This window comes from Veillonella tobetsuensis (assembly GCF_001078375.1).
GTDB lineage: Bacteria > Bacillota > Negativicutes > Veillonellales > Veillonellaceae > Veillonella > Veillonella tobetsuensis.
Genome location: NZ_BBXI01000009.1, coordinates 230686 through 288356 on the forward strand (window position 1 = coordinate 230686; position 57671 = coordinate 288356).

Here is a 57671-nt window from a genome sequence, read left to right on the forward strand (position 1 = left end):
GTAATAGATATATGGGGAGATGTAAATACTATTATAGCTGTAATAAACGAAGAACTACGCTTACGTTCTATTGAATCAATTCGAGAAGCATCCGAATGCGCTGCATTGATGAAAATTTTTATTCCCTCTGAAAGTGCTTCAAGAGATGAAGCTGAAGAAAAGGTAAAACGTAATCTAGAAGAAGCTTTAGAAGAACATGATCAAAGAATTCTTAATATCTATGATGTAGAAGTAGTACCACTTTTAACATGGTGTGAAGAATTACTTGTGATGAAAGCCTTTTTAACTAATGATTTCTATATGAAAGGATTATTTTCAGACAAATTAAAAGAAATATATACAAATGTGTTTACATTGCTAGATAGAAATTTGCCAGAAAAAGTTGAATACAGTGATGCTCATTCCTTTGAATATTATGTGGATTTAGAAGATGAATGGGAGTATTTATATTTAGATGATTTAAATCCTATAGAAGAACTACTTGCTATATTGCCTGGTAGTCCATATGAATGTGATGTTATGTATTACGCTCATTCAATTAATAGAGAGATCAATTTAAAACGGATCTATATATTGAAAGATAAATATGAACAATATATTAATCATTTCATTATATGAAAATAAAAGAATACACATATAAATAAAGTAGACAAGATTATATTATTGAATAAAAAGGGTGGATATATAGACAAAATCCACTCTTTTTAATAGATGAATGTATGATGGAAATATTTATGAACATTTTATGAAGTTTTAAGTGTGTAATAAAACTTTATTGGTAAAATATTACAAGAAATAGGTTTTGTATAAGGATTATGGATTTATAGCATATTTGTAAATTAGAGGTGTCTTATGTTTATTGTTATTACAGGGTTAGATGGTTCAGGGACTAGTACGATAGCGACAAAATTACATAATTTAGATAAAGGATCTATTCTTTTACATACTCCATCAACTGAATATGAAAGTCGTGAAATGATAGATACTAGTGTATATAAGACCTCGACAATGGCACATTACTTATATTATTTATCATCTGTTGCATATATATCTGATTACATAAAGAAAAATATTGATATAAGTAAAATAAATGTATACTGTGTACGTTATTTAATTGATACTATAGTGTCTCATCGTGTAGCAGGTCTAGATGTTACATTAGATTATTCTACATACAATTTATTGGAACCTGATATGACTATTTTTATAAATTTAGATGAGAATAAACGTAAAGAAAGAATTGAAAACAGAGGAAAGTCTGTATTAGATAAAATTCTTGATGATTCAATAATTAGAGATAAATTTTTGAAAGAATTTGAGAGTCAGTTAATAAATCCTTATATATTAGATAATAGTAAAGACGATATAGATAATCAAGTTAAGGATTTGTATAAAAAGTATATTTTGAATAAGGATATTAGATAAATGGATGAAAAAATAAATTTTTTATTATCTGATGAATTGCATATTACTGAAGATGATTATCTTGAACGTCAGTTATTAGTACAAGAGTTTTCTAAGCAACCAGAAGAGTTTTTTTCTCAAATGAGGCATTTTCAACCACAAGTAGGTTGCCTTAATTGTTGTGCAATATGCTCTAAAAGAGCTAGTACAACTATGGAGTATTGGGATGTTAAGAGAATTAGAAATGTAGTTTCTGCAATAAAATATACTGTTAAAGCATATAGAAAAGAAAAACCTTTATTAGCGTGGGGGCGTACGAATCATCGTGTTGGTGTAGTTTTTTCATATTTAGATAATGATATTGGTAGTTATGAATATTTAGCTGATTTTATTGAAATTGTATATAGGGAGTTAGGAGTACAAATAAGGTTATCAACAGTTGGTTTTAGTCGATATAATGATGTACTTAATCGAGCTCATAAATTGGTTAACTCAAGTAATCTATTACCGGCTATTGGTGGGGTTCGATTATCTTTTACACCTTATGCTATTGGATGGGCAAATAAAAATTCTAATCAATATAGCCGAAAAGACTATATAAATGACGTATCAAATTTTTTGAATATTTATAAACCATATTATAACTATACGGGTTCTGGGCGTAGAAATATGTGTATAGAACTAAGATTTAAACCATTAGTAAAAATTTGTGATATAAAGATTTATAATATGCATCAACATATGATTATATTAGCTGATAACGTTATATATATTTCCCAAAATAAAAATATTCAATTTGAAGTAGCTAATATTAGAAACCAATTTATACATGCAATAGATCTAGATAAAAAACCAATTAAATTTTGGCGTTTTGAATACACTACTGATATGAATATAAACTTGTTATTAGAACAATTACAAGTGCTTGACTTATCGAGTAAGAATTTAGTAGATATCTATATGTTGAAGAATAGAGACGGCAGATATTATTCGGTTTCTCCTACAATTAGTGAAAATGGTAATAAAGGTGTGAATATTTATCCTGTAACACATAAAAGAAAAAAATCTGGGTGTATTATAACAGAGCGTTTTTTTCTTAATGCATTAATTACTGTGAAGCATCAGCATGGCTTAATGCGAAAATCAGAATTTAATAATGCTACATGGGCTGATGTAAATAAAGTACTTTTAAATCTAGAAGATCAAGTAGAAATTTACAGGATTAAAGACTCGATGAAGTCAGAATATATTAAGAATGAAGTTATTCCAATGATATCTGGATATGCACAGGCATTAAGATTGGCTGGATATTCACCAGCTGATTTCTTTAATCCTCAATTTACCATTGATACAGGTATAATTTGTAATTTAGGTAAATCACTTAACGAGTTTAAAGGGATAACAAGTTTAGAAAATGAACCCTTAACACCAACACATGAACGGAACTATGGAAAAACAAATAGTACTATGACGACAGAAGGTGTTGCATGGAGGTTGAGTTGTGAATATAATAATCAAATTGTTATAGAAGAGTTGGAATTAATGAATACAGCTACAAAAGAGGGACAAATATCACGTGTATCAAAAATTAGTCTCTCTTTAGAACAAGACAATCAATTTACTTTTCAAGATTTGAATTGCAATTATCTTGTTCCTGGACAGAGGTAATGATATATGACTATTTATTTCTATAAAGAATTTGGTCCTCTTGGTTATTTAGCGAGCTATTCTAATCATGGGTTTTATAAAAATGGTAAATATTGGGCAACTGTTGAGCATTTTTACCAGGCGCATAAATTTTTAAACACAGAACTACGCGATATTATTCGACATGCATCAACGCCGAAAGAAGCCAGTAAAATTGGTAGGGATAAAGATAATCCATTGAGAAGACATTGGGAATACTTAAAGTTAGATATTATGTTTGAAGCCGTATATAGAAAATTTATGTCCCATAGTGATATTCGGAACTTATTATTATTTACTAATAATGCTGAGATAATAGAAGAAACAACAAAAGAAAACTACTGGGGTTGTGGCCTTTTGTATGATGGTAAAAATATGTTCGGTAAAATTTTAATGAGTGTTAGAGATTTAATGAGAAGGATTGAAAAAATGTACTTTATTAGTAAAAAAGGATATGAAATTAAATATAACGAATTCTTGAACGTTGATAATGAAATAATTGAAACAAATAGAGAAATGGGAGAAAGTGCAAAAAGGGATAATGATTTAAGAGAAAATCAAGAGTTTATGCAGTTGCGCGTCAAAGCTATGTATGAATTACCACAAAAAAAAGAGCGATTAAGACTATGTTGCGAAAATGCAATTATTATAGAAGATATGGATGAATATAAAAATTTTGATGGTACTAAGGTAATTATTGGTAGTACTGTTAAACTTGATTTTGATGGAGACATTTGTGAGTATACTATTTTAGGATCAGAAGAAGGCAATATAGATAATGGGATATTATCTTGTGAAGCGCCAATTGCACAATCTATATTAGGTAAAAGAAAAGGTGAAGAGATTGAATTTAATGGATGTAAAATTGTTATAAAAGAAATAATAATTTTGTAATTTATATATATTTTAAGGCAAAAAATTATATGGAAAATGATAAAACTATTGGGATAGTAAAATTAATAGCTAGTTTTTTTAATGGTGGGATTGGCATTACTAAAGCTACAGAAAGTAATGTGATAAAAGATGATAAATCAAATATTATAAAAGAAAAAAATGATTTAAGTATCCCAAAATCATCTGATGAAATTTTGGAAATAGATAATGAAAGAGATAATTATATGAATAGTGAAAATACTTATGATATAAATGATACATCTGAAACATATACAGTAAATGATTATGTTGAAAATAATATAAAAGATGAAGAAGTTGATAATTCTGATATCTCTATGCATGGTTACAATATATGTATACGTTTAAATGATGAGAATGAGCGAAGAAATCGTTTAAAAACAAGTCAGGTAAATTTACTTAAAAAATTTCCAAAACTATATGAGTTACCTTCAGAAACTTTAATGCAAAATATCTTAGACGGAGTGTTTACAGAAGGATTTCAAAAGCAAATGTATATTAGAAATCTTACTTTTACTCATAAGAATGGATATGATATTAAGGTCCTTGGCATTAGACCAGAAAGAACACCTGGAGATTTTTTAGAAGACTATTTACCGAATAACGTTTCACTTTTATTTAAAGGACATATATCAGGAAAGGTATTTAGAGTTGACTCAGTATTTGAGGTCATGGATACAGAACAACTTGACTTTGAAGTTGATGTTAATGCTACACCATATCGAACACCAGATAAAATCCGCATGAATTTTCTTTATGATATTTTGGCAAATGCGGGTTCACTTACTCAATATACAGAAGAGAAACTTGAAGAGTGGAATCAGTATTTGGACTGGAAAAAAGAATTAGCTAATCGCCAAATTTAAGGTTGCAAATTTTTTAAAATAGGTTTTGATGAAAAACAGATGCGATTAAATTTTTGGTTAGTTTTTGAGAATCAGGATATATTTAAAGCTTTTAAAAAATATTTAAGTAGAGATATTCAAGTTTTTGATAATAGTTATTCTAAAGATCCGTGGCATTTTGATTTTGCGGGAGATATGAATAATACAAGACAGCGATTTAGGAGTATTGAACTTGGGCGCTATAGAGGTATTGTAAGTGAGTATTATCTTAAAAATAATAGGGATGAAAACATTAATAGTGATATTACAGAGAATCATTTTTTTGATGATGATATAAGTGTAAATGATGATGAAGAAAATGAAAATGATGTATCAATAGAAAATATTTATAATGCATATAGTAATCCTTATATAGTACAAGTTGCATATGAACTTAATCATAAAGATAGGGATGAGATTAAACAATTAAATTTGACTGATGAAGAGGCCATTCAGTATATATATGATAATATTTTAGGGAATTACTATAAAGATGGATTTTTAGCTTTATCTGCGATTGGAGATTTTGTCCTAATAAAAAGATTTCAAATAGCGATTGAACAATTGAAAAAAGATGAATCCTATTCACCCAATTTAGCAATGTGGTTATTTAATGTTAAACGAGCAAGAATTCCAGAAGAAGTTGATATAAAGATTGATAAGTGGCTAAATCCGAGAATTGAAAATAATGAAAACCAAAAAGAAGCTGTTCGCAAAATGATTTCAGCACCAGATTTATGTTTAATACAGGGTCCTCCAGGAACAGGTAAGACAACTGTTATTGCAGAGGCAATCTATCAATTTGTACGTCGAGGTGATAGGGTTTTAGTCGCTTCACAATCTAATGATGCGGTTGATAATGCCTTAGAACGGTTAGTAGAGTCTCCGGATATTAGAGCTATTAGATTGGGTCAAAAAGGTAAAAGAAAAAGAAGAGTAGACGATAAAATTACAAATAAATTTGGTGAGGATGAGGCACTTAAATATTATTATAATGCTCTTTCAAATCAACTTTCAAAAACTTGGATAGATTTATGGGACTCAATGGAAAGTGATGGTATTCAGTATGATATAGATATTCGTGATGCAAGTCTATTTCAGCAGGATCTTGCAAGTTTAAATCAAGAGTTGACTGTTGTAAATAAAGCGTATATTGAATCAAAAGAATATTTAGATAGTTTAAATAAACAACTTAAAATAATTAATGATGATAGCATTAGATTAGAAGCAGATAAAGAACAATATCGCTTAGCAGTTGAATGTTTTAATGGAGAAAATGATTTACAATTTTATTTGTCTGAAGATTTAATACGGATATTTGAAAAAGAGTTAAATAATCTGATTGAAAGGACAATTAAAATAGGAGTATTTTTAGTTGAAGAATGCTTAAATATTGACGAAATGGGCTTGTCTAAAGTACAAACTGATGTGTATCTTGTTTCTAAAAAGTTAAAGATTCTTAAAGGATTATACAAAAAAATTCAAAATTCAAAAAGAGATGATAGGAGACATGATAGTGATATTTTAATTCTTAATAGTCAGTTAGCTGAGATAAACGAAAATTTATTGTCCTGTATAAAAAATAAAGACGATGATGGGCAGCGAGACTGTATAAATAAAATTAGCTCTATCCAATTGCAAATTGATAAACTCCAATACTCTTCTTCAGTGGTAAGTATTTCTGAAACGGAAAAGATAATACTTCATAAAAATATAATAGAAGGTATTAATAATGATGATCCAGAAAAATGGTTAAATACTTTTGCTGAGATTATTAAACAATGGGATCAGTCTATTGATTTATCGTTGAATAAAATAAAAAATATAATAAATTCTAGAAAAAGTATTGATACTACCGATATTTTTAATCATAAAGAAGCTACCGAAAGTAAAATTGTTGAAATTAAAGAAAAAATTAATAAAATTAAGTCACAGCAACTATCAAAATCACAGACACTCCTTAAATTACGTGAGAAGTATGGAATTAATACAACAAATGCAGAGGAGATTATTTCATATATTAAACAATTAAAAGAAAGTAATCTCAATAAGCTGAATGAGCATAGAAGTTTCAGAGATGATTGGGAGAAGACTTTAAGAGAGTTTAAATTACGTTTGGAAGATAAAGATTCCTTTAAGTATGATCAAGAATATTATCAGCAAATATATGTTAATGCATGTAATGTTGTAGGAATTTCTTGTACTGATAATATGAAAAATCTTTCCGATAATGGATATAATGATTTTGATGTTGTAATTATAGATGAAGTTAGTAAAGCCACTCCTCCAGAATTATTGATTCCATTGATGAAAGCTAGAAAGGCTGTATTAGTTGGAGATCATAGACAATTGCCGCCTATGTTTAAAGAACATGAAGGTTCATATAAGGAACTCGTAGAAAGTCAAGAAGATACACCAGAGGAAATTAAAGAATTATTAACTAAGGAGAATTTTAAAAAATTTGAAAATATGGTGACGTCTTCGTTGTTTAAAGATTATTTTGAACAAGCAAGTGAGACTATAAAGCATTCTCTATTAGTTCAATATCGTATGCATTCTGACATTATGGAAATTATTAATAGATTCTATGAGCAACGTTTATCTTGCGGAAACTCAGAAGAAGTTGAACGTTTAGAAAAAAATCATGATTTAACTATAAAAGGTGTAGATGGAAGTACATTTATTAAACCTGAGAACCATGCGTATTGGGTTGATTCTTCAGCCTTACCTAGTGGTCGTCCAATTTATGAAGTGAGACCTAATTATAGTACTTCTAATTATAATGTTTTAGAGAAATATATTATTATTGAATTGCTAAAAAAAATAGCTCATTCATATAAAGAGAAAGGGTATAGTAAAGAGAATAAGAAAACTGTTGGTGTTATTAGTTTCTATCAAATGCAGGTTAATGAGATAAGAGAAATATTTAGAGAAGAAAAGAATTATTTTGATTTTTCGTCTATTGATGTAGATATTAATACTGTAGATAGATTCCAAGGAAAAGAGAAGAATATTATTATTACTAGTTTAGTACGAAATAATAGAAAAGGTCATGCAAGTAAACATGTAGTAGCATTTGAACGTATTAATGTGGCTTTTTCTCGTGCTCAAGAACTTTTGATTGTTGTTGGCGCAAAGCATATGTATGAAAATCAGTCTGTTAAGCTACCTAATATGGATATGCCAGGATTTAAGACTGCACCAGTGTACAAAAATATTATGGAGGGTCTAAATAGAAAAGGTTGTTTTAAGACTTGTAATAAGATAATCACTCCAGAAATTGAAGAAAAAATAGTAGTTGAATATAAAGAGATGGGAGGTAAATGATGAATTTTACAGAATTAACTCTATCATATCCCTGTGTGCAGAATAAAATTGAAGTCTCACATTTTACCGCAAGAAAGTCTACAGCAATTGAGTGGATAATTTTAGAAGCAATTAGTAAGTGTCAAAAGCTTACTGATTATGAAAGCTTATCTATAGGAAAATTTTTTGAATGGATATTTACTATTTCCGATGCAGATTCTCTTGTTCGTCCCGTTTTGTTATCACTTCATGATATGGGTGCAATAATAATTAATGGAATTGATGATGAAACTAAACTTGATACCGTTGAAATGAGTAATTTGAAGTTGACTGAAGTAGGTCAAGAAATGCAATTAAGAGGACTTTTACCTGGAGTTGCTGCAGAAGATGTCATTTCTATCTATTATGATGTTATATCAAAGTCATTAAAAGAAAATGCAAGTTTTTACAAAGAAGAATCTACAGGAATACATGTAGTTGATATAGATCAATCAAAAGATGCCGAAATTCCGGAAGGGGTTATTCGCGAATGGCTGTTTGCAATTCAGAATGATAAAAAGAAGAAATTTCATTGGCTTACACCTACTACAAAGATTAAATCTATAACTAGATTAGAATCTAAATTATATTGGAAGAATGTGACTAGAAAAGTTGAATTACTTGAAGGTATGAGATGGAAAGTTTCTGGCATAGAAGATGAAAGTATAGATAAAATTTCTTTAGAACAGTCAGATTTCGATATCCTAGATGAGATAGACGATTTATGTCATTTAAATATTGAAAATCCTGATAAAGAATTAGAAAAAATAGTTTTACTTTCGGACATTAATTCTCTAATAGATGAATTTATCAAGAATAATGATGACATATTCTTTGTACACTCAAAATATTATAAGGATATAAATCTTTATCAGAAGAATAAGAATAAACCTAGAATTGTATTTGTTTATGGTTCTAGTAAGTTTGAGGTAGAAAGTAATAACACATACATGGTTATCTATGTGCCTAATACTGAGTTACAGGGGAATGGAGTTTATTTTAGTTCGAAACAATCTATAAAAGCAGGAGTCACTACTGTAATTGCTGGAGATGTATCTAGAGAAATAGCAATTGCATATATACCCATCAAAAAAGAATTTAATACTCAAGAGATAGTAGTTGATTTAGTTAATAGCTATTATAATCAAGAGAACATTATTTTATTTGCTTTATACAATCATGGATTAAAAGATTTATTTTTGCATTATATTGGTCAAATTATTTCTGATGAGGAAAGAATAGTTGATAAGGCAAAAGTAATTGAACAATTTAATGAAAAAAGTAGAAGTTATTATGGTAGAAATATTATTTCTTCAGATGATAGTGAAAAATTACTTATTAATGAATCTTATATAATTGAAAAATGCTCTGATATAGAGAATGCAATAGATTTAATAACAGAGTATGCTGAAATTAATATTTTTAAACAGGATGAGTCTCTACTAAAAAAAATAATTAGTATTGTTTTAGGACATATTGGAGAGCAAGATTCATTAGAAAATATTTGGGGAGTTTGGAAATCTATTAAATCTATAAAGAAATCGCTTATAGATTTTGCTATTAGTAGCGGACTTCATAAGAATTTGTATTCAAAGAAAAGTATAGTCGCTTTTATAGATCGTTTTACAGACGAAAATCTATTTGAAATTGAAGAATACACTATAGTAGAACGGATTATTCTTAATATGAGAAGAATATCTTTACAAATAGAAGATATGTTGCCTGAGTTGGATTTATACCAGATAGTAAGCTATGAAAAATATAATGAGCTTATTCTTTCTCATAAAGATATTATAGAAAATTTGTATGACAAAGTTAGACAGTGGCAAGATGAGGAAGAAAGATTTAGTAATGCAATTATTGATATTACTGAAGTCCTTAATCTTAAAAATTCGTTTACTAATGTGAGGAATAATATTGATGGACTAAAAAATTCTTTAGCCATATTTTTTGATGATTCATTCATAAAATTTAATAAGGTTTATATTGTAGATACTTCCTCTTTAATAAATGAGCCAAATCTTATTTCTTGGTTTGATGATGGTAAGGCATTATTGGTTATTCCAATGGTTGTATTAGATGAATTGGATGGCTTGAAAAATTCTAAAGATGAGGAAATCGTATATAAGGCAAGAGATGCTATTAGAAATATAAGTAATTACAATGCTTTTGATTGGTTGTTGAGTGGTGAGATGAGTTATCCTGAATTATTATTGAATGATTTAGATAAGGAACGAAATGATAATAAGATTCTTTCCATTGCAATTAAATATTGTGCAAAAGAACCTATATTATTAACTGATGATATTAATCTAGGAAATATTGCTACTGCGAACAAGATTAAAAATATAAATCTTCATTCATTTCAATTAATGAAGGAACATGAAAAATTATCTAATTTAGTGCACAAAAAAAAATCTAAGAAAAAGAAAAAATAGGAGGTCATATGAGTAGATCAAGTGAATATTCTTATGAGTTAGAAATAGAACGTAAAAGACAAATATATTTGAATAGAATTTCTGCAACAACGGAAGAATATTATCATCGTTATTATAAGACCTTTCTAGATATGAAGAATAATGGATTATCTGCATATATTCCTTCTGAAATGAAAAGGTTGGAATCAGATCTTTCTCAGTTAAGAAACTTACTTATTGTAGATCCTGAAGAGGCAAGAGAACTTAGCTTTGAAGTAGGTTCTTATATTAGAAGTATGTCATCATTGGCGATAAGTGCACGTGAGCAATTTGAACGATTGGAAAGAATGCGAGTAGAGAATCTTAGAGCTGAAAGAGAGTATCAACACAGTATATTAATGGATGAGTATTTTAAAATTTTGAAAAATATTAAAAATCCAATTGTAATAAATTATTCTAAAGAAGGATTGCAAGAACTCAAAGAGGAAATTGAAAGTGGAAATCTGACAAGTATTACAGATTTAAAAGAAAAATCAGAGTACGTTATTTCTGAGGCTAAAATTAAAGCTGCTGAATGGAAAGATTATACAATTAATAAAAATCGAAAGAAGGATGTGGCTCAATCTATTGGTGAAGTAGAAGAAAGGGTTAATAAAGAAAATATTGAAGATCAAGAAAAGACAAAAGAATTTATTTCTAGAATTAGAAAGTTAAGAGCTGATTTAGAGTCTGGTGCTTTAGATACAAATACTATTGAGGCGAGCGTTGTGGAAATTGAAAATGCCTTGGATGATACCCTTATAACGGAAGAAACTAGGCGAGAAATGGTATTAGCAATTGTAAATCAGTTTAAAAGTCAAGAATTTATAGTTGAAAAACCACAATTAGTAAAAGTAGATGGCAAGAATTTTGTAAAAATAGTTGCTAAGCAACCATCTGGTAAAAGAGCCGTTTGCAACATTGATTTAAAAGGAAAAATTGCCTATAAATTTGATAATTATGTTGGTATGACATGTTTAAAAGATATTGAGAAATTTAATGTAGCTCTTGATAAAGTATATTCTATAAAGCTTTCTGATGAAAGAGTATTATGGCAGAATCCTGATAGACTTTCGATGGATGCTAACTCTTTACCTAATAATGAAGGGAGAAATGCATAATGATAGATATAGAATTAAATCTATGGTTAGAACGATTCAATAGAGATATTGGGTATAAGTCTTCAGTTATAGTGTTTGGAAATACTTCTGATATAATGCTCAATCCCAAGAATTCAGGTAAATTTGATTCTGTGATAAATACAATTATTTCGTATATAAGAGATAGGGGATATAAGAAAATAATTAAGTGGGATCGAGTAGATGGAATTGATTACAGTGTATCAGATGACCTTATCGATGTATCTAATCAATTTGTACAATCAGAAAGTCCAAATGATTATGATTTAGGTGACTATGATTTAGCTGATAATAGCAATCAAAATGAATATCATTATAAAGCTCCAGATGAATTTTTTCCTTATATGCTAAATATTATGAAAAATAGTTCTAATAAAACTGCTTTTGTATTAGATTACTCAGATTATATATTTGGGAATGCAAATTCTTTATCGGAAAAAGAACGAGACTATTTGGCTACATTGGGAAAGGTTCTTGAAACAGGGCAGTCATATAATATGCTTGACAGTAACTTTGCTGATATTAGAAATATTGTTATTATTGTTGCGCATAATAATGCAATGATTCCTCCAGCATTTTATTTAAATAATTCCATGGTTGGCTCTGTAAATATACCATTACCAGGGCATAAGGAAAGAGAACATTTTATAAACATAAATAGTTCTTGTTTAAATATTACACAAGATATTATTTCGGATAAAACCGCTAAAGATGATCTTATTGATGCACTAGATGGGTTTTCTTTGAAAGAAATTGCTCAGCTGATGAAGTTATCACGACAAATTTCAGAAAAAATGTCATTTGAAAAACTTATAAATTTATTTAAATATGGTGAGAAAGTCAGTCCTTGGGAGGAATTATCAAAAGATAAGATAGAGCGAATAGAGGAGGAATTAGGGAATAGAGTTAAAGGTCAGGATTTTGCTATTTCTAAGGTGAAGGATGTTATAATACGTGCATACACTGGATTTTCAGGTTTACAACATTCTTCAAAACAAAAAAAACCAAAAGGAACTTTATTTTTTGTGGGCCCTACAGGTGTAGGAAAAACTGAACTAGCAAAATCTCTAGCGAGTTTTGTATTTGGTGATGAGAATGCATGCATACGATTTGATATGTCTGAATATAACCATGAACATAGTGACCAAAGGCTAGTTGGTGCACCTCCAGGATATGTAGGATATGAAGCTGGAGGTCAACTTACTAATGCTATAAAAGAAAAACCATTTAGTGTTCTTCTTTTTGATGAGATTGAAAAAGCACATGGAAGGATTCTAGATAAGTTTCTCCAAATATTAGAAGATGGACGCCTTACTGATGGAAAGGGAGAAACAGTATATTTTTCTGAAACAATTATTATTTTTACTTCTAATATTGGGGCTGCAGAAGTTAGTTCTAATATGAATAATATGGAAGTAAAAAAGCAATTTGTTGAGAAAGTTAAAAATCACTTTATTGAAGTTCTAGGGAGGCCAGAGCTATTAAATCGTATAGGTGATAATATTGTTCCTTTTAATTTTATTGATGATCCTAAAGTATTTATTGAAATCGCAAAAATTAAGTTTAAAACAATAGAAGATTTCGTGAAAGAGCGTTATGGAGCAACGATTATATTGGATGATGAAGATAAAATCTTTCATTCTATTGCTTTGAAAGCTGGGAAGCAAAATGGCGGTAGAGGGCTCTTAAATGTTATGGAAGCGGATATTATTGATCGTTTGTCAAAGTTCATATTTGAACGTTCTGATATATTAAGAAATCACGAAATTCTAATTAAACCATTCTATCCAGAAAAACCAGAAATATGTTTATTTGATTTTATATTGAAGTAGGTGTGGTGCTAATGTCCTATCTAAACTTGGCCTCTATACGACTTTGTACGGAGTCTGAAGGCCCAGGAAAAAGGTTTGCTTTATGGGTTCAGGGATGTGAAAAAAAGTGCCCTGGATGTTGTAATCCTGGTATGCAAGAGCTAAAAAAAAATTTTATCGTTGATATAAAAGATTTAATTGACCTTATTCAACAGTCTATGTTTGAAAATGATATAGAGGGAGTATCTTTTATTGGTGGGGAGCCCATACTTCAAGCTGAAGGATTAAGTGAAATTGCTATGTGGGCTAATTCTGTAGGACTTACAGTACTAGTATTTACGGGATATAAATTCGAAGAATTAATAGGTATGAATAATTCTAGTATAAATAAGTTGCTTAAATATACAGATTTACTTATAGATGGAATTTTTATAAAAGAAAAATATGATACTGATCGAGACTGGATAGGGTCTAAGAATCAAAAAGTTCATTTCTTAAGTAGCACTTATAAACCCGGAGTAGAATATAAAAATCAAGAACATAAGATGGAGCTTCTTATATCAGAAAGTGATATTCTAATTAATGGTTGGCCATATTAGTAAAGTGGGGGACTAATACGAATTTTCTAATTATAATTAGATTGCTTATGTATAAATATTAAATTTTATAGATATTTATAAAATATTGATTGGAAAATTAGATTTATATTATAATATAATCATATATTATCTATATGAATGATATTATTTGTTTTATGGAGGTAATGTTATGTGTAAAATTGATCCTTATCATATTAGAGAATTTGAAAGACAAGGTTGTGAAAGTTGGGATGAATATTGTAATTTAAATTCATTGAATTATAGTGATATTATTCTTGACGATGAAGATGACGAAGAAGATGAATAATTAAAACAAAGAGCAGGTTATTAATCTGCTCTTTGTTCATGTAAAGAGTAGGTTTATATATGTATAGTTGTAGAGACGAAGTAGTATTTATTACTTGCGATATTTTGCTCAACATTCTGCTAAGGACGGAAACGAAATAGCTAGAAAAGAAGCTTAATTTTTCAGAAGTATTGAAATTATCTTTACCAAGATTAAATTTATAGAAATTTAGAACTTTATTACTAAAAGACTTGGTAGTGTCTATGTAGTTATCATGTATTCTTTATGAGTTGATATTATCTATAAAATGTACTATACGGCATTTATTACACATATAATATATTACACTATACGTGTAATCTTCTATATAATCAATTTTAATTTTATGTCATTCTTATATGAGGTGTATTGTATGAAAATAGACAGTATTAAAGAAGCTCTTGAAAGTGTAAAAAAAGAAGATTCTAAATTATACGAGGATGTAGTAGAGTATATTTCTTCCAATAAAAATAAAACTGGTGTTCATCCTGATGGGGTGTATCAAGAACACAGTTGGCCTAATATTATAGGACCTATGCCAGGACCTTTTCCTCATCCACGGAATCCATTTGAACAAAATCCATTTGGAGTATTTTGGCCCTTGGCAGGTTTATATCTGTTCTATAAATTAGTTAGAAAGGTATGGCGATTATTACGAGGAAAGAATCAAAATATTTCCTTAGATGATATTATTACGTATATAAATAATCATAAATCATGAGTTGTATAGGAGAATAATAATGGCTTCAAAAAAGTTAAAATTAGGTGATATTGTTTTTTGTGAACGACGTAGTGGATTATTAGGCCGTAACTTATATCAACATTATGGCGTATATGTGGGTTATCATAAAATTATCCATTACGTAAAAGGGGATTCTCCACTAGATGGACGAATTGCTGAAACTAGCATTGAAGAATTTTGTGATGGTGATACCTTATATATTGCCGAAGACGATACATTATTATCTATTTTCCAAGATGCAGATGTGACCTCTACTTTTTATGGGCCTCGTAAAACGGTTCAACGTGCTAGATCTATGATTGGCAAAGGCGACTATAATTTATTTAATCATAACTGCGAGCACTTTGCTATTTGGTGTAAAACAGACCTTAATAAATCAACTCAACTCAGCATAGAAGGTATGGCAGCAAGAGTATTTAAACCTTCGTGGGGACCAATGAAATGGTTGGTTGATGAAATTTGGCGAGTTGAGGCCAAGTATTAGTAGAACCATATGGAACTAGCAATACAATAAAATATGTGTTGCTAGTTCTAACTTTCACAAAAGTAAAATATTAAAAAAATAATTATTGACACACACGGATACGTGTATTATAATTACATCATCAGGTGAAAGTAATCACCAACATGTAGAACAGAAAGACTTAGATTCTAACAGCAATCCTATCACAGACATAACTTGATTAAGATGAGTATAGAATCTAGTATAATTTCATAGTTATCGTTCATAAACGATTCATAAGGTTAGACACTAGCAGCAATCTTCGATGATTTAACCAGAAAAAGTTATTTTGGAGACCCTTTGGTCTAGAGTATCGTGTCTAGTAAACCTTAGCCTCAGTGAGGTTAGTAATTGTCTTGAACTTTGTATTGTAACCGCTCATGGTTGTCTTGTTTATTTTGCTTTCAAAATTTACGTTGTGATAATCCGCAGCGGTTTTTTATATGCCAAGGAGATATGAACTATGAATACATTTATGAACGCTTTAACAAACAATGAAAAATCCTATACCGCTAATGATGGTACTGCGTATCATACGAGTGGCAGTCCTCTTGTGGACCTTAATTTCTCTGTGCCTGCATTGCGTCAGGTCGCAGTTAATTTTTATGGTAAAAGTAAACATGACCGATATTTCTATGGTGCACATCGCACTATGGATGCTGTGGAAGCATTGCGCTTATTTATTACATCCTATGAGGAAGACCCTCTGTATACCATGAAATGGCTTATGTATGCCCGCCATATTAAGCTAGGTCTTGGCGAGCGCGATGTATTTCGTATGATGCTTACTAAAATTGGTGACTTGCATCCAGAGATGGCATTGCAATTCATCATTGGAACCGAGTTATGGAACTATGGTCGTTGGGATGATGTGCTACGCATCTTTTTTGATACTACAAGTGGTATCTTACACGATGGACTAGGGGCGTTAATAGCTAATCAGTTTAGACGCGATGTAATGGCGTGTGGACTAGGCGATTCCATTAGTTTATTAGCTAAATGGATGCCATCCAATAATACATCTTCTAAGCAAAAACGTTCTGAGGCGGTTATTTTACAATCCTTATTACATCTAAATGCACGAGAGTATCGTAAAATGTTGTCTAAATTGCGCGAACATTTAGCGGTGGTAGATCGCAAGGCTTCTCTTAACCAATGGAATGATATTAATTATAATCATGTGCCATCTAAGGCGAATCTTAAATATCGTAATGCCTTTTTAAAACATGATGCAGAACGCCGCCAGGCGTATCTTACATCATTAGAAAAGGGAGACGACTCAGTTAAGATTAATGCGAACTCTATGTTCTTGTATGATATTGTGCAAGCATACGTAAAGGCGGATAGTTGCTGGGACAGTAGTCTAAATCCATATGACGAAACATTAGAGCAATTATGGAATGCCCAAGAATCTCCTAAGGATTATGACAATATCTTAGTTATACGCGACGGGTCTGGATCTATGGGGCAACAACTATCTGGTAATAGTTCCGTCACCGCACTTAGCGTAGCAGATTCGATTGCATTGTATTGTGCACAGCATAATAAGAATGAATCCTTTAAAAATCGATTCATTACCTTTAGCAATCGCCCTCAGATGATAGACATTTCGATGTGTGAAACTTTGCGAGATAAGCTTAGACGCTTACATCGCTTTGACGATTACAGCAATACGGATATAGAGGCAACATTTGACTTAATTCTCGACACAGCTGTTAGACATCATCTGCGTCAAGAGGAATTACCTTCAGCGTGTCTCGTTATTTCTGATATGCAGTTTGACCAGGCTACAAAGCATGAGGATAACACGACCGTTATTGAATCATGTCGTCAGAAATTTGAAGCCCTTGGGTATACTATGCCACGGCTCATTTTCTGGAATGTATCTGTCTATGCACAGAATACAATTCCTGTACAAATGCATCCGAGTGGTGTTGTTCTCGTATCTGGTTTCTCTAAATCTATCGTGGATATGGTGGTATCTAGAGAGGTTAATCCTGAAAGGGCCCTCAAAGCAGAACTAGATGCCAAATGTAGTATTGTAGATACAGCATTACAAGGCTATGTAAAGGTAGCTTAACATTTATATAATCTCATTAAAATAGGTTCCTATTAGTCACAATATGACGAGTAGGAACCTTCTTTTTGTGTAATTAATTTGTGATATAATGAGTTGTAGGTTTTATAATATAACAATCATTTTATATATACGAGGAATTAAGTATGGCAATTAGCAAAGAAATACAAAAATCTAGCGAAATGATGTTTGATGGTAAATTAATCAAAGTTACCTACGATATAGCTGATGTAAATGGTAATGAAGCGTGGCGTGAAGTTGTCCATCATCCAGGTGCTACAGCAATCGTAGTTGTTACAGAAGACAATAAAATTGTGATGGAACGTCAATTCCGTTATGCCTTGCAACAGCCTTTACTTGAAATTCCAGCAGGTAAATTAGATCCTAACGAAGAACCTATTAACTGTGCTAAACGTGAGTTAGCAGAGGAAACAGGTTACCGTGCCAATCAATGGATTCCATTGGGAACTATTGCGACAAGTCCTGGTTTCTGTAATGAAGTGTTACATTTATATTTAGCAAAAGAACTGACGATGGGTGAAACTAACTGGGATCCTGATGAATATGTAGAGCTTGAGTATTTTACATTACCTGAACTGCTAGAGGCTATTAAGAATGAACAAATTAAGGATAGTAAATCCTTAGCAGCTCTAATGTTAGCTATGCCTTATCTTAAGTAGACTTCCTTTGGGAGGAGTTATTATGTATAAAAGAATCATTATATTAGTTATGGATTCTGTTGGCATTGGTCATGCCCCAGATGCGGCAAAATTTAATGATGAAGGATCTAATACATTAGGACATATCGAAGCAACTGCAGGTTTGATTCATTGTCCTACATTGCGTTCTTTGGGATTGGCCAATATTGCGGATATTAAGACCGATGAAGCACCTGTTATGGGTGCTTATGGGAAAATGGAGGAAGTCAGCACAGGGAAGGATACAACTAGTGGTCATTGGGAAATGATGGGGCATCCTGTTACGGTTCCGTTCCCTACATTTTACGATGGATTCCCTAAGGAATTGATGGATACTTTCACTAAAGAAACTGGTTATGGTTATCTTGGTAATGAGGTTGCATCTGGTACGGAAATTATAGAGCGCCTTGGCGTAGAGCACATGAAAACGGGGAAACCTATTGTGTATACCTCTGCCGATTCAGTATTTCAAATTGCAGCACACGAGGATGTGATTCCTTTAGAGGATTTGTATCGGATGTGCGAAATTACGCGTAACAAGGTATGCGTTGGTGATTATTATGTAGGTCGTATCATAGCTCGTCCGTTTATAGGTGAACCAGGTCATTTTGTGCGCACCTCGAATCGCCATGACTATAGCCGTATGCCTGAACACCGCATGGTGCAACAGGAATTACAAGCCGCACAAATTCCGACGGTGGCCGTCGGCAAAATTGGCGATATCTATGCTCATGTCGGATGGGATGAAAGCTATCCAACGAAATCGAATGCTCATGGCATGAATGTGGTGCCTTACTTATTAGGTTCTTCCTTTGAAAGAGGCCTCATGATGGTAAACCTTGTAGAGTTTGATAGTCTATATGGTCATCGCCGTAACGTAGAAGGCTATAAACGTGCCATTGAGGATTTCGATTACCAATTGAGTGGATTATTGCCATTATTGAAAGATGATGATTTGCTTATCATCACAGCTGACCATGGTAATGATCCTACATGGCATGGCACAGACCATACGCGTGAACATGTTCCATTACTTGCCTATAGCCCAAGTATGAAAGGGGCTATCGATTTAGGTTTACGCCATAGTTTTGGTGATATAGGACAAACCGTATTGGCGAACTTTGGACTTTCACCATATGCAGTAGGCACATCATTTTTAAAAGATATTATGAAATAGTCGTATTGTGTAATATAATCCTTGCGTCACAATATCTTGTATGATATAATCATTCAGGTATAAGAAACGATTTTTAAGGAGGTGACTCAATTGCCAAACATTAAATCCAGTATTAGAAGCGTAAAAACGGATGCTGAACGTCGTGCGAAAAACGCCGCTGTGAAATCTCAAATCCGTACAGCAGCTCGTAAAACCGTTGAAGCTGTTCAAGCAGGCGCAGTAGAAGAAGCAAAACAAGCACTTGTTCAAGCTACTAGCGTAATTGATAAAGCAGCCTCCAAAGGTGTACTTCATAAAAACACTGCAGCTCGCAAAAAATCCAACCTTGCAGCTAAAGTAAACGCTTTATAATTTTATAGAGCCAAAGCCCATCGATGATGGGCTTTTTTTATACCACAAAATATATAAATTTATTATAATTAGGACGCTGAAAGGCGTCCTTTTCCCTATGGTCGGGATTGGCGAACGCTTAATCATACGTTTCATTGAATAGAAATATTAGTGCAGTGATAAAATTGATCTTTAGTGCTAAATGCTGTAATCATAAAATATATGCATAACATTTTGAATACCTTATGGGAGTGGACTGAGGGTAGCTCCAAAAGCTGACTTTACACTCACTGTGGATTTCGCTTCACGAAATCTTACGTTCGTGACTAAGTGATGTGTGGGCCCCATGCGTCGCTATGCTCCTCTGTTGCCTCACACCCTACTTATGGCCCTGCGAAGGCCGCAGGCCGTAGACAGATCCGGCCGGTGGAAGTTTTAGGCCACCCGTGTTCCCATTCTTCTAAAGTAAGAATGCGTAGTACATATATTTTTACCTTCGTATAAGCGATTAAAAATCAATTTTATTACGCCTCAATATGTTATAATGAAACATATGATTAAGCGAGGTGTACTTATGAAAAAACTAATGATTATAGATGGCAGCAGCCTGTTATTTCGTGCCTTTTTTGCGCTTCCTCCGTTGAAGTCTGCCCTCGGCACGCCAACCAATGCAGTATATGGTTTTTTGACAATGCTCATTAAATTATATGAAGAGATTAAACCTGATTATATTGCTGTAGCCTTTGATAAAGGTCGTCAAACGTTCCGTACGGAAATGTATAGTGAATATAAAGGTAATCGCCCTGATGCACCAGAGGATTTACGTCCTCAATTTAGCTTGATTCAAGATGTGTTGAAGGCTCTTGGCATTTGTGTTATTGAAGAGGAAGGTTATGAGGGGGACGATATTCTTGGTTCCTTGTCAAAGAAATTTGGATCTTCTGATTTAGCAGTGCAAATTATTACTGGTGACCGTGATAATTTACAGCTTGTTACCGATTACAGTCATGTATTCTTAACGAAAAAAGGTATCTCAGACATGCTTGAGGTTACCTTGGATAATATGACTGAATTATATGGCTATGGCCCAGATAAAGTTATCGAAATGAAGGCGCTTATGGGCGATTCCTCCGATAATATTCCAGGCGTTCCAGGGGTTGGTGAAAAAACAGCTCTTAAATTAATTAATGAATACGGTGATTTAGAGTCTGTATATGAGAATATCGATAATATTTCGGGCAAGAAATTGAAAGAACGTCTTGTTGAAAATAAAGAGTTAGCCTTCTTATCTCGTCAATTGGCTACCATCAAGACTGACATGGACTTGTCCTATACACTTGATCAATTTGTACAGAATTTCCACCTTGGCGAAGTGAAACCTATGTTTGAAACCCTAGGCTTTACTAAATTGACACCTCGCTTGGCTAGTGTGATGGGCGCAGAAGGTGGCGATACAGAGGATTTTGGTGGCCTATTTAGTATGGCCGAAGAGATTAAAGTCGAAGATCTGTTAGATGCATCTGCTCTTACTGAGGACTTTTATAAAAATAAAACCATTGGTGTTCATATTATTACGGATGGCAAAGCGCCGTTCCGTACGATTACGTCTGCTTTCATTAATAATGGTGAAAGCATCATTAAATTAGATGGTTCTCATAATGACAAATTATTGAATGCATTGAATGGTGCAAAGACGGTTGTAACGACGCAAAGCAAGGAATTAATGGAGGTTCTTTGCCACGATGAACCGGCTCAAATCCGTTTGTATGATGATGGTAAGGCTCGTATTTACGATGTATCCTTGATGGCTTATCTATTAGACCCAACGCGTACCAATTATGGATATCTCTATTTAACAGAGCGTTTTAGTGTACCATCTATTGCCACAGGTAGTGTAGATGTAGAATGCGTCTCTATGGTGAAAGCATTGCTTGCTATGAACGATGCTGCTGTTAAGGCATTGCAAGACGAATCCTTATGGGATTTATATAACAATATTGAATTGCCATTGATTCATACATTATTAGTTATGGAGAAAAATGGTATTTATATTGACCCTGTAAAATTAGAAGAAACAACTGTTAAATTCAAGGCGGAACTCGAAGCCGTTCAGCAAGAAATTTATGAATTGGCAGGGGAAACGTTTAATATTAATTCTCCAAAACAATTGGGGATCATCTTGTTTGAAAAGATGAATCTACCTGTCATTAAAAAGACGAAAACAGGTTACTCCACAGATGCAGAAGTATTGGATATGCTTCGTCATGAAAGCCCTATTGTAGAGAAGATTTTGGCCTATCGTTCCGTAGCCAAATTAGTTTCTACCTATTGTGAAGGCTTATCGGTCCTCATCAATCCTGAAACGCATCGCATTCATACCACATTCAACCAAATGGTAACAGCTACTGGACGCTTGAGCTCTTCAGATCCGAACTTACAAAATATTCCTGTCCGCACTGAAAAGGGTCGTGAAATTAGAGCGTTATTCTATCCAGGTGAAGGCTTTGATACACTAGTGAGTGCCGATTATTCACAAATCGAGCTCCGTATCTTGGCGCATTTGTCTGGTGATAAAGCGTTAATTAAGGCTTTCAACGATGGTAAAGATATTCATAGATTTACCGCTGCCGAAGTGCTTGGCAAGTCTCAAGATGAGGTAACCAGCGAAGAACGGTCTCACGCAAAGGCTGTCAACTTTGGCATTATCTATGGTATTTCAGATTTTGGTTTGTCTCGTGATTTAGGCATTACGCGTCAAGAAGCAAAAAACTATATTGAGCTTTATTTTAGCCGTTATCCAAAGGTTAAAGAATATATGGATAACATGGTACAAGAAGCCCATGAAACGGGTAAGGTGCGTACGATGTTTGGTCGCATGCGCGAGTTGCCAGATATTAATAGCCGTAATTTTAATCGTCGTTCCTTCGCAGAACGGACAGCAATGAATACACCGATACAAGGTACTGCTGCTGATATTATTAAGCTCGCTATGAACAAGGTAGAATCCATTTTAGAAGAGAAGACATTTAAATCTCGCTTATTATTACAGGTGCATGATGAACTTGTATTAGAAGTGGTAAATGAAGAATTGGATGCTATTCAAACGTTACTTAAGGAAACTATGGAATCCATTGTAGCATTACATGTTCCACTTATCGTCGATGTACATAATGCGGAAAACTGGGCACTTGTAAAATAAATTTTACATATAACGTTCGAGTAGAAGGATAGATGCAGGAGGCACATATGTTAAAAATAGGTTTAACAGGTGGAATTGCATCTGGCAAGAGTACAGTACTAGACTTTTTTAAAAAGAAGAATGTACCTTATATTGATGCTGATGTAGTAGCACGTGAAGTGGTTGATCTTGGTACGCCTGGACTCGCTGCTATCCGTGAATTATTTGGTGATACAGTGATTCTCGATGATGGTAGATTAAATCGTGAAGCACTTGGTAGTATCGTCTTTCACAATGAAGAAAAACGCCTACAGTTAAATAGCTGCTTACATGGTTTCATTCGTCAGCGTATTGATGAATTGAGTGCTATGTATGAAGAGGAAGAAGCTCCAGCCGTTATTTATGATATTCCTCTTCTCATTGAGGGTAAGTGGTATGAGCGACTCGATACGGTTTGGCTTGTCTATGTATCGCCAGAGGTGCAGGTTCGCCGATTAATGGAGCGTAATGGATATTCAAGAGAAGACGCATTAGCGCGTATTCAAAGTCAAATGTTATTAGATGATAAACGCTCATTTACAGATGTCATCATTAATAATGATGGTACACCTGATGAATTATATATTCAGTTAGAAAAATTGTGGCACGAGAAACTACTACCGTTGTATAATAAATAATCAACAATATATATGATTGAATCGATTTAAAATATATACGGTTAGGATTAAGGGGAGGATGTATGAAACGAAATACAGCAACAGCATTGGCTGTTGTCGTGTTGGGCTGGTTTTATTTTAACCATATGCAAGATCCTGTAGCACGCTATACAGCATACCCCTTTGATTATAGAGATGTAGTTGTATCGGCTGCGGAAAAGGAAGAGGTATCACCGGCCTTGGTGGCCAGTGTCATTTTGGCCGAAAGTAAATATAAAAATACTGCTGAATCCGAAACAGGCGCTCTAGGATTGATGCAACTCATGCCGGATACAGCTCGTTGGGTGGCCCAGCAAATGGGGCATGGTAACTACACGGATCGTCAACTAAAAGAGCCAGAAACGAATATCCAATTAGGCACCTGGTATTTGGGGTATTTATTAAAAGAATTTAATGGTGATGAGGTACAAGCTCTGGCTGCCTATAATGCAGGGCGTGGACATGTTGAGTCCTGGATTAAGGAAAAGAATTGGAATGGTATGATTGATACGATTCCGTTTCCTGAAACACGTATGTATGTGAAGACGGTATTAATGTATCAAGAAAGGTATGAGGCATTATATGGAGAATATCGTTGAAACCTGTAAGTCTTTAGACTATTCTTGGTTACCATTGGAGATTGGTAATTTTAAACTCGTTGTAACAGGACCTGACGAAATTGCTAAAGCTCAAGAGACTATGTCCACTGGAAAGATTGTATTAACATTGCCTCTATTTCATTATGAAAATGATTTAGGGTGGAAGTGGTGTGCTCTTTACGATAAAGAAGTAGAGGATTATACAGTGCATGTAGTAATGCCCTTATTTTCCTTTGTGGATATATCCTTTGTACGTCAAGAATTTGAGCCTTATTGGACCGGATTACAAGAACGTTGCGTTCAAGGTCTTACGAAACTATTGATTAATAGTGCTGAAAATTTTACCTATACGTATATGCGTAAGGGGTTACAAAATTGGGATTATGAATCTGTTATGCCCGCTGAGTTAGAAGGATTTGTACGAGATATAACACCTAAAAATGCAGTGCGTATGATCAACGGATCTTATATTATCGCTGAATACCGAAAAATGGATGAATGTACTGGTTTATTACTCTTTTATAATGAATACCGTGACGAGTTTTTTGCCGAGTTACGCTATCAAAATCATCCGGAAATCGACCATCATTTAGATGCGAAAACATTAGGTCAATTAGAAAATGCACTATCTGAATATTTAACTAATATACTTTGTGAATTAAATTCCCGTAGTTAAATTGTACATTTGCATAGAAATATGCTATAATAAACGTGACTTTTATATAAACTTTTTTAAGAGTGGGCTATTGTTGCTCACTCTTTCGTTTATGATTAGGCGAAATTAGTCATATGATTTTGCCAAATCTACAATGGAACGGTATGAATAATAGATAAGTAGTATGTTATAAGGAGGCGATGGCTATGAAAAGAGAGGCCGTAGAGGAATTCGTATCCTCTGTAGTAGAAGGCATTATAGCCGGTACAAATCTGGAATTAGTCGATGTCGACTATGTTCGAGAACGCGATTGGTATTTACGCGTATATCTCGACAAGCCAGGTGGTGTTGATTTGGATGACTGTCAAATGGTCAGTGAAAAATTGAGTGCTATCCTCGATGAGAAAGACCCTATTGCAGAAAATTATTTGCTTGAGGTATCTTCTCCAGGTCTTGATCGGGTCTTGAAAAAAGATAAAGATTTCATTCGCTATAATGGCCGTGATGTAGACATTCAATTGTTTAAACAAATCAATGGTAATAAACAATATACCGGTGTTTTACAAGGCTTTACTGATACAACGATAGAATTTTCTATCAATGGTGAAAGCGTAATCTTTGAACGCACAGCCATTGCACAAATTCGATTACATCTTGATTTTTAATACATGGAGGCATACGAGTGAGTCAAGAATTAATTCAAGCAGTTATGGTGCTGACGAAGCAAAAAGGTTTTGCACCTGAGGTTATTTTTGAATCCTTAGAAGCTGCGTTATTACAAGCATATCGTAAGGAACCACATTCTAACCCAGATGCATATGTGGAATTGAATCGTGAAACTGGTGCCTATAAGGTAATGGCGAAAAAACAAGTTGTAGAAACTGTTGAATTCCCAGAAACAGAAATCAGCCTATTAGATGCTCGTAAAAAAGATAAACGCTATGAGATTGGCGATATTGTAGAGGCAGATGTAACACCTGCTAACTTTGGTCGCAGTGCTGCTCATACAGCAAAACAAATGTTGATTCAACGTTTAAAAGAAGCTGAACGCAGTGTCGTATACGAAGAATATTATAGCCGTGAAGGTGATATCATTACGGGTGTTATAACACGCGTTGAAGGTAAAAACGTATATATCAATTTAGGTAAAACAGAAGCTATTTTACCTCCAACTGAGCAAATTGCTACAGAAACATATCATGAAGGGGACCGCATTAAATGCTATATTGTAGAGGTTAAGAAAACTACGAAGGGACCTCAAATCATGATTTCTCGTACTCATCCAGGCCTATTAAAACGCTTGTTTGAATTAGAGGTACCAGAAATTTATGAAGGTGTTGTAGAGCTTAAATCCGTAGCACGTGAACCGGGTATGCGTTCTAAAATCGCCGTATATAGCCGCGATGAATCTATCGATCCAGTAGGTGCTTGCGTAGGTCCAAAAGGTCAACGCGTTCAACACATTGTAGATGAATTACACGATGAAAAAATCGACATTGTAAAATGGGATGAAGATCCTGCTATTTACATTGCTAATTCCTTGAGTCCTGCAAAGGTTATTTCCGTAGATGTAAGCGAAGAAGAAAAAGCTTCTTACGTTGTAGTACCAGATTATCAATTGTCCTTGGCTATTGGTAAAGCAGGTCAAAATGCTCGTTTAGCAGCTAAATTGACAAACTGGAAAATCGACATTAAGAGTGAAACACAAGCTGCAGAGAATCCTTTCACAGGTTTTACTAGTACAGAAGCAGCGGAAAGCGAAGACTAATGAAAACCAAATCTCAACCTATGCGTACCTGTGTAGGCTGTGGTGAACCAAAGAGTAAACGTGAGTTGATGCGTGTTGCTCTAAGTTCAGAAGGGTCAATCAGTATCGACAGAACTGGTAAAGCCCCTGGACGTGGTGCTTATATCTGTGCATCTATGGATTGTTTTGAAGCTGCGTATAAAGGTAAAAAATTAGAACGCTCTTTAAAACATACCGTATCAAAGGATGTATATGAGGCATTAAAACACGATTTGGAAAGAAATGAATAATTTCAGCATATGAATGAAGATAAAGTTTTAAATCTCTTAGGCTTAGCACAGCGAGCTGGAAAATTGAGCTCCGGAGATTTCATCGTAGAAAAAGCGATGAAGAATAAAACACCAAAGCTAGTTTTATTAGCTGGTGATTGTGCAGCCAATAATGAAAAGAAATACATACAATTAGCAGAAGCTTATCATATCCCATTGCGTAAGGTCGGCAGTAAAGAGACATTAGGTACGGCTATTGGAAAAGAAGTACGTGTGGTGGTGGCCGTAGAGGATGATGGATTTGCGAAAGCGTTACTAAAAGAGATTGATCAGTAAGAAGGGGGTATGTAGATGTCCAAAAAACGCGTACATGAAATCGCTAAGGAATTTGGCGTTGAAAGTAAACAGGTTATTTCTATTTTGCAACAACATAATTTTAATGTTACAAAAGCTGTTAATACGGTAGATGATGCAGGCTATAGTGTGGTGAAGAGCCAATTAGGAGGTAAGTCTAATGGGGCTGATAGAAAAGCGGCAGCTGCACCAGCTAATCCACGCAAACATGAAAAAGCAGTTGCACCTGTTAAATCTGTAAAAACAGATAAACCGGCAAAAGAACATAGCCATAAAAAAGAGGCTAAACATGATGATAAAAAGCATGAAGACAAGAAACCTCATGTTCGTCATGTACAAATTAACGAGCCTACTAAAAAACAAAATAATGGTCCTAAACAAGATGGCCGTAACCATCAAAAACAAGACCGTCCAAATGGTCAACAACAAGGCCATAAAAATGATGCTCAACAAGGTCAAAAAAATGACAAACGCCAAGGTAATAATGGTAATGCAGAAGGTCGCAATAACAACCGTAATGGCCGTGTAGACAATCGAAACAATAATGATGGCAACCAACAAAATGGCAATGACCGTCGTAACAAGAAAAATAAAAAAGGCAACAATCGCCCACAATCCTTATTATCTACTTCCATGCAAAAGAAGAAAAATAAGGTAAAACACCGCAATGAACAATATTTGCAACATAAAGCGGAAGAAGAACGTAAAGCACAAGAGGCAATCGCTACTGAAATCGAATTAAGCGGTCCTTTAACAGTAAAAGAATTAGCTGAAAAAATGGGTCGTGAAGTATCTGAAATCATCAAAAAATTGATGCTTTTAGGCGTTATGGCTAGCATCAACCAAGAGGTTGACGTTGATACAGCTACCATCGTAGCAGAGGAATTTGGTGTAACTGTAACTGAAGTAGAACCGGAAGAAGATCCTACTGATATCATTGAAATTGAAGATGCACCAGAAACATTAAAACCTCGTCCACCAGTTGTAACTATCATGGGTCACGTTGACCATGGTAAAACATCCTTATTGGACGTAATTCGCCAAACCAATGTAACAGCTGGCGAGGCAGGTGGTATTACTCAACATATCGGTGCGTACCAAGTTCGTTACAACGACAATAAAATTACATTCCTTGATACTCCTGGCCATGAAGCGTTTACAGCTATGCGTCTACGCGGTGCGAAATCCACTGATATCGCTGTTCTTGTAGTTGCTGCCGATGACGGTGTAATGCCACAAACTATTGAGGCTATCAACCATGCTAAATCTGCAGATGTACCAATTATTGTTGCTATTAACAAAATGGATAAACCAGGTGCTAACCCAGATCATGTTAAACAACAATTGTCTGAACATGGTTTATTGCCAGAAGAATGGGGCGGCGATGTCATCATGGTTCCTGTATCTGCTAAACAAAAACAAGGTATTGACGACTTACTCGAAAATATCTTGCTCGTAGCAGAGGTTATGGAATTGAAAGCTAACCCTAACCGTAAAGCATACGGCGTAGTTATCGAGGCTCAACTTGATAAAGGTCGCGGTGCTGTATGTACAGTATTGGTACAAAAAGGTTCCCTTCGCGTAGGTGACACTGTACTTGCTGGTACTGCTTATGGTAAAGTACGTGCCATGACAAATGAACGGGGCGAAAAGGTAAAAGTAGCTCGTCCTTCTATGCCAGTAGAAATCTTGGGCTTCTCAGAAGTTCCACAAGCTGGTGAAATTATCAATGGTATGGATGATAACGAAGCACGTGCAATCGCAGAAAAACGTATTGCTAAACAACGCGTTCAAGAATTGCAAGCTACTCACAAGGTTACATTGGATGATATCTTCAACCAAATTCAACAAGGTGAGTTAAAAGATCTTAATATCATCATCAAAGCTGACGTACAAGGTTCTGTAGAAGCATTGCGTCAATCCTTAGAAGGTATTAAGAACCCTGAAGTTCGTATTGTTATCGTTCATGCTGCAGTTGGTGCTATTAATGAATCCGATATTATGTTGGCTTCCGCATCTAATGCTATCGTAATGGGCTTCAATGTACGTCCTGATGCTAATGTGCGCCGTGCTGCGGAAAATGAAAAGGTTGACCTTCGTACGTATCGCGTAATCTATGATGCTATCAACGACGTTGAGTCTGCGATGCGTGGTATGTTGGCGCCTCAATTTAAAGAGGTTGTCGTTGGTCGTGCAGAGGTGCGTCAAGTTATCTCTACACCTAAGGCTATCGTTGCTGGTTCTTATGTAACAGAAGGTCGTATTACTAATGACTCTGAAGTTCGTTTGATCCGTGATGGCATCGTAGTATTTGAAGGTAAAGTTGACTCCTTACGCCGTTTCAAAGACGAAGTGAAAGAGGTTAAAACATCCTTCGAATGTGGTATCTCCTTGGAAGGTTACCGCGACATCAAGGAAGGCGACATAATCGAAGCATACTTGATGGAAGAAATTGCACCTCAAATGTAGGAGGTTACTATGAGTGATGTTCGTGTAAGAAAATTACAAGAATTCATCAAACAAGAAGTAAGTCAAATGTTGATGCGTGGGTTGAAAGACCCTCGCATCGGCTTTACTACAGTTACCGATGTTCATGTAACAGGTGATTTACGTGAAGCTACGATTTATGTTTCCTTGTTTGGTTCCGATAAAGAGAAAGAAGATACACTTATCGCATTAAAACATGCAGCTGGTCATGTGCGTACCGAGCTTGGTAAGGTATTGAAATTACGCCATATTCCAACGATTACCTTTGATAAAGATACATCCTTGGATTACAGCATGCATATCGAATCCCTTTTGAACGAAATCAAAAAGGATGAAGAAACAAATTAACAAAAAGGATACAGACTATGAGTAAGATTACAATTAATCAATTACACATGGCTCTGTATGAAGCTAATTCTATAATGCTCACTGTCCACGTGCGACCAGATGGAGATGCTATTGGCTCTATGGTGGCCTTCTATGAGGCGCTTATAGCACAAGGCAAAACGGTACATATGGTTGTGGATGATGTAATACCTGAAAGATATTCTTTTTTATCCTATATTGATCAGATTAAGGATGTAGCATATTACGATGCTAACCCTGTATCTGTGGATATGCTCATGGTATTAGATGCTAGCACGTATGAACGGATTGGCCGCGTAGGTGCACTCTTTAGTGCACCTATTTTTAATATAGACCATCATATTTCTAATTCTGAATTTGCTGATTATCTATATTTAAAACCTGATTTTGCGGCTACTGGTGAAATCATTACGGATTTATGTGAACAATGGAATTGGCCTATTACAGAGTCTATGGCTAATGCCCTTTACATGGCAATTGCTACCGACTGTGGTTTCTTTAAATTCAGTAATACCACTGCTAATACACTTAAAATGGCAAGTCTCTGTGTTGCTGCTGGTGCAAGACCTAATGTTATTTCTGAAACGATTGAGGCCGTCAGTGCAGCACGTCTTGAATTGACAAAACAGGTTATGCAAACCATTGCATTTTATAAAGATAATCGCGTTGCAACCATCGAATTATCTCCAGAGGTTATGGCTATTCTAGGTGATGATACGGATGGTTTTGTAGACATCATTCGCAATGTAGATACCGTAGATGTTGCTATTTTGTTGAAAGGTGAAAGTCCAAATCGCACTCGAATTAGCTTGCGCTCTAAAGGTACTGATGTGAATGCCATTGCCAACCATTTTGGTGGCGGCGGTCATATACGTGCCGCAGGATGTACCATAGATGCCTCCATTGATGAGGCTAAATCTCGTCTATTGGAGGTTATTAAATAATGGATGGCGTATTTCCGTTTTTGAAACCTCCTGGCATTACAAGTCATGATGCTGTCGGTATATGTCGTCGTATTTTAAAAGAAAAACGCATAGGTCATAGTGGTACATTAGATCCTATGGCTTATGGTGTATTACCCATCTTTTTAGGAAAGGCCACACGTCTTATTGAATACACAGATGGTTTTGATAAGACCTATGTAGCAGAATGTAAGTTTGGCACTTTTACAGATACAGAAGATAGTACAGGACAAGCAGTATTACCGGATGACAATATGGATCTCGTAGAAGGGATTACCATATTAGATGATTCTACAGAGATTAATGAGTCCTTAAGGCCTCCAACTTGGAATGAGTTAACTGCGTTGTTAGCTTCATTTGTAGGCACACAAGAGCAACGTCCATCTAAATATTCGGCCATTAAAATCAATGGAGTTCGCGCCTATGAATATGCTCGTAAGGGTATTCCAGTGGAATTGCCGCTGCGAACTATTATAATTTCTAACATTGAGCTTGTAGCCTATGGTTTTCCGTATTTCACAATTCGCGTTACTTGTTCTAGTGGTACCTATATTCGTTCGCTGTTACGAGATATATGTATTCGATTAGGTATTCCTGGGACTATGACATCCTTAGCAAGAACTGCTGTTGGCCCATTTGATATTCAGTCGTCCTATATAGCAGAGGAATTAACTCTTCACGGTGAAAAAATTGTGTTCCCTACAGATCATGCGGTATCGCATCTTTCAAAAGTGGACGTAGATAGTGTACAATTAAAGATGATGGTACAAGGTAAAGAATTACCAATCGTAGAGGCCTTTTCTCATACGGTCCCATCTGAAAAGTATAGAGCCTATGGGCCTAATGGTTTTGTAGGCATTCTCAAAAGAACTAAGAATTCACTTAAGGTGGATAAAAATATTTTTATTGAAGGTTAAGTATGAAACATTTACACTCGTTTGATGAATTACGTCAAATTAATCGTAAAATTGTATACGCATTAGGCACATTTGATGGTGTACACCGTGGTCATCAACGGGTCATTGGCAATGCTATAGCAGAGGCCAAAGCACATGATGCCGTTACGGTACTCGTTACATTTAGCGCTCATCCTATGACGATATTACGCCCTGGAGATGTTCCAAAGCGCGTTTTATCTGCTAATATTATGGATGAGATTCTCGAATCTCTACAGGTAGATTATATATTAAGACTTCCTATGAATTTAGACATATTTAATATGTCTCCTGATGATTTTTTATCTGCATTATGTCGTGATATTGATGTGGTAGGTATTGCAATTGGCACTAATTTTACATTTGGTGCCAAAGGTGCTGGTAATCCACAGTTAATGCGAGATAAATTGACAGATAAAGGTATTCACATCATAGTAGAACCATTATTATCTACTGAGGAAGGTCCTATCTGTAGTACCAATATTCGTAAGGCTATTGAAGAAGGCCGCATGGAGCAAGCACATGCTTGGCTTGGTCGCCCTTATCAGTTTAGAGGTATCGTTATAAAAGGGGATCAACGAGGGCGTACATTGGGATTTCCAACGATTAACTTTTTATTGCCTAATGAGATGGCTATACCGCCTGATGGGGTATATGCTAATCGAGTTTGCATAGATGGTATTTGGTATGATGGTGTTGGTAATGTGGGGGACAATCCAACTTTCACCAATCAATATCATCGATGTGAAGTACATGTATTTGATTTCGACCAAGATGTATATGGTAAGGAAGTAACAGTACAGTTTATATCCTATATACGAGGTGAGATTAAATTTAATGCCTTGCAGGAATTGATTGATCAAATGAAGATTGACGAGGAAACGGCAATTCAGATTTTACGTAATAACTCATAAGGGGGAGCTATGGATATTAAAGAAGCACGCAAACAAATTGATGGTATTGATGCACAGTTAGTAGAGTTATTTGAACAACGCTTATCTATTATTAAATTTATCGGTAAATTTAAGGATGAACATCATTTACCTCTTATTGACGAAGATCGGGATCAAGAGATTATTTCTAGCCTAAAAACTAATAGTAAAGATCCACGTATGTTGACATATATCGAATCTTATATGAAGGATGTTATTTCTATTAGCAATGAGTTCTTAAAAGAACATATGCATAAGCATATATTCCTTATCGGTATGCCTGGTGCAGGTAAAACTACGGTTGGTAAGGTCCTTGCGAAAGAATTAGGCCGTGATTTCTATGATCTTGACCAAACTATTCAAGATAAAGTGGGGAAATCTGTACAGAATATTTTTATCTATGATGGTAAAGATGCATTTAGCGAATACGAGTATGAAACCATCAAAGAATTAATTTATAATAAACCGTCTGTCATAGCTACTGGCGGTGGTACAGTTACGTCCGAAAAAATCGTAAACCTTATGAGAAATAATGGTCTTGTTGTATTTGTAAATCGCGATGTTAATCATATTCTCGATGATTTAGATTTAGAAATTCGACCACTTGTGAAAGAAAGCATTGAGTATATTTTCAATGTTTACGAGGAACGTTATCCTCTATATGAACAAGTAGCCCATATTAAAATCGGTAATGAAGGCAGTATTACTGATGCTGTTCAAGAAATTATCGAAGCATTACCTAATACGGAGAAATAATGGACGCATTACGAGGATTTGTATACCGAATTATATATCAGAATACGCAGAACACGTATTGTGTATTCCTTGTAAAGGATTATAATGAGGAATACATAACTTGTACTGGACGCTTCGAAGCCCCTAATGAGGGGGAAGATGTTGAATTAAAGGGTCGTTATGTAGAACACCAAAAATATGGTTTTCAATTTGATGCATCTAGCATTGAGAAATTGAAGCCCGATAATATGGGGTCTGCTAGGCTGTATTTGATGAACTTAGGCATAAAAGGCTTAGGTGAAAAGTCGATAGATAAAATATGTGACTACTTTGGTATTCGTCTTCTAGATGTATTACGCGAGGAACGACCTGAGGAAATCAAGGATGTACCGGGTTTGCGCAAGGGTGTGAAGGATGAATTATACAACACCTTATTGGGGGAAGGTATATTATCTGATTTAAATCACTTTTTTGAGTCTCATCAAATTTCATCTAAATGGTCTCGTACTGTTTATACCTATTATGGCGCGTCCTCTATAGATGTTATACGTGATAATCCGTATAATTTGTTGCGTATTGCACCGGATATGTTGTTTAATACAGCCGATACATTGGCTGTGAATTTAGGTATAGAAGCCGATGATGAACGGCGATTAGAAGCAGGTGTTAACTGGATTTTAGGAAATTTAGATAATCAAGGTCACACCTGCTTGCCTGTAGATGAATTAATTGGTCGCACCTATGATTTATTGCAGATTGATGCCGACTTAATAGCTAATCATATTGATTCGCTTATTAGTCAAGGTATCGTTTATAGTACCTATTATGATGATATATTGTATGTGTATCCTCCTGAAATGTATGTTTCAGAGGTGGAGGGCGTTCATTATACGCGTGATTTCTTAATTGAAGCAGATCCTATATCGCTAGATATACCTAGTTTTATTGAGCGATTTGAAGCAGATAATCATATAACCTTTGGTTCAGAGCAAAAGGAAGCTATTGAACTATCTTTTTTTGAAAAGTTTTCATTAATTACAGGTGGTCCTGGTACTGGTAAAACTACGATTATTAAGGCCTTGGTAAAGGGGTTTCAATTAGGTGGATTAGGGCGTATTATTCTTTGTGCACCTACTGGTCGTGCGGCAAAGCGTTTGACAGAGGCTACTGAGTTTGAAGCTACAACTATACATCGATTGCTTATGCCTGTAGCTGGTAGTGATTCCTATGACTTTACAAAAAATGAAGATGATCCACTTGATATTGATGTTATCATCATCGATGAATCATCGATGCTTAATGTGCGATTGTTTTATTCTTTGATGTCTGCCATCCCTCGGGAGGCACACGTTATCATCGTTGGTGACGTTGATCAACTGCCACCAATTGGTGCTGGTTTCGTATTAAAAGACCTACTTGATAGCGATATGGTTCCTTATACACGGTTGCAACATATCTATCGTCAAAGCTCGGGCAATAGTATAGTTGATAGTGCATATGCTATCAATCGTGGCGAAATGCCTAGTCTAGATATAACCAGTGATGAGTTTACTTTCATACCTGTTAATTCCTTAGGGGATATGATGAAGGCCATCATTGATGTATATAAACGAGAAAAAGAATATGTCGATGATGAATTAGATATTCAAATTATTTCACCTATGCGTCGTGGTAAGGCGGGTAGTACTACTATATCTCAATATGTACAACAATCGGTAAACCCTCCCGATAGTTATAAAGGGGAGGTTCGTGTTAATGGTATTACCTTCCGTGTTGGTGACAAGGTTATACAGATCCTTAACAATTATGAATTAGAAGTATTTAATGGCGAGATTGGCGTTATATATGCTATTACTAAGTCAGATATTTGTATCCGCTTTATTCACAAAGAGGTGCGCCTATCCATCGATGAAGCACATATGATTATGCCTGCCTATGCTATAACTGTTCATAAGAGCCAAGGTAGTGAATATGGCGTTGTTATTATTCCGTTTGTACCTATGTATGGTGGTATGCTACAACGCAATTTGCTGTATACAGCTGTTACAAGAGCTAAGCGTAAGGTCATTATGATTGGCACGAAAAGCTCTGTAGAAAGAGCTGTAAAAACCGTTAATGGTGAAGAACGATACACTTTATTTAAAGAACGTTTACAAGGAAGATGTGATGGATAATGAATCTATTTGATTTTTTATTTCCCCCTGTTTGTCCTCATTGTGGTGCTCATGTAAAACAACAAGGGGATTGGTGTGATTCTTGTATTGAAGCAGTTCTTAATATTAGACAAGTACCTTCCAAGTTATTATCCTCACTAGATTCAGTTTGGATTTTAGCTGATTATATAGGTGGTATTAAGTCTATGATATATGATGTTAAATTTAACAAAAAAAAGGAGCAGTCCAAGGGGGCTGCTCCTTTTTTAGCATCGTACAACTTGAGGATGCACTCATATAAACCGCATTATGTTATTCCCATACCTTCTAGTTATGAAAAGAAAAAGAGTAGGGGGTATAATCAGGTAGACCAATTTTTCTATAATTGGGTTTTATCATTTACAAATCATGAGCGTCATACATTTAAAGATAAACAGAACAGTAATAGGCCGATTTTAGAGGATTGCGAGGATAAATGTTTCCAATGGTTTGATTGTTTATATAAATTAGATACTCATAAGGAAATGTGGTCATTATCAGGCAGTGAGCGGAGAAACACAATAGAGGATGCTTTTTTGTGGAATAATAATTTTGATTCATCATTGATAAGGGATAAAAGAATTCTACTCGTTGATGATATTTATACAACTGGAGCTACGTTGGAGTCAGCGGCACGTGTATTAAGGAGGTATAGTCCTCAAACAATAGAAGCCCTTACTATTGCAAGCGGGAGCTTTTAAAAAATAAAGGCGATAACAGAATTGGAATCTGTTATCGCCTTATGGATGTAATGTTTAGCCTAATACATCGATAAATGCTTTAACTACATCTGGATCAAAGAGGGAACCTGATGCACTAAATAATTCTTCTTTTGCCTTGGCCTTGGTTTTTGCCCAAAATTCAGTGGATGGATTAACAGTGGAATCATAATAATCAGCTACTGCAATGATACGAGCACCTAATGGAATATTAGGACCGCGTAAATGTTTTGGATAACCAGAGCCATCCCATTTCTCATGATGATAGCGAATATATGATAAAATTTGTTGGCAACATGGATAGTTTTCAATCATATTCGCACCACTAGCAGCATGTTGTTTGTATTTAGACATTTCTTGCTTATTCAAATAAGGTGCTTTTTGAATCATCGCATTAGGAATCATTAAAAGCCCTACGTCATGTAATAGTGCAGCATGACGGATTTGTTCGATTTCATTTAATGGAAGCCCCATTTTAGCAGCAATACTAACTGCATAATTTGATACTTGTACAGAATGTGTATACAAGTGATAGCTCTTCATTTGTATCATTTGTAATAGTTGAGCACTAATGGCCTCTAAACTATCTTTCTCCAATTCATACAGTCCTGAAGGCTGCATTAATGATAACATAAACATAATAAACCCCTCTAACATACATGAATGTAAAATCCAAACCCCCAAGGAAGTTACATCGTACAACTTGTAATCCGTTCTTCTTTAACAGTATTCGTATTATACACTAAATAATATATTTTGTGTATCGGTATAATGTTTGCTTTTTGAATAGGTATTCATATTTAGCATAATAAAAATAGTTGACAAAAAAAGAATGCCTTAATAGTGGGATGTGAAAAACTAGTTTTAAGAAATCTAATAAAAAAATGAAGAATTATTTTATATTCCTATTCCTATTTTCTATACATAAAAATTAAGACTTGCTTTTTTTATTCTCATAACAGTGATATTAGAGAATACGTATGTTTGTTTGAGTTGATTGCAATTAAATTATATAATTTTCATAGGTCATACTAAGTAAAGTTATAAGCCTTTTGGGGATATAGTATATAAATAAAAATATGGTTAGAAGATTTATTATATAGATATAGACATAGATATAATTTATAATCTATAATATGAAAATACGGGTCTGTGGTTGCAAGTCGAGGCCAGTCGCAGGCGAAACGATCCACATAAGCAGTCTAAAGGGCTGTGAGCATGGTGCGGCTTAGATGTAAGTCCTGCCGGGTAACCGAGAGGAGTAGTAGTGGGGAGCCAAGGGCTTATGAGCGAACCTTCCAGCAGGCGAGTGTGGGGGCAAAGACCAGGTCAGCCGTATTACGGGCACATGAGGCTTTTCTCATGTGCTTTTTTCTTTTATACATATGTATATAATAAAATATTAATATAGCCTATTGGTATGCTATTTTTATTATACAACTCATGTATAATAATTCGTGATGTGTATAAAAATAATTTTAAATTCATTGATATACTGCTTTTTTGTGATTTTTTTATACATAATTGTTGACATAAATATACTTTCTATATATACTATATAAATAAATTTAGTTATAGTATGAGGTTAAGATTATGTTTAATAAAAAAGTAAAAAAATTAGTTTTAGGTGGTTTGATGGTTGTTATGGCCGCTTCTTTAATTGGTGGTTGTGGTTCTAATACTACTTCTTCAACAGCTAATAATAAAATCGTTGTAGGTACAAATGCTACCTTTGTACCATTTGAGTTTAAAGATGATAAGTCACAAGATTACACTGGTTTTGACATTGAGTTGATTCGTGCTATTGGTAAACGTATTAATAAAGATGTAGAGCTTAAAAATGTATCTTTTGATGCTTTGATTCCTGCATTAAATACGCATGATATTGATGTGGCTGCTTCTGGCATGACTATTACAAAAGCACGTAGTGAAAAGGTACTATTCTCTTCCCCTTATTATGAAAATGCGTTAGCCATCGTTTATAAAGATAATGGTAATATCCATTCTTTAGATGATTTGAAAAATAAGAAAATCGCTGCTCAAATGGGGACAACTGGTTCTGATTTAGCTCATAAAATTGAAGGTACAACAGTTAAGGTATTTGATCATAGTAATGAAGCTTTATTGGAACTATTAAATGGTGGTGTTGATGCTACTGTCATCGATTTACCTGTTGCCCAATATTACAGCACAAAACATCCAGATGCTAAAATTCAAATCTTGGCATATCCAAATACTAAGGAATATCTTGGTTTAGCTATGAATAAAGACAATAAAGCGTTGCAAGAACAAATTAACAAAGCAATTGCAGATATGAAAGCTGATGGTGAGTTCAATACATTATACAAAAAATGGTTTAATGTAGATGCACCTGCAGATATGCCTGTAGTGTTAGATTTTAAATAATTAGGGAGTAATAAATGGACTGGAATGTCATAACGAGTAATTTACAATTATTATTATATGGTGCTTGGATGACCATTAAAATTACAGCAGTAGCAGTAAGCTGTGGTTTTATTATTGGTTTGATTGTCTCCTTAGCGAGAATGTCGAATTTTATTTTGATTCGCTTAATTGCTAAGTGTTATGTGGACATCATTCGTGGCACACCAATGCTTGTACAAATCTTTATGATTTATTTTGCATTACCTCAAATTATTGGTATGCGAATTGATCCTTATGTAGCAGCTGTTGCAGCATGTAGTATTAACTCTGGTGCTTATGTATCTGAAATATTCCGTGCTGGTATTCAATCTGTGGATAAAGGTCAAATGGAGGCCGGTCGTTCGCTAGGTCTCACATGGTGGCAAACAATGCGTCATATCATTATTCCACAAGCCTTCAAGGCGTCAATTCCTCCTTTGGGTAATGAATTTATTGCGATGTTGAAAGATTCTTCTCTTGTATCTGTAATCGGATTTGAAGAATTGATGCGTCGTGGTCAGTTGATTATTGCAAAGACTTATGCAGCCACAGAAATTTGGGGAACGGTAGCTATTATCTATCTATGTATGACATTACCGATTTCTCGATTGGTAGCTTACCTTGAAAGGAAATATAACGTAAAATGATAGATTTAAAAGATGTACGAAAATCATTTGGTAAAAATGAAGTATTAAAAGGTATCAACCTTCATATTGATAAAGGTGAGGTTGTAGTAATCATTGGTCCATCTGGCTCTGGTAAAAGTACAGTATTACGAACAATGAATTATCTTGAAGAACCTACAAGTGGTCAAGTCATTGTGGATGGCATGGATTTGTCTGACAAGAATAAATTAAATGAGGTTAGAACAGAAGTAGGTATGGTGTTCCAAAACTTCAATCTTTTTCCGCATATGACTGTTCTTGAAAATTTAACTTTAGCACAAATTAATGTACGAAAAACTGATAAAAAAGCTGCTAATGACATTGCAATGAAATTATTAGAGCGCGTTGGATTATCAGATAAGGCAAATGTGTATCCTGATTCTCTTTCTGGCGGTCAAAAACAACGTGTAGCTATTGCTCGCGCATTGGCAATGAAGCCTAAAGTTATGTTATTTGACGAGCCTACATCTGCGCTTGATCCTGAAATGGTTCGCGAAGTATTAGATGTTATGAAATCATTGGCCGATGAAGGCATGACAATGGTTATCGTAACTCATGAAATGGGCTTTGCAAAGGAAGTAGCAGATAGAGTACTATTTGTTGATGGTGGTCTTATATTAGAAGATGGTTCTCCATCACAAGTATTCGATGCTCCAACTAGTGATAGAACAAAATTGTTCTTGTCTAAAATCTTATAAGAACTTAATTAGCCACCTATATTATTAGATGAAGTTAATGTAGGTGGTTAATTTTTATATTCATTTAGATATAAAAAATTTTGATATCTTGTTTATGAGTCTCTTTGAATTGATTATAATATAAAGATTTTTCTAAAATAGATTAATTCGTATTAATAGATGTTATATATAAATATTTGTGATGTCTATAGAGTTTATGCATGCTAATTAGTAAGGATGGATTCATTGGTATTATATATTCTTGTAATAATCATATAAATATAAATAGAGGAAATATATAATAAAACCTGCGTAACCATGTAAATACAATATTTTTGTGATATATCTAGAAAAGTATAATGATAATTTATGTATAATAATTAGTCGAAAATAGCTTAGTTTGAATTTGATATTTTATACATGCTATGGTATGATACCAATATAAGCAAGACAGTAAGACAATATATTTTTTAGGAGGATCTTACCATGTTAGGTAAAGTAAAATGGTTTAGTGCAGAAAAAGGTTATGGCTTTATTGAAAGAGAAGATGGAAGTGATGTATTCGTTCATTTCTCTGCTATTCAAGATGATGGCTTCAAATCTTTAACTGAAGGTCAAAATGTAACATTTGATATCGTTGATGGTAATCGTGGCCCACAAGCAGCGAATGTTGTAAAAGCGTAAATACATACCAAATATTACATAAAAACAAAATTATAAAAATCCCAACGCTTGATTTGTTGGGATTTTTTTGCGTTTGATAGCGCACAATACATATTTCTACTAAAAATATAAAAAATTACTCGAAAAAGAGGAGTTTTACACATAAATGTAGAAATACTAAATAAGACACCAGAAATAGAATAATTAAATAGATTCTTAAAACTGGTTGTTGATTTTTAGAAAGGGTGTTGACATATGAAAGTAGCAATCAGAGGTAAAAACATTGAAGTAACAGCGGCTCTTCGTGAGTACGTAGAAAAAAGATTAGGCAAACTAACTCGTTACTTTGATGATGAGTTAGATGCACAAGCAGTTTTATCTGTAGTGCGAGATAAAGCAACTATCGAAATTACATGTTTCGTAGATAAAATCGTATTGCGCGGCGTTGAAACAAACGATGATATGTATGCAGCAATCGATTTGGTAGTAGATAAAATTGTTCGTCAAATCCATAAACATAAAACTCGTTTGGCAAAACGATTCAAACGTGCAGAAGCTTTCCATCCAGACGTAGTACCTCTTGAAACACCAGTAGAAGAAGAAAAAATTGAAGTTGTAAAACGCAAACATTTTGCAGTTCGTCCTATGGATGTAGAAGAAGCTATTTTGCAAATGAACTTAATTGGACATGATTTCTTTATGTTCTTCAATGCAGAAACAGAAACAATGAATGTTGTATATCGTAGACATGATGGTTTCTATGGTTTGATTGAACCAGAAATTCAATAATATATAGTCGGTTACCAATTAATTGCCCTATTACATTGGGCTAACCGAAGCATATAGACGATGGATGCCCGAAAGGGCATCCATTTTTGTAATAGCATATACATCTTTATAGAAAAGCCTTGAATTCTTTGACTATTCAAGGCTTTTTCGGTATAATAAGTTAGATATAATAATGTAAGATATCCCGAAGAGGAGTGATTTGTTTGTTCGGCTTTTTACAAAGTCTTATAGGAAATAATAGCGCAAAAGAAGTTAAAAAAATGCGCAAAATTGTAGATCATATTAATGAACTAGAACCTAATTATGTAAAATTAAGCGATGCTAATCTTGTCAGTAAAACAGATGAGTTTAAACGTCGTTTACAAAAGGGAGAAACTTTAGACGACATTTTACCGGAAGCATTTGCCGTATGTCGTGAAGCTTCAAAGCGCGTACTTGGCATGCGTCATTTTGACGTGCAATTACTAGGTGGTATTTGCCTACATAGAGGCAATATCGCAGAAATGCGTACAGGTGAAGGTAAAACTTTGGTGGCTACCTTGGCTGTATACCTTAATGCTTTAACAGGTAAAGGTGTTCACGTTGTAACAGTTAATGACTATTTGGCTACACGCGATAGTGAACAAATGGGTCGCTTGTATAATTTTCTAGGCCTTTCGACAGGTCTCATCGTTGCAAACCTCGATTACAACCAACGTAAACAAGCCTATGGTGCTGATGTAACATATGGTACTAACAATGAATTTGGTTTTGACTATCTTCGCGATAACATGGTTTCCGACGTAGCTCAAATGGTACAACGTCCATTAAATTATGCTATCGTCGATGAAGTGGACTCCATCTTGATTGATGAAGCGAGAACTCCGTTGATTATTTCTGGTCCTGGCAATCGTTCTACTGACAATTACTATAAATTAGCTAAGATAGTGCCTCATCTTGTGAAAGATGAAGACTATACTGTCGATGAAAAACAAAAGACCATTGCACCTACTGACTCAGGTATTGAAAAAGTAGAGAAAATGCTTGGTGTTGAAAACTTGTATGATGCTGAAAATATTGAGTTGAACCATTTGTTGGGCGCATCCTTGCGCGCTCATGCTATGATGCATCGCGATACGGATTATGTAGTAAAAGACGGCGAAGTTGTTATTGTTGACGAATTCACGGGTCGTTTGATGTTCGGTCGTCGTTATTCTGATGGCTTACACCAAGCTATTGAGGCTAAGGAAGGTCTTAAGGTTGAACGTGAAAGCCAAACATTGGCATCTATTACGTTCCAAAACTACTTCCGTATGTATGAAAAGTTGTCTGGTATGACTGGTACAGCGAAAACAGAGGAAAAAGAATTTAACGATATTTATGGATTAGACGTTATTCCAATTCCTCCAAATCGTCCATTGATTCGCGTGGATTTACCAGATCTTATCTTCAAAACTAAGGCGGCTAAATATCGTGCTGTTGTACGCAATGCTGTAGAACGTCACCAAACGGGCCAACCTATTCTGATTGGTACTACATCCATCACTCAATCTGAAGAACTTTCAGATATGTTATTGCGCGCTGGTGTACCACATAAGGTATTGAACGCTAAACATCATGAACAGGAAGCAGAAATCGTAGCAGATGCTGGTCAAATGGGCATGGTTACAATCGCCACAAACATGGCTGGTCGTGGTACAGATATCACTCTTGGTGAAGGTGTTCCAGAACTTGGTGGTTTGGCAATTTTGGGTACTGAACGTCATGAAAGCCGTCGTATTGATAACCAATTACGTGGCCGTTCTGGTCGTCAAGGTGACCCAGGTTCCTCTCAATTCTTCTTATCCTTAGAAGATGATTTAATGCGTATCTTTGGTGCTGATAATATTTCTGGCATTATGGATAAATTAGGTATGGAAGAAGATGAACCAATTGAACATTCCTTAATTACAAAATCTATCGAACGAGCTCAAAAGAAAGTTGAGGATCATAACTATAACATTCGTAAATACATCTTGGAATATGATGATGTTATGAATCAACAACGTGAAGTGTTATATGAACAACGTCGTCGCATTTTAGGAAATGATTCTTTACGAGACACTATCATTGAAATGATTGATAAGCTTGTAACAGAAGCTGTCGATGCGTATGCTGATGAAAAATTGTATCCTGAAGAATGGGATTACGAAGGTTTACATAAACACTTGAGTCAATACTTCTTAACTTCTGAAATTATGTCTACAGAAGAAATGGAAGAATATACGCGTCAAGAATTGGATGAACGCTTGCATGAAATCGCTCATAGCGAATATCAAGATCGTATTGACTTGTTAGGCGATGCGATGTTCAGCCAACTTGAAAAAGCAATTATGCTACGTGTTGTCGATAGTAAATGGATGGAACATTTGGATAATATGGATATGCTTCGTGAAGGGATTGGCCTTCGTGCATATGGACAAAAGAATCCATTGGTGGAATATAAATTTGAAGCCTACGATATGTTCCAACACATGATTGAATCTATTCAAGATGAAACAATCATGGCATTATACAAAATTCGTGCACAATTGATTCAGGAAATTGAAGAACCAGTTGATCACTTAGAAGGTGCACAACCCCATCATGAAGATGTGTTGGAGCCACAAAACATAGATTAACATTTGTGAAATGGCACGTTGCTCAATGGGACTTTTACCTTCTGGGCAACGGCCATTTTTCATTTCAGTAATATAGTAAATTAGTACTATGGTAATGTAGTAGAGACACAAAGGTGGTGACATAAATTGTTAGATGATTTAAAACCAATAATTTCTGGTTTAGAAGAGCGAATTTATGGAATGAGGGATTCACTTTAACATCGCTCAGAAGGAAGATCGAATTTTTACACTTGATGTTCAAATGAGTGATCCTACATTTTGGGATGATCCTGATAAGGCTCGTGAAGTTTCTCAAGAGGCAACGCAATTAAAAAATTCCGTTGAAGGATATAAGCAATTAGTATCAGATATAGAGGATGCTAGCGTCATGTTAGATATGGCGATTGAAGAAGAAGATCTCTCTATGGAAAGTGAAATCAAGCAATTCGTCAATGATATTCAAGAAGCAGTAGAAAAACAAGAGGTGTTGCTTTTACTCGGCGGTGAATACGATACAAATAATGCGATTCTTACCTTCCATGCTGGCGCTGGTGGTACAGAAGCACAAGATTGGTGTTCTATGTTGATTCGTATGTATTTACGTTGGGCAGAGAAAGCAGGCTTTTCTGTAGAACTTATGGATGAACAACCTGGTGACGAAGCGGGTATTAAGAGTGCTACATTCCTTGTTAAAGGGGAATATGCATTTGGTTATATGAAGTCTGAAAAAGGTGTACATCGCTTAGTGCGTATTTCACCATTTGATGCTGCTGCACGTCGTCATACATCCTTTGCAGCTGTCGATGTTATGCCGGAAATTGATGATACTGTGGAAATTAACATCGACATGAAAGATGTTCAAGTTGATACGTATCGCGCTAGTGGTGCCGGTGGTCAGCATATTAATAAAACAGATTCAGCAGTTCGTATGACTCATAAACCGACAGGCATTGTTGTGCAGTGTCAATCACAGCGTTCTCAAATGCAAAATAGAGAACAAGCACTTCGTTTATTGCGTGCAAAATTATTTGAGTTAGAGTTAGAAAAGCAAGCTGAGTTAAAGGAACAGATTGGTGGTACGTACCAAGCTATTGAATGGGGCAGTCAAATTAGATCTTATGTATTCCATCCATATAATATGGTTAAAGATCATCGTACATCGGTGGAAACAGGTAATGTTCAAACCGTTATGGATGGTAATTTAGACCAATTTATTGAAGGCTATTTAAAGAAAGAAGCTAATTTAACTGTATAGGTGCAATTATGAAGAAATTTTTACTATTCATAGTCTTTCTTATTGTTGTTTGTGCTGTAGGGGCTCAATTTGTAGTACCTAAATATATGGAATCTATCGTTGAAAGTGAAATCAATAAATCACTACAACCATCGAGTCAAACCGTTGTTATTGAATCTACACCTGCTTTTAAATTAGTGTATGGTCAGGCTGATCGCGTTGCGGGAACTTTGGAAAATGTTCAATTAGGAAAATTAAACTTTTCTAGCTTTCGTTATGAAGCTAATAATCTAGTTATCAATCCAGTATCTCTCATTGCATCTCATGAGGTTGACGTATTAAGCCTTGGACCGTCCTATATAGAAGGTGTAGTATTAGAAAATGATTTAAAAACATTTCTCATTCAAAATACGGAAGGGTTGCAAGATGCAAATGTAAGTATTGATAATGAGCGTATTTCTTTAACTGGAACCGTTAATATTATGGGTTCTTTGAAGGGGCAAGCCAGTTTGCAAGGTTCATTACAATTAAAAGATAATGTTTTATCCTTTGCACCAAGTCGCTTTACAGTAAGTGGTTTGACTATTGGTGGTATTACATCTCAACAATTACAACCTATTTCTATTTATGATTTCAATAATTTCCCAATACCAGTGAAAGCTGAATCAGTTACAGTTGAAAAAGGTGAAATTCATATTAAGATTAAACCTGTACTCAATTAGAAAGGAATTATCGTGCATACTGCTAAGAAAACTAAGCACTCATTGGTTCTCATTCTATGTATTATAGTTGGCCTTATCTCTGCACTCTATTTAGTAGTGGAGCGCAATACGATTGAAAAGGCGCAGAACCATATTGAAAATATTATAGATTATGATGCTGTTCTTCGTGCTAATGCCTTTGAAAAGCGTAGTCAAAAAGAAGCTTTTGATGCACTAAAAGAGGCAGGTGTAACTGCTTTTGCTATTTATGATAGAACCTTGGAGAAAGCAAATGATGCTGGTGAAATTAAACTACTTTCATCACAAGATATGTCAAATGTCCGCATCAATGGCAGTTCTATTAAACCAGGCGCTACTTATGTTGCCCTTATTACTGGTAAAGAAGGGTATTATAAGGAAATTCGAGAGGATTTATATCATCGTATTAGTAAAGAGAAGGTAAAAGAGCTTAATACTAGTATTGGACCTGTATTAGAATTACAAGGTGCTACCGCTGATAGTTATGCGAAAATGAATTTAGGCGTTTCTAGAATTCAAGCTATGGAAGTTGCCAATCGTGGCTTTAATGTCATCATTCGTCCTACAAATTATAGGAATGTAACACCAGAAGATATTAAATATGTGTTTAATCGATTAGAAGGGGTCCCTCATGTAACGGGCATTATTTTTGCTGGTAAAGAGGCACTAGGTGCTCCTAATCATATCGATGAAACCTTAGAGGCTATGAATACGCTTCACATTCCATTGGTAGGTATAGAAGCTGTTAATCAATTGCAATACGAACCTCAACTTGGTTTCTTAGAAATGGCGGAAAAGAAAAATTATAGCGTAGGTCGTGTTTATACTATCGCTAAAGAGGAATTAAAGAAAATTACTCCTGAAGAAGCAGCACAACGTTTCTATATTAGTGATATTGAACGTAATATTCGCTATAATTTATTCCCAATTTATGAAGTTGGTCAAAATAATGAGACTGTATTACAAACAACTATCAATTATATCCAAAGTGCTAATGATAAATTGAGCGCTAAAGGTTATAAATTTGGGGCTGCTGATATTTATCCAGCATATACACAAAACCCTTTATTAGTTGTTCTAACTATGATCGGTAGTATTGCATTATTTGTGTATGTAGGACAAATGTTTATTTCTATGTCACAGCATAAGCAATTAGTTTTGTTCTTCGCACTATCCTTGCTTTCTATTGTTGCATTTATCGTAACTAGTGGTACTCTACTAGTACAAATTTGGGCTTTATCTGCTGCTGTTATGGCACCGGTAGGTGCTATGGTTATGCTCATGGAGGAATGGCGTAGATCAGGTGGCACACGTCCTGTTGGCCCATGGAAATCTACTATATTCGCAGTATTTTATCTAATTGTAGCAGCATTGTTTGCAGCTATTGGTGGCATGTATATTTCAGCATTATTGGGAAATACAAAATTCTTTATGGAGTTTGCTATTTTTAGAGGTGTTAAGCTTACCTTTGTGTTGCCAATTATCCTTGTTATGATTGCATATCTACAACGTTTTCCATTATGGAAAGGCCGCATGATAAATACTAGAGCAGAGGCTAAGAAATTTATTCGTGAATTTTTAACAATGGATGTGAAAATCTATGTATTCTTTGTTGCGGCAGCTTTAGGTGCAGTAGGCTGGGTATTTGTAGGCCGTAGTGGACATACTGCTGGTGTTCCAGTACCAACTTTTGAACTTGTATTGCGCAGATTTTTAGAAAATACATTATATGCTAGACCACGGGAAAAAGAGTTTATCATTGGGCATCCATTATTGATGTTAGCTACATTCGCTTTCTTACGTAAATGGCCTATGGTAATACATTTTGTATTGACCTTAGCAGGAGTTATTGGTATTGCATCTATGGTAGAAACATTCTGTCATATTAGAACACCTGTATTCATGTCCATCATGCGTGGTTACGATGGTTTATTACTCGGTTGTGCGCTTGGGGTTGCACTTATTCTCGCAGTTCGTTTAGTAATCTATATCTCACAATGGGCAATGCGTCGGGAGGACTGTCATGAGTAATATTGTTATTTCCGGTTACTATGGCTTTGGTAATGCTGGTGATGAAGCGATGCTTTGTGCCATTATCGATGCCATTCGTGATGTAGAAGGTGATGCACATATTACGGTTATATCAGGTAATCCTCAAGAAACTAGTAGAAAGCATAATATTAAGGCAGTTGGAACATTTGCTGCCTTTGGTATATTTAATGCCATAAGTAATGCAGATCTTGTTATTAGTGGTGGTGGCAGTTTATTACAAGATGCTACCAGCATACGGAATACATATTACTATTTAAGCATTATGGGGCTTGCAAAATTACTGGGAAAACCAGTTATGCTGTATTCTCAAGGCATTGGTCCTTTGTATCGAAATTCTACAAAACGTGCAGTTCGATTCATGTTACAATATGTGGATGGTATTACCGTCCGTGATACCATCTCTAAAGATGAGTTATTTGCTTTAGGCATTAAAAATGTTGAGGTGACAGCGGATGCTGTATTAGCAATGCATAAAGCTGATTTATCAATAGGTGCGAATATTTTAACTAAATATAACTGTGCTTCTTCTGAAAGTGGGCTAAAACGAATTGGTATTGCAGTTCGCCGCTGGAAGGACGATACGGCTTATAGACAAAGTTTAGCCGATGTATTGAGTCGTCTCAGCATAGATCAAAATGCGGAAATCATCTTTGTTCCTATGTCACATCCAGATGATACAAAGGAAGCAAAAGCTATTGCATCGTTAATGACGGTTAAACCGATTGTGTTAGAAGGACCTTTTACAACGGAGGAGCAGCTTTCATTATCAGGTAATGTGGATTTGATGATTGGCATTCGACTACATGCACTAGTATTTAGTTCATTAATGGGAAAACCTGTTATTGGTATTTCTTATGATCCTAAAATTACAAGTTTTTTACATATGATTGAACAGGAACCAATAGGGACCATGACGGAGCTACATCCAGAGGTACTGTATGACCGCTGTATAGAGTTATTAAATTCTACTGAATCATATCAACATTCCTTTGATCGTATCCAAACATTGCGCAAGGTATCAAAACGCAATGCTGAATTTGCTATTTCCCTTTTAGAAGAGTGTTAACTATAAATTGGATATATCCAGAAAGTGAGGTCTTTATGACTACATTGAGTCAAGATCAAAAACAATTAGTACAAGAGAAGGCTAAAGCAATTCGCGTTAGCATCGTACAATCCGTAACAGCAGCTAAATCAGGTCATCCTGGTGGTTCTTTATCTATTGCTGATGTTATGTCTCTTTTATATTTTGTTGAAATGAACGTAGACCCAGCTAATCCTAATAAGCAAGATCGAGATCGCTTTGTTCTTTCTAAAGGCCATGCTGCGCCAGCACTCTATGCTACATTAGCAGAAAAAGGATATTTCCCTAAATCCGAATTATTGAATTTGCGTAAAATCAATCATTTCTTACAAGGTCATCCGGATATGAAACATACACCTGGTGTCGATATGTCTACTGGTTCTTTGGGCCAAGGCATCTCCGCTGCTTGTGGTATGGCTTTAGCAGGTAAAGTAGATAATGCTGATTATCGTGTATATTCTATCCTCGGTGATGGAGAACTTGAAGAGGGCCAAGTATGGGAAGCTGCTATGTTTGCCGGTCACTATAAATTAAATAATTTGACAGCTTTTGTAGACTATAATGGCCTACAAATTGATGGTGATATTGAAAAAGTTATGTCCCCATTGCCAATTCCAGATAAATTTAAAGCTTTCAAATGGAATGTAATTGAAGTAAATGGTCACGATATTGATGAATTACATCAAGCAATTCAAGAGGCGAAAGCTTTCACAGAAGGTCCGACATGTATTGTAATGCACACGGTTAAAGGTAAAGGCGTAGCAGAAATGGAAGGTCAAGCTGGTTGGCATGGTAAAGCTCCGAGTGAAGAACAAGGTGTGGCATTCGTAAACGAAATCATGGGGGTACAATAATGGGTAAAGCAACACGTGAAGCGTATGGTAATGCGCTAGCAAAAATTGGTAAAGAAAATTCTAATATTATTGTTCTTGATGCTGATTTATCAAAATCTACTAAGACGGATACATTTAAGAAAGAGTGTCCAGAACGTTTCTTTAATGTAGGTATTGCTGAACAAAATCTAATCTCTGTAGGTGCCGGTTTAGCTGCAGCAGGTAAGATTCCATTTGTATCTTCATTTGCTATGTTTGCAACTGGTCGTGCATTTGAACAAATCCGTAATGCTGTATGCTATCCAAAGCTTAATGTGAAGGTTTGTGCTACTCATGCAGGAATCACTGTAGGTGAAGATGGTGCAACTCATCAAAGTTTAGAAGATATTGCATGTATGCGTGTTTTACCAAACATGACTGTTATCGTACCAGCCGATGAAAAAGAAACAGAATCTGTCATTCAATGGGCAGCTGATTATAATGGTCCAGTTTATGTACGTCTCGGTCGTGCTGGTGTTGATGATGTAACTGCAGATGACTACACATTTGTACCAGGTAAATCTAATCAATTAAAAGATGGTTCCGATGTTACTATCATTGCTTGTGGCGCCTTAGTAGGCCCTGCAGTTGAGGCAGCTAAACAACTAGAAGGTGAACAAATTTCTGCTCGCGTTATTAATATGGCATCTATTAAGCCTATCGATAGTGAAGCTATTATTAAAGCTGCAAAAGAAACGGGTGCTATTGTAACAGCAGAAGAACATAATGTTTTAGGTGGTTTAGGCTCTGCTGTATCTGAAGTTGTTGTTGCTAATAAGCCAGTACCGATGGAATTCGTTGGTGTCCAAGATACATTTGGGGAGAGTGGTACACCAAAAGAATTGATGGAAAAATATGGTTTAACAGCTAATGATATTGTAATGGCAGCTAAAAAAGTGGTGACACGTAAATAAAAGGGGAACCGATGATAGAATTTAAGAATGTTAGTAAAGTGTATGACAATGGATCTACCGCACTTGATAATGTGTGTCTCACCATTAATGATGGTGAATTTGTATTGATTTGTGGTCATAGTGGGGCTGGTAAATCTACATTATTTAAACTATTGACTCATGAGGTTATGCCTGATTCTGGTACCGTTATAGTTGATGAGTTCGATGTTACGAATATGAAACGTAGTAAGATACCAAAGTTACGTCGGAAATTAGGCGTAGTATTCCAAGATTTTCGCCTATTACCTAATAAGAGCGTAGCTGAAAATATCGCATTTGCTTTAGAGGTTATCGAGGAGAAACCACAGGTAATTAAAGAAAAAGTGGCGCATGTACTTGAGCTTGTTGGTTTGTCTGATAAGGCAAATGATTTGCCAGAGGATTTGTCTGGTGGTGAACAGCAACGTGTCGCTGTGGCTCGAGCTATCGTCAATCGTCCAACAGTACTCATTGCTGACGAACCAACAGGAAACTTGGATCCTAATACAAGTAAAGATATTGTTGATTTGTTTAAGCACATTAATAATTTTGGCACTACCGTTATTATGGTTACACATAATATGGATATTGTTACCTATTTAAATAAGCGAGTTATCGAATTAAAAGATGGTCGTGTTCTTAGTGATAATATGAGGGGTGCAGAGTTTAATGAAGCCTAGAACAATGAAATATTTCTTTAAAGAAGCACTAAAGTCTATGAGACGCAATGGTCTCATGACATTGGCTTCTATTTCCACAGTAGCCTTATCCTTATTTATGCTTGGTGTATTCCTTTGTGGTGTAATCAATTTAAATAACATGGCAGCTAGTTTGGAAAATCAAGTACAACTAAGTGTGTATTTAAAGGATGGCCTTACTACTGACCAAATTATGGCGGTTGGTAGACAAGTAAAAGCAATTCCGAATCTAAAACATTTGGAATTTGTAAACAAAGAACAAGCCATGAAGGAGTTTAAAGAACGATTAGGTGATCAACAACAATTGGTTAATGCTTTGGGGGGGATAAATCCCTTGCCAAACTCTTATGTTCTTACCTTCGAGAATCCAGAAGATGTTAAAGCAACAGCTAAGCTTGTATCAACATTCCAAGGTGTTGAAAGTACACATTATGGACAAGATATTATAGAAGAGTTGTTCCGCGTTACACAAATTATTCGTATTGGTGGTATCGTCCTCATCGGATTCTTAGCTGCAGCGACATTGTTTATTATATCTAATACAATTCGATTAACCGTATTTGCTCGTCGTAAAGAAATTGCGATTATGAAATATGTAGGTGCTACGAACTGGTTTATTCGTTGGCCATTTGTTATTGAAGGTATGTTGTTAGGCTTAACAGGCGCTATTATTGCAGTGTTGTGTGTAGGAGAGTTTTATCATTTCATAACTATGGAAGTATCTGATTCTCTTGCATTCTTCCCATTAGTACCTATGTTCCCATTCTTTTATCAATTGGTCGGTTGTTTAATCGGCGGTGGTATCATTGTGGGCATTATAGGTAGTACCATTTCGTTAAAACAATACATGAAAGTATAGTAGAGGGCTTATGAGACAGTATACATTAAAAACTCGTCTCGTAGCGGCCCTTCTTACGGGAGTGGTATTGTGCGGGACACCAGCCTTTATTATGGCTGAAGATGAGGATTTAACGAATCAGTTAGATTCAATTCAACAACAAGTGAATCAACAAAATGCTATAAAGTCTGATGCAGAAACTGTAATCGGTAGTGTATCTGAACAATTACGTCAAATAGAGGGGCAATTGCGACAAGCTACTACAGAGTTAAATACTATTACAGAACAACGGGTAGCTGTAGAAAATGATATTACTCTAAATGAACGTCAGTTGGCAGAAGCACAAAAGCGCTTAGAAGGTCGTGAAGCCGTATTTTATAAACGGGTGCGTGATATTTATATCAACGGCCGTCTTAGTTATTTAGATGTAGTTATTGGATCTAAAGATTTTAGTGATTTTGCAAATCGCTTAGAAGTATTAAAAAGAATTATTGATTCCGATATTAACTTGATAAGTGAAATCAAGAAAGAACGCGCTCAAATTGAAGCGCATAAGAAAAAGCTTGAAGAAGATCGAGCCAAGTTAGTGGAATTAGAAAAAGCGGCTCTTGCAAAACAAGCTGAGATAGAACAGAAAAAAGCAGAACGCAATGTTGTTCTTCAAAAAGCACAAAATGATAGAGCTGTTGCAATGCAAGCTATTGAAGAACTAAATGCTTCATCAGCACAAATTAGTGCTATGTTAAAAGAACGACAAGCGGCTCGTGCCGCTGCAGCAGCTGCGGCTGCTCAATCAGCAGGACAGGGTTCATCTTATACTTGGGTTCAAGGTACAGGCCAATTAGGATGGCCAGTTAGTGGTGAAATTACTTCACCATATGGATATCGCGTTCACCCAATTTGGGGAACCACAATTTATCATTCCGGTATTGATATTGGTGTCGATGAAGGCACTCCTGTTCATGCCGCTGATAGTGGTGTTATTGTTTGGTCCGGCTGGATGGGCGGATATGGCTATGCTGTTGTTATTGATCATGGCAATGGTTTATCTACATTGTATGGCCATAATTCTGAATTGGCAGTGGATGAAGGCCAGTCTGTTTCTAAAGGGCAAGTAGTAGCGTATGCTGGTAGTACAGGTAATAGTACAGGGCCACATGTTCATTTTGAAGTACGTGAAAATGGGGATCCTGTAGATCCTATGGGTTATTTATAGAATGAATAGTAATATTAAAAGACTATGTTTACAACTAATTAAATATATAGTGGCATCAATTGTTATGATGTGGCTTGTATTTTGGTACATATCCGGATCGCCATATGGTTTACCTCGTTTTGTGGTTACCTATTATGTGGCAACACAAAAGTTTATGACACCAATCAGCAAGGCTACACTTTTTGATGGGATGTTAAAAGGTCTTATTGCATCTTTAGGAGAACCACATTCTGTCTATTTAGACGCAGAAGATTTAGAAACCATGAAAGAGCATACTTCTGGTACTTATGCTGGTGTTGGCATGGTACTTGGTCATGGCCCTAAAGGTCTAGAGGCCGTGTCTGTTATTGATGATCAACCAGCTTACAAGGCCGGTATTAAAAGTGGAGATCATATTGTATCTATAGATGGTGTAGATACAAGTTCTATGACTATTGAAGAATCAGCAACTAAAATTCGTGGCGATGCTGGAACAGATGTAACAATTGTGGTCGAACGCGACAATCAGTTGTTGACATATACTGTTACAAGAGAAGAAATTGTGTTACCTACAGTAAAAAGTAAAATGTTGACAGAGCATATTGGATATATTCGGATTAGTCAGTTTGCTGAACACACAGCAGATGATTTCAAAACACAATATGATCAGTTACGCTCTGAAGGTATGACTTCACTTGTACTTGACTTACGAGATAACCCTGGTGGATTATTAAATAGTGCTCAGGATATAGCTAGTATTATTATGCCAGAAGGTACATTGGTATCCTTTACAACACGAGATAATGAAAAGCGCAACTATGTATCAGAAGGTAAGAATCCTGCATTGCCTATGGTAGTTCTTATTAATAAAGGGTCTGCTAGTGCTTCTGAGATTATTGCCGGTGCTATTCAAGACAGAAAACTTGGTACTATATTAGGTACAAATAGTTATGGTAAAGGTACAGTTCAAAGTGTATATCCAAATTTTGAACAAGAAGGTATTAAGATTACGATTGCTAAATACCATACGCCAAATGATCGTGTTATTGATGGCACAGGTATTCAACCAGATGTTGTATTAGAATTACCAAAGGGAACTTCTCCATCTGGTAATATTACAGATATTCAAATTCAAAAGGCAATAGAACTTTTAAAATAGTTTTGCAGAAAAGGATGTAATTATGTTTATAGATCGCGCTCGTGTATTTGTAAAAGCGGGTGATGGCGGAGATGGCATGTCCAGTTTCCGTCGTGAAAAATATGTTCCTAATGGCGGACCTAGCGGCGGCGATGGCGGCCAAGGGGCAGATGTAATTTTAAAAGCGGATAAAAATATCAACACCCTTGTTGATTTCCGTTATAAACGTCAGTTTAAAGCTCCAAAGGGTGGCAATGGTGAAAGTGCCAATAAACATGGTCGAGGTGCAGATGATTTAATTATCCCTGTACCATTAGGTACTGTTGTTAAGGATGAGGAATCTGGTAAAGTATTCTGTGATTTAGTACATGATGGAGATACATTTGTCATTGCTAAGGGCGGCCGTGGCGGTCGTGGTAATGCACGATTCCTTTCTAGCTCTAATCGTGCACCTACATTTGCTGAAAAAGGTGAACCAGGTGAAGAGCATTGGCTGCAATTAGAATTGAAAGTGTTAGCTGATGTGGGCTTACTTGGGTATCCAAGCGTTGGTAAATCTAGTATTTTACGCAAGGTATCTAAAGCACAACCAGAAGTAGCAGCGTATCATTTTACTACCTTAACACCAGTATTGGGAGTTGTTACAATCTCTGGTGATCGTAGCTTTGTTTTAGCCGATATTCCTGGTCTTATTGAAGGGGCTAGTGAAGGGGTAGGACTTGGTCATAATTTCTTACGCCATGTGGAACGGACGAATATTTTAATTCATGTTCTCGATGTATCAGGCATGGAAGGCCGTGATCCAAAGGTAGACTTTGATGCTATTAATGAAGAGTTACGTAAGTATTCTGAAAAATTAGCTGGTAAGAAACAGATTGTAGCACTTAATAAAATTGACCTTGTATTTGATGAAGATACTATTCCTAATACGAAAGCGTATTTTGAAGATAAAGGCTATGAAGTATTCTTAATTAATGCTCTAAGTGGTGAAGGTTTGCCAGAACTTATGGAACGAGCATATTACTATGTAGAAAATTATGAGCCTGAAATTGAAGCTACTGATGATATCGTAATGTATGAAGCTAAACCTGATACTGAGTTTGTCATCACCCGTGGCGACGATGCAGCCTTTTATATTACAGGTAAACGTATTGAACGCCTTGTAGCGATGACAAATCTTGATGATGATCAATCTTTACGCCGTTTCCAACGTATTTGGCGTTTTATGGAATTGGATAATAAATTGCGTGAAAAGGGATGTCAAGAAGGCGATGAAGTTGTAATTGGTGATCAACGCTTTACATTCAGAGACTAGGAGTAATAATGACAGGAAAACAAAAACGATATTTACGATCTTTAGCCGCTACTATGCCAGCGGTTGTTCAAATCGGTAAAAATGGCCTTGAAAACAGTGTTATTGATAGTGCTAGAGCGGCATTAATGGCACGTGAACTAATCAAGGTTAAACTGCTTAATAATAGCCCTGAAGATAAAGAAATTTTCCAAGAATTAGCTGATATGCTTGGTGCTGAATTAGTGCAAGTTATCGGATTTAACGGTGTTCTTTATAAAGCTAAAAAAGAACCTAAAATTATATTACCTAAATAATTGTTATAACCTTTTTCCCTTACATAGGAGACGATTTTATGAGAGATGCCATTAAGAATGCTAAACGCATTGTTGTAAAAGTGGGGAGCAGCACATTATGTTACCCAAATGGTCATTTAAATTTAGAACGGATTGAGCATTTAGTCCGTCAATTATCAGATCTTGCTAATCAAGGGAAAGAGGTTATTCTTGTTTCCTCAGGTGCTACTGGTGCAGGTTTGGCTCCACTAGGATTTAAAGAAAAACCAAGAGATCTTGTATTGCGTCAAGCCTCTGCAGCAGTTGGTCAAGGTGTGCTAATTCATATGTATGAACGTATGTTTCGAGAGTATGGTAGAACGGTGGCTCAAATATTATTGACGAAGGAGGATAGTACCTCTCGTCATAGCTATTTGAATTTGCGTAATACTTTGCATGCTTTATTACAACTTCATGTAATTCCAATCATCAATGAAAATGATGTAGTAGCCATTGAGGAATATAAAATAGGTGATAATGATACATTATCTGCTACTGTAGCAGGTATCGTAGA

At 35.2% G+C, this 57671-nt stretch carries 53 protein-coding genes (2 of these 53 only partly in view); 52 read left to right on the forward strand and 1 reads right to left on the reverse strand.

Going from position 1 to position 57671, the window contains the following annotated elements; all coding sequences use genetic code 11:
- The 33 genes from VEI_RS03890 to VEI_RS04045 form a co-directional block, all read left to right on the forward strand.
- On the forward strand, positions 1–618 hold the 3' portion of the coding sequence (locus tag VEI_RS03890) for a hypothetical protein (protein WP_059362055.1). It extends 204 nt beyond the left edge of the window; the window shows 618 of its 822 coding nt (coding positions 205–822); its start codon lies beyond the left edge, outside the window; its stop codon occupies positions 616–618.
- Between the two features lie 234 nt (positions 619–852).
- Positions 853–1425: a nucleoside/nucleotide kinase family protein gene (locus VEI_RS03895; RefSeq protein ID WP_059362058.1), complete on the forward strand. Its 573-nt coding sequence runs from the start codon at positions 853–855 to the stop codon at positions 1423–1425.
- Positions 1426–3072 (forward strand): hypothetical protein, encoded by a 1647-nt coding sequence (locus VEI_RS03900; protein ID WP_059362060.1) that lies wholly within the window; start codon positions 1426–1428, stop codon positions 3070–3072.
- 6 nt (positions 3073–3078) lie between these two features.
- Entirely contained in the window at positions 3079–3984 is a 906-nt protein-coding gene (locus VEI_RS10340; protein ID WP_071824887.1) for an NADAR domain-containing protein, read from the forward strand.
- 29 nt (positions 3985–4013) lie between these two features.
- Positions 4014–4868 carry a hypothetical protein gene (locus VEI_RS10430; protein WP_059362062.1) on the forward strand — a complete coding sequence of 285 codons (855 nt, stop codon included), beginning with the start codon at positions 4014–4016 and terminating at the stop codon, positions 4866–4868.
- Positions 4869–4907: 39 nt separating this feature from the next.
- Positions 4908–8213, forward strand: coding sequence for a DEAD/DEAH box helicase (locus VEI_RS03915; protein ID WP_059362065.1), 3306 nt, complete (start codon positions 4908–4910; stop codon positions 8211–8213).
- Positions 8213–10669: a PIN domain-containing protein gene (locus VEI_RS03920; RefSeq protein ID WP_059362067.1), complete on the forward strand. Its 2457-nt coding sequence runs from the start codon at positions 8213–8215 to the stop codon at positions 10667–10669. Before VEI_RS03915 ends, VEI_RS03920 begins: the two co-directional genes overlap by 1 nt.
- Positions 10670–10677: 8 nt before the next feature.
- A complete protein-coding gene (locus VEI_RS03925) occupies positions 10678–11808 on the forward strand; it encodes a hypothetical protein (protein WP_059362069.1) in 1131 nt (376 codons plus the stop codon).
- A complete protein-coding gene (locus tag VEI_RS03930) occupies positions 11808–13658 on the forward strand; it encodes an AAA family ATPase (RefSeq protein WP_059362071.1) in 1851 nt (616 codons plus the stop codon). The genes VEI_RS03925 and VEI_RS03930 overlap by 1 nt, the downstream gene beginning before the upstream one ends.
- Positions 13659–13669: 11 nt before the next feature.
- Positions 13670–14236, forward strand: coding sequence for a 4Fe-4S single cluster domain-containing protein (locus tag VEI_RS03935; protein WP_059362074.1), 567 nt, complete (start codon positions 13670–13672; stop codon positions 14234–14236).
- Between the two features lie 169 nt (positions 14237–14405).
- Positions 14406–14543, forward strand: coding sequence for a hypothetical protein (locus VEI_RS10330; RefSeq protein WP_153280290.1), 138 nt, complete (start codon positions 14406–14408; stop codon positions 14541–14543).
- Between the two features lie 391 nt (positions 14544–14934).
- Positions 14935–15282, forward strand: coding sequence for a hypothetical protein (locus VEI_RS03940; RefSeq protein ID WP_059362076.1), 348 nt, complete (start codon positions 14935–14937; stop codon positions 15280–15282).
- Positions 15283–15301: 19 nt separating this feature from the next.
- Complete coding sequence (locus VEI_RS03945) at positions 15302–15787, forward strand: lecithin retinol acyltransferase family protein (protein WP_059362078.1); 486 nt, start codon at positions 15302–15304, stop codon at positions 15785–15787.
- Between the two features lie 481 nt (positions 15788–16268).
- Complete coding sequence (locus VEI_RS03950) at positions 16269–17885, forward strand: DUF2828 family protein (protein WP_059362080.1); 1617 nt, start codon at positions 16269–16271, stop codon at positions 17883–17885.
- A gap of 143 nt (positions 17886–18028) precedes the next feature.
- Positions 18029–18562, forward strand: coding sequence for an NUDIX hydrolase (locus tag VEI_RS03955; RefSeq protein WP_059362082.1), 534 nt, complete (start codon positions 18029–18031; stop codon positions 18560–18562).
- A gap of 22 nt (positions 18563–18584) precedes the next feature.
- Entirely contained in the window at positions 18585–19757 is a 1173-nt protein-coding gene (locus tag VEI_RS03960) for a phosphopentomutase (RefSeq protein ID WP_059362084.1), read from the forward strand.
- 90 nt (positions 19758–19847) lie between these two features.
- Positions 19848–20108 (forward strand): 30S ribosomal protein S20, encoded by a 261-nt coding sequence (gene rpsT / locus VEI_RS03965; protein ID WP_005378787.1) that lies wholly within the window; start codon positions 19848–19850, stop codon positions 20106–20108.
- A gap of 553 nt (positions 20109–20661) precedes the next feature.
- On the forward strand, positions 20662–23286 hold the full coding sequence (polA, locus tag VEI_RS03970; RefSeq protein WP_059362086.1) for a DNA polymerase I: 2625 nt from the start codon (positions 20662–20664) through the stop codon (positions 23284–23286).
- Positions 23287–23333: 47 nt separating this feature from the next.
- The gene (coaE, locus tag VEI_RS03975; protein ID WP_059362088.1) at positions 23334–23942 is read left to right on the forward strand and encodes a dephospho-CoA kinase; all 609 of its coding nucleotides are present in this window, start codon (positions 23334–23336) and stop codon (positions 23940–23942) included.
- Positions 23943–24004: 62 nt separating this feature from the next.
- The gene (locus tag VEI_RS03980; protein WP_059362090.1) at positions 24005–24559 is read left to right on the forward strand and encodes a lytic transglycosylase domain-containing protein; all 555 of its coding nucleotides are present in this window, start codon (positions 24005–24007) and stop codon (positions 24557–24559) included.
- A complete protein-coding gene (locus VEI_RS03985) occupies positions 24543–25235 on the forward strand; it encodes a hypothetical protein (RefSeq protein ID WP_059362092.1) in 693 nt (230 codons plus the stop codon). The genes VEI_RS03980 and VEI_RS03985 overlap by 17 nt, the downstream gene beginning before the upstream one ends.
- 185 nt (positions 25236–25420) lie before the next feature.
- Complete coding sequence (locus VEI_RS03990) at positions 25421–25879, forward strand: ribosome maturation factor RimP (RefSeq protein WP_059362094.1); 459 nt, start codon at positions 25421–25423, stop codon at positions 25877–25879.
- Positions 25880–25896: 17 nt separating this feature from the next.
- On the forward strand, positions 25897–26982 hold the full coding sequence (gene nusA / locus VEI_RS03995) for a transcription termination factor NusA (protein WP_059362097.1): 1086 nt from the start codon (positions 25897–25899) through the stop codon (positions 26980–26982).
- Entirely contained in the window at positions 26982–27251 is a 270-nt protein-coding gene (rnpM, locus tag VEI_RS04000) for an RNase P modulator RnpM (RefSeq protein WP_059362099.1), read from the forward strand. Before nusA ends, rnpM begins: the two co-directional genes overlap by 1 nt.
- 9 nt (positions 27252–27260) lie before the next feature.
- Positions 27261–27566, forward strand: a complete 306-nt coding sequence (locus tag VEI_RS04005; protein ID WP_059362101.1) for a L7Ae/L30e/S12e/Gadd45 family ribosomal protein — start codon at positions 27261–27263, stop codon at positions 27564–27566.
- 15 nt (positions 27567–27581) lie between these two features.
- Positions 27582–30053, forward strand: a complete 2472-nt coding sequence (gene infB / locus VEI_RS04010) for a translation initiation factor IF-2 (protein ID WP_059362102.1) — start codon at positions 27582–27584, stop codon at positions 30051–30053.
- A 9-nt stretch (positions 30054–30062) separates the two neighbouring features.
- The gene (gene rbfA / locus VEI_RS04015) at positions 30063–30419 is read left to right on the forward strand and encodes a 30S ribosome-binding factor RbfA (RefSeq protein ID WP_059362105.1); all 357 of its coding nucleotides are present in this window, start codon (positions 30063–30065) and stop codon (positions 30417–30419) included.
- Positions 30420–30436: 17 nt separating this feature from the next.
- Positions 30437–31381: a DHH family phosphoesterase gene (locus VEI_RS04020; protein ID WP_059362108.1), complete on the forward strand. Its 945-nt coding sequence runs from the start codon at positions 30437–30439 to the stop codon at positions 31379–31381.
- Complete coding sequence (locus tag VEI_RS04025; protein WP_059362110.1) at positions 31381–32316, forward strand: tRNA pseudouridine synthase B; 936 nt, start codon at positions 31381–31383, stop codon at positions 32314–32316. The genes VEI_RS04020 and VEI_RS04025 overlap by 1 nt, the downstream gene beginning before the upstream one ends.
- Positions 32317–32318: 2 nt before the next feature.
- A complete protein-coding gene (locus tag VEI_RS04030) occupies positions 32319–33248 on the forward strand; it encodes a bifunctional riboflavin kinase/FAD synthetase (protein ID WP_059362112.1) in 930 nt (309 codons plus the stop codon).
- A gap of 9 nt (positions 33249–33257) precedes the next feature.
- Entirely contained in the window at positions 33258–34022 is a 765-nt protein-coding gene (locus VEI_RS04035; protein ID WP_059362114.1) for a shikimate kinase, read from the forward strand.
- The gene (gene recD2 / locus VEI_RS04040; RefSeq protein ID WP_059362117.1) at positions 34022–36175 is read left to right on the forward strand and encodes an SF1B family DNA helicase RecD2; all 2154 of its coding nucleotides are present in this window, start codon (positions 34022–34024) and stop codon (positions 36173–36175) included. Before VEI_RS04035 ends, recD2 begins: the two co-directional genes overlap by 1 nt.
- Positions 36175–36894, forward strand: a complete 720-nt coding sequence (locus VEI_RS04045; protein ID WP_059362119.1) for a ComF family protein — start codon at positions 36175–36177, stop codon at positions 36892–36894. The genes recD2 and VEI_RS04045 overlap by 1 nt, the downstream gene beginning before the upstream one ends.
- A gap of 54 nt (positions 36895–36948) precedes the next feature.
- Here the strand turns inward: VEI_RS04045 and VEI_RS04050 are convergent, their stop codons facing one another.
- A complete protein-coding gene (locus VEI_RS04050) occupies positions 36949–37551 on the reverse strand; it encodes an HD-GYP domain-containing protein (RefSeq protein WP_059362122.1) in 603 nt (200 codons plus the stop codon).
- Between the two features lie 954 nt (positions 37552–38505).
- Here VEI_RS04050 and VEI_RS04055 point away from each other — a divergent pair.
- The 19 genes from VEI_RS04055 to proB all read left to right on the forward strand — a co-directional run.
- Positions 38506–39318 (forward strand): basic amino acid ABC transporter substrate-binding protein, encoded by an 813-nt coding sequence (locus VEI_RS04055; RefSeq protein WP_059362125.1) that lies wholly within the window; start codon positions 38506–38508, stop codon positions 39316–39318.
- A 14-nt stretch (positions 39319–39332) separates the two neighbouring features.
- Positions 39333–39983 carry an amino acid ABC transporter permease gene (locus VEI_RS04060; RefSeq protein WP_059362128.1) on the forward strand — a complete coding sequence of 217 codons (651 nt, stop codon included), beginning with the start codon at positions 39333–39335 and terminating at the stop codon, positions 39981–39983.
- Positions 39980–40699, forward strand: a complete 720-nt coding sequence (locus VEI_RS04065; protein WP_059362131.1) for an amino acid ABC transporter ATP-binding protein — start codon at positions 39980–39982, stop codon at positions 40697–40699. Before VEI_RS04060 ends, VEI_RS04065 begins: the two co-directional genes overlap by 4 nt.
- A 465-nt stretch (positions 40700–41164) precedes the next feature.
- Positions 41165–41362 carry a cold shock domain-containing protein gene (locus VEI_RS04070; RefSeq protein ID WP_059362134.1) on the forward strand — a complete coding sequence of 66 codons (198 nt, stop codon included), beginning with the start codon at positions 41165–41167 and terminating at the stop codon, positions 41360–41362.
- Between the two features lie 234 nt (positions 41363–41596).
- A complete protein-coding gene (gene hpf / locus VEI_RS04075) occupies positions 41597–42130 on the forward strand; it encodes a ribosome hibernation-promoting factor, HPF/YfiA family (protein ID WP_059362137.1) in 534 nt (177 codons plus the stop codon).
- Between the two features lie 203 nt (positions 42131–42333).
- The gene (gene secA / locus VEI_RS04080; RefSeq protein WP_059362140.1) at positions 42334–44769 is read left to right on the forward strand and encodes a preprotein translocase subunit SecA; all 2436 of its coding nucleotides are present in this window, start codon (positions 42334–42336) and stop codon (positions 44767–44769) included.
- A gap of 126 nt (positions 44770–44895) precedes the next feature.
- Positions 44896–46003, forward strand: a protein-coding gene (prfB, locus tag VEI_RS04085) for a peptide chain release factor 2 (protein ID WP_223209322.1) whose coding sequence is annotated in 2 segments (ribosomal slippage) — positions 44896–44952 and positions 44954–46003 — 1107 coding nt in all. Because the reading frame shifts where the segments join, the coding sequence is not laid out codon by codon here.
- Between the two features lie 8 nt (positions 46004–46011).
- Positions 46012–46704 (forward strand): LmeA family phospholipid-binding protein, encoded by a 693-nt coding sequence (locus VEI_RS04090; RefSeq protein WP_059362145.1) that lies wholly within the window; start codon positions 46012–46014, stop codon positions 46702–46704.
- Positions 46705–46716: 12 nt separating this feature from the next.
- Positions 46717–48753: a DUF5693 family protein gene (locus VEI_RS04095; protein ID WP_059362148.1), complete on the forward strand. Its 2037-nt coding sequence runs from the start codon at positions 46717–46719 to the stop codon at positions 48751–48753.
- Positions 48746–49840: a polysaccharide pyruvyl transferase CsaB gene (gene csaB, locus VEI_RS04100; RefSeq protein WP_059362151.1), complete on the forward strand. Its 1095-nt coding sequence runs from the start codon at positions 48746–48748 to the stop codon at positions 49838–49840. Before VEI_RS04095 ends, csaB begins: the two co-directional genes overlap by 8 nt.
- A 35-nt stretch (positions 49841–49875) precedes the next feature.
- Positions 49876–50712: a transketolase gene (locus tag VEI_RS04105; protein ID WP_059362154.1), complete on the forward strand. Its 837-nt coding sequence runs from the start codon at positions 49876–49878 to the stop codon at positions 50710–50712.
- Positions 50712–51644 carry a transketolase family protein gene (locus VEI_RS04110; protein ID WP_059362157.1) on the forward strand — a complete coding sequence of 311 codons (933 nt, stop codon included), beginning with the start codon at positions 50712–50714 and terminating at the stop codon, positions 51642–51644. The genes VEI_RS04105 and VEI_RS04110 overlap by 1 nt, the downstream gene beginning before the upstream one ends.
- 11 nt (positions 51645–51655) lie before the next feature.
- Positions 51656–52342 carry a cell division ATP-binding protein FtsE gene (gene ftsE, locus VEI_RS04115; RefSeq protein ID WP_059362160.1) on the forward strand — a complete coding sequence of 229 codons (687 nt, stop codon included), beginning with the start codon at positions 51656–51658 and terminating at the stop codon, positions 52340–52342.
- A complete protein-coding gene (ftsX, locus tag VEI_RS04120) occupies positions 52332–53219 on the forward strand; it encodes a permease-like cell division protein FtsX (protein WP_059362163.1) in 888 nt (295 codons plus the stop codon). The genes ftsE and ftsX overlap by 11 nt, the downstream gene beginning before the upstream one ends.
- 10 nt (positions 53220–53229) lie before the next feature.
- Positions 53230–54414: a murein hydrolase activator EnvC family protein gene (locus tag VEI_RS04125; RefSeq protein ID WP_059362166.1), complete on the forward strand. Its 1185-nt coding sequence runs from the start codon at positions 53230–53232 to the stop codon at positions 54412–54414.
- A gap of 1 nt (position 54415) precedes the next feature.
- A complete protein-coding gene (locus VEI_RS04130; RefSeq protein ID WP_059362168.1) occupies positions 54416–55552 on the forward strand; it encodes a S41 family peptidase in 1137 nt (378 codons plus the stop codon).
- Positions 55553–55574: 22 nt separating this feature from the next.
- The gene (gene obgE, locus VEI_RS04135; RefSeq protein ID WP_059362171.1) at positions 55575–56846 is read left to right on the forward strand and encodes a GTPase ObgE; all 1272 of its coding nucleotides are present in this window, start codon (positions 55575–55577) and stop codon (positions 56844–56846) included.
- An 8-nt stretch (positions 56847–56854) separates the two neighbouring features.
- Positions 56855–57139 (forward strand): ribosome assembly RNA-binding protein YhbY, encoded by a 285-nt coding sequence (gene yhbY, locus VEI_RS04140; RefSeq protein WP_059362174.1) that lies wholly within the window; start codon positions 56855–56857, stop codon positions 57137–57139.
- A 38-nt stretch (positions 57140–57177) separates the two neighbouring features.
- Positions 57178–57671 carry the start of a glutamate 5-kinase gene (proB, locus tag VEI_RS04145; protein ID WP_059362177.1) on the forward strand. 628 nt of this gene lie beyond the right edge of the window, so the window shows 494 of its 1122 coding nt (coding positions 1–494); it begins with the start codon at positions 57178–57180; its stop codon lies beyond the right edge, outside the window.

Coding starts and splice junctions, on each gene's coding strand:
- VEI_RS03895 (WP_059362058.1), top strand. CDS start 853: ATGTTTATTGTTATTACAGGGTTAGATGGTTCAGGGACTAGTACGATA.
- rbfA (WP_059362105.1), top strand. CDS start 30,063: ATGAGTGATGTTCGTGTAAGAAAATTACAAGAATTCATCAAACAAGAA.
- VEI_RS10430 (WP_059362062.1), top strand. CDS start 4,014: ATGGAAAATGATAAAACTATTGGGATAGTAAAATTAATAGCTAGTTTT.
- yhbY (WP_059362174.1), top strand. CDS start 56,855: ATGACAGGAAAACAAAAACGATATTTACGATCTTTAGCCGCTACTATG.
- VEI_RS03980 (WP_059362090.1), top strand. CDS start 24,005: ATGAAACGAAATACAGCAACAGCATTGGCTGTTGTCGTGTTGGGCTGG.
- VEI_RS03945 (WP_059362078.1), top strand. CDS start 15,302: ATGGCTTCAAAAAAGTTAAAATTAGGTGATATTGTTTTTTGTGAACGA.
- VEI_RS03925 (WP_059362069.1), top strand. CDS start 10,678: ATGAGTAGATCAAGTGAATATTCTTATGAGTTAGAAATAGAACGTAAA.
- VEI_RS03955 (WP_059362082.1), top strand. CDS start 18,029: ATGGCAATTAGCAAAGAAATACAAAAATCTAGCGAAATGATGTTTGAT.
- VEI_RS03990 (WP_059362094.1), top strand. CDS start 25,421: ATGAAAAGAGAGGCCGTAGAGGAATTCGTATCCTCTGTAGTAGAAGGC.
- coaE (WP_059362088.1), top strand. CDS start 23,334: ATGTTAAAAATAGGTTTAACAGGTGGAATTGCATCTGGCAAGAGTACA.
- VEI_RS03915 (WP_059362065.1), top strand. CDS start 4,908: ATGCGATTAAATTTTTGGTTAGTTTTTGAGAATCAGGATATATTTAAA.
- VEI_RS04050 (WP_059362122.1), bottom strand. CDS start 37,551: ATGTTTATGTTATCATTAATGCAGCCTTCAGGACTGTATGAATTGGAG.
- hpf (WP_059362137.1), top strand. CDS start 41,597: ATGAAAGTAGCAATCAGAGGTAAAAACATTGAAGTAACAGCGGCTCTT.
- VEI_RS04055 (WP_059362125.1), top strand. CDS start 38,506: ATGTTTAATAAAAAAGTAAAAAAATTAGTTTTAGGTGGTTTGATGGTT.
- obgE (WP_059362171.1), top strand. CDS start 55,575: ATGTTTATAGATCGCGCTCGTGTATTTGTAAAAGCGGGTGATGGCGGA.
- ftsE (WP_059362160.1), top strand. CDS start 51,656: ATGATAGAATTTAAGAATGTTAGTAAAGTGTATGACAATGGATCTACC.
- VEI_RS04025 (WP_059362110.1), top strand. CDS start 31,381: ATGGATGGCGTATTTCCGTTTTTGAAACCTCCTGGCATTACAAGTCAT.
- recD2 (WP_059362117.1), top strand. CDS start 34,022: ATGGACGCATTACGAGGATTTGTATACCGAATTATATATCAGAATACG.
- VEI_RS04045 (WP_059362119.1), top strand. CDS start 36,175: ATGAATCTATTTGATTTTTTATTTCCCCCTGTTTGTCCTCATTGTGGT.
- VEI_RS04130 (WP_059362168.1), top strand. CDS start 54,416: ATGAATAGTAATATTAAAAGACTATGTTTACAACTAATTAAATATATA.
- rnpM (WP_059362099.1), top strand. CDS start 26,982: ATGAAAACCAAATCTCAACCTATGCGTACCTGTGTAGGCTGTGGTGAA.
- VEI_RS04065 (WP_059362131.1), top strand. CDS start 39,980: ATGATAGATTTAAAAGATGTACGAAAATCATTTGGTAAAAATGAAGTA.
- VEI_RS04030 (WP_059362112.1), top strand. CDS start 32,319: ATGAAACATTTACACTCGTTTGATGAATTACGTCAAATTAATCGTAAA.
- VEI_RS04005 (WP_059362101.1), top strand. CDS start 27,261: ATGAATGAAGATAAAGTTTTAAATCTCTTAGGCTTAGCACAGCGAGCT.
- VEI_RS04035 (WP_059362114.1), top strand. CDS start 33,258: ATGGATATTAAAGAAGCACGCAAACAAATTGATGGTATTGATGCACAG.
- VEI_RS03930 (WP_059362071.1), top strand. CDS start 11,808: ATGATAGATATAGAATTAAATCTATGGTTAGAACGATTCAATAGAGAT.
- ftsX (WP_059362163.1), top strand. CDS start 52,332: ATGAAGCCTAGAACAATGAAATATTTCTTTAAAGAAGCACTAAAGTCT.
- VEI_RS04090 (WP_059362145.1), top strand. CDS start 46,012: ATGAAGAAATTTTTACTATTCATAGTCTTTCTTATTGTTGTTTGTGCT.
- VEI_RS03985 (WP_059362092.1), top strand. CDS start 24,543: ATGGAGAATATCGTTGAAACCTGTAAGTCTTTAGACTATTCTTGGTTA.
- VEI_RS10340 (WP_071824887.1), top strand. CDS start 3,079: ATGACTATTTATTTCTATAAAGAATTTGGTCCTCTTGGTTATTTAGCG.
- VEI_RS04110 (WP_059362157.1), top strand. CDS start 50,712: ATGGGTAAAGCAACACGTGAAGCGTATGGTAATGCGCTAGCAAAAATT.
- VEI_RS04070 (WP_059362134.1), top strand. CDS start 41,165: ATGTTAGGTAAAGTAAAATGGTTTAGTGCAGAAAAAGGTTATGGCTTT.
- VEI_RS04060 (WP_059362128.1), top strand. CDS start 39,333: ATGGACTGGAATGTCATAACGAGTAATTTACAATTATTATTATATGGT.
- VEI_RS03900 (WP_059362060.1), top strand. CDS start 1,426: ATGGATGAAAAAATAAATTTTTTATTATCTGATGAATTGCATATTACT.
- VEI_RS03935 (WP_059362074.1), top strand. CDS start 13,670: ATGTCCTATCTAAACTTGGCCTCTATACGACTTTGTACGGAGTCTGAA.
- polA (WP_059362086.1), top strand. CDS start 20,662: ATGAAAAAACTAATGATTATAGATGGCAGCAGCCTGTTATTTCGTGCC.
- VEI_RS03950 (WP_059362080.1), top strand. CDS start 16,269: ATGAATACATTTATGAACGCTTTAACAAACAATGAAAAATCCTATACC.
- VEI_RS10330 (WP_153280290.1), top strand. CDS start 14,406: ATGTGTAAAATTGATCCTTATCATATTAGAGAATTTGAAAGACAAGGT.
- VEI_RS04105 (WP_059362154.1), top strand. CDS start 49,876: ATGACTACATTGAGTCAAGATCAAAAACAATTAGTACAAGAGAAGGCT.
- csaB (WP_059362151.1), top strand. CDS start 48,746: ATGAGTAATATTGTTATTTCCGGTTACTATGGCTTTGGTAATGCTGGT.
- VEI_RS03960 (WP_059362084.1), top strand. CDS start 18,585: ATGTATAAAAGAATCATTATATTAGTTATGGATTCTGTTGGCATTGGT.
- infB (WP_059362102.1), top strand. CDS start 27,582: ATGTCCAAAAAACGCGTACATGAAATCGCTAAGGAATTTGGCGTTGAA.
- VEI_RS04020 (WP_059362108.1), top strand. CDS start 30,437: ATGAGTAAGATTACAATTAATCAATTACACATGGCTCTGTATGAAGCT.
- VEI_RS04125 (WP_059362166.1), top strand. CDS start 53,230: ATGAGACAGTATACATTAAAAACTCGTCTCGTAGCGGCCCTTCTTACG.
- VEI_RS03940 (WP_059362076.1), top strand. CDS start 14,935: ATGAAAATAGACAGTATTAAAGAAGCTCTTGAAAGTGTAAAAAAAGAA.
- VEI_RS03920 (WP_059362067.1), top strand. CDS start 8,213: ATGAATTTTACAGAATTAACTCTATCATATCCCTGTGTGCAGAATAAA.